The 40,761-nt window shown below is 74.9% G+C and carries 32 protein-coding genes, 1 rRNA gene and 1 pseudogene; 27 read left to right on the forward strand and 7 right to left on the reverse strand.

Annotation, left to right across the window (positions count from 1 at the left end; all coding sequences use genetic code 11):
• The 3 genes and pseudogenes from rrf to ACFU9E_RS33710 all read left to right on the forward strand — a co-directional run.
• Positions 1-91 (forward strand): 5S ribosomal RNA (gene rrf, locus ACFU9E_RS33700); the annotation flags it as partial.
• Positions 92-296: 205 nt separating this feature from the next.
• A pseudogene (locus tag ACFU9E_RS33705) lies at positions 297-1,331 on the forward strand (hypothetical protein); the annotation flags it as partial.
• A gap of 447 nt (positions 1,332-1,778) precedes the next feature.
• Positions 1,779-2,576: a hypothetical protein gene (locus tag ACFU9E_RS33710; RefSeq protein WP_380715616.1), complete on the forward strand. Its 798-nt coding sequence runs from the start codon at positions 1,779-1,781 to the stop codon at positions 2,574-2,576.
• 111 nt (positions 2,577-2,687) lie between these two features.
• On the opposite strand, the gene ACFU9E_RS33715 is transcribed toward ACFU9E_RS33710, so the two are convergent.
• A complete protein-coding gene (locus tag ACFU9E_RS33715; protein ID WP_380682028.1) occupies positions 2,688-4,058 on the reverse strand; it encodes a DUF1015 family protein in 1,371 nt (456 codons plus the stop codon).
• 93 nt (positions 4,059-4,151) lie between these two features.
• Between ACFU9E_RS33715 and ACFU9E_RS33720 the strand changes: the two genes are divergently transcribed.
• Positions 4,152-4,769, forward strand: a complete 618-nt coding sequence (locus ACFU9E_RS33720) for a tetratricopeptide repeat protein (protein ID WP_380682027.1) — start codon at positions 4,152-4,154, stop codon at positions 4,767-4,769.
• A gap of 102 nt (positions 4,770-4,871) precedes the next feature.
• A complete protein-coding gene (locus ACFU9E_RS33725) occupies positions 4,872-5,915 on the forward strand; it encodes an HAD-IIA family hydrolase (RefSeq protein ID WP_380682026.1) in 1,044 nt (347 codons plus the stop codon).
• Between the two features lie 52 nt (positions 5,916-5,967).
• Here ACFU9E_RS33725 and ACFU9E_RS33730 read toward each other — a convergent pair whose 3' ends face one another.
• Positions 5,968-6,315, reverse strand: a complete 348-nt coding sequence (locus ACFU9E_RS33730; RefSeq protein ID WP_355374159.1) for an SCP2 sterol-binding domain-containing protein — start codon at positions 6,313-6,315, stop codon at positions 5,968-5,970.
• A gap of 170 nt (positions 6,316-6,485) precedes the next feature.
• Between ACFU9E_RS33730 and ACFU9E_RS33735 the strand changes: the two genes are divergently transcribed.
• The 4 genes from ACFU9E_RS33735 to ACFU9E_RS33750 all read left to right on the forward strand — a co-directional run bounded on the left by ACFU9E_RS33735 (position 6,486) and on the right by ACFU9E_RS33750 (position 9,389).
• On the forward strand, positions 6,486-7,298 hold the full coding sequence (locus ACFU9E_RS33735; RefSeq protein WP_380715618.1) for a hypothetical protein: 813 nt from the start codon (positions 6,486-6,488) through the stop codon (positions 7,296-7,298).
• Positions 7,291-7,542, forward strand: coding sequence for a hypothetical protein (locus ACFU9E_RS33740; RefSeq protein ID WP_380682024.1), 252 nt, complete (start codon positions 7,291-7,293; stop codon positions 7,540-7,542). Before ACFU9E_RS33735 ends, ACFU9E_RS33740 begins: the two co-directional genes overlap by 8 nt.
• Positions 7,543-7,587: 45 nt before the next feature.
• Positions 7,588-8,394 carry a TlyA family RNA methyltransferase gene (locus ACFU9E_RS33745; RefSeq protein WP_355374185.1) on the forward strand — a complete coding sequence of 269 codons (807 nt, stop codon included), beginning with the start codon at positions 7,588-7,590 and terminating at the stop codon, positions 8,392-8,394.
• A gap of 92 nt (positions 8,395-8,486) precedes the next feature.
• The gene (locus ACFU9E_RS33750; RefSeq protein ID WP_355374151.1) at positions 8,487-9,389 is read left to right on the forward strand and encodes an NAD kinase; all 903 of its coding nucleotides are present in this window, start codon (positions 8,487-8,489) and stop codon (positions 9,387-9,389) included.
• A 112-nt stretch (positions 9,390-9,501) separates the two neighbouring features.
• Here the strand turns inward: ACFU9E_RS33750 and ACFU9E_RS33755 are convergent, their stop codons facing one another.
• Positions 9,502-10,998, reverse strand: a complete 1,497-nt coding sequence (locus ACFU9E_RS33755) for a PLP-dependent aminotransferase family protein (RefSeq protein WP_380682023.1) — start codon at positions 10,996-10,998, stop codon at positions 9,502-9,504.
• 137 nt (positions 10,999-11,135) lie between these two features.
• On the opposite strand from ACFU9E_RS33755, the gene ACFU9E_RS33760 reads away from it, so the two are divergent.
• The 5 genes from ACFU9E_RS33760 to ACFU9E_RS33780 all read left to right on the forward strand — a co-directional run bounded on the left by ACFU9E_RS33760 (position 11,136) and on the right by ACFU9E_RS33780 (position 16,737).
• Entirely contained in the window at positions 11,136-11,915 is a 780-nt protein-coding gene (locus ACFU9E_RS33760; protein WP_380682022.1) for a YitT family protein, read from the forward strand.
• 88 nt (positions 11,916-12,003) lie between these two features.
• A complete protein-coding gene (gene recN, locus ACFU9E_RS33765) occupies positions 12,004-13,737 on the forward strand; it encodes a DNA repair protein RecN (protein WP_380682029.1) in 1,734 nt (577 codons plus the stop codon).
• Between the two features lie 213 nt (positions 13,738-13,950).
• Positions 13,951-15,120, forward strand: coding sequence for a glycosyltransferase family 4 protein (locus ACFU9E_RS33770; RefSeq protein ID WP_380682021.1), 1,170 nt, complete (start codon positions 13,951-13,953; stop codon positions 15,118-15,120).
• A gap of 148 nt (positions 15,121-15,268) precedes the next feature.
• On the forward strand, positions 15,269-16,309 hold the full coding sequence (locus ACFU9E_RS33775) for a helix-turn-helix domain-containing protein (protein ID WP_380682020.1): 1,041 nt from the start codon (positions 15,269-15,271) through the stop codon (positions 16,307-16,309).
• 71 nt (positions 16,310-16,380) lie between these two features.
• Positions 16,381-16,737, forward strand: coding sequence for a hypothetical protein (locus ACFU9E_RS33780; RefSeq protein WP_380682019.1), 357 nt, complete (start codon positions 16,381-16,383; stop codon positions 16,735-16,737).
• A gap of 124 nt (positions 16,738-16,861) precedes the next feature.
• Here ACFU9E_RS33780 and ACFU9E_RS33785 read toward each other — a convergent pair whose 3' ends face one another.
• Positions 16,862-18,859, reverse strand: coding sequence for a glycoside hydrolase family 15 protein (locus ACFU9E_RS33785; protein WP_380682018.1), 1,998 nt, complete (start codon positions 18,857-18,859; stop codon positions 16,862-16,864).
• Between the two features lie 776 nt (positions 18,860-19,635).
• On the opposite strand from ACFU9E_RS33785, the gene ACFU9E_RS33790 reads away from it, so the two are divergent.
• The 10 genes from ACFU9E_RS33790 (at position 19,636) to ACFU9E_RS33835 (ending at position 32,341) form a co-directional block, all read left to right on the forward strand.
• Complete coding sequence (locus ACFU9E_RS33790; RefSeq protein ID WP_380682017.1) at positions 19,636-21,321, forward strand: CTP synthase; 1,686 nt, start codon at positions 19,636-19,638, stop codon at positions 21,319-21,321.
• A 94-nt stretch (positions 21,322-21,415) separates the two neighbouring features.
• On the forward strand, positions 21,416-22,060 hold the full coding sequence (locus ACFU9E_RS33795; RefSeq protein ID WP_380682016.1) for an NUDIX domain-containing protein: 645 nt from the start codon (positions 21,416-21,418) through the stop codon (positions 22,058-22,060).
• Between the two features lie 230 nt (positions 22,061-22,290).
• Positions 22,291-24,420: a tetratricopeptide repeat protein gene (locus ACFU9E_RS33800; protein ID WP_380682015.1), complete on the forward strand. Its 2,130-nt coding sequence runs from the start codon at positions 22,291-22,293 to the stop codon at positions 24,418-24,420.
• 258 nt (positions 24,421-24,678) lie between these two features.
• Positions 24,679-25,794, forward strand: coding sequence for an alanine dehydrogenase (gene ald, locus ACFU9E_RS33805; protein WP_380682014.1), 1,116 nt, complete (start codon positions 24,679-24,681; stop codon positions 25,792-25,794).
• Between the two features lie 474 nt (positions 25,795-26,268).
• The gene (locus tag ACFU9E_RS33810; protein WP_376090262.1) at positions 26,269-27,336 is read left to right on the forward strand and encodes a ParA family protein; all 1,068 of its coding nucleotides are present in this window, start codon (positions 26,269-26,271) and stop codon (positions 27,334-27,336) included.
• Positions 27,333-27,980 carry a hypothetical protein gene (locus ACFU9E_RS33815; protein ID WP_380715620.1) on the forward strand — a complete coding sequence of 216 codons (648 nt, stop codon included), beginning with the start codon at positions 27,333-27,335 and terminating at the stop codon, positions 27,978-27,980. Before ACFU9E_RS33810 ends, ACFU9E_RS33815 begins: the two co-directional genes overlap by 4 nt.
• 110 nt (positions 27,981-28,090) lie before the next feature.
• Complete coding sequence (locus ACFU9E_RS33820; protein WP_380689449.1) at positions 28,091-29,002, forward strand: segregation and condensation protein A; 912 nt, start codon at positions 28,091-28,093, stop codon at positions 29,000-29,002.
• A gap of 236 nt (positions 29,003-29,238) precedes the next feature.
• Positions 29,239-29,832 carry an SMC-Scp complex subunit ScpB gene (locus ACFU9E_RS33825; protein WP_380689452.1) on the forward strand — a complete coding sequence of 198 codons (594 nt, stop codon included), beginning with the start codon at positions 29,239-29,241 and terminating at the stop codon, positions 29,830-29,832.
• 63 nt (positions 29,833-29,895) lie between these two features.
• Positions 29,896-31,143 (forward strand): pseudouridine synthase, encoded by a 1,248-nt coding sequence (locus ACFU9E_RS33830; RefSeq protein WP_380689446.1) that lies wholly within the window; start codon positions 29,896-29,898, stop codon positions 31,141-31,143.
• Positions 31,144-31,357: 214 nt separating this feature from the next.
• Positions 31,358-32,341, forward strand: coding sequence for a helix-turn-helix domain-containing protein (locus ACFU9E_RS33835; protein WP_380685718.1), 984 nt, complete (start codon positions 31,358-31,360; stop codon positions 32,339-32,341).
• Between the two features lie 21 nt (positions 32,342-32,362).
• Here ACFU9E_RS33835 and ACFU9E_RS33840 read toward each other — a convergent pair whose 3' ends face one another.
• The 3 genes from ACFU9E_RS33840 to ACFU9E_RS33850 all read right to left on the reverse strand — a co-directional run bounded on the left by ACFU9E_RS33840 (position 32,363) and on the right by ACFU9E_RS33850 (position 36,683).
• Positions 32,363-32,725, reverse strand: coding sequence for a DUF952 domain-containing protein (locus tag ACFU9E_RS33840; RefSeq protein ID WP_380685720.1), 363 nt, complete (start codon positions 32,723-32,725; stop codon positions 32,363-32,365).
• 77 nt (positions 32,726-32,802) lie between these two features.
• Positions 32,803-34,374, reverse strand: a complete 1,572-nt coding sequence (locus tag ACFU9E_RS33845; RefSeq protein WP_380685722.1) for a DUF4139 domain-containing protein — start codon at positions 34,372-34,374, stop codon at positions 32,803-32,805.
• A gap of 2 nt (positions 34,375-34,376) precedes the next feature.
• The gene (locus ACFU9E_RS33850) at positions 34,377-36,683 is read right to left on the reverse strand and encodes a DUF4139 domain-containing protein (RefSeq protein ID WP_380685724.1); all 2,307 of its coding nucleotides are present in this window, start codon (positions 36,681-36,683) and stop codon (positions 34,377-34,379) included.
• Between the two features lie 237 nt (positions 36,684-36,920).
• Here ACFU9E_RS33850 and ACFU9E_RS33855 point away from each other — a divergent pair, with 237 nt between their 5' ends.
• The 3 genes from ACFU9E_RS33855 to der all read left to right on the forward strand — a co-directional run bounded on the left by ACFU9E_RS33855 (position 36,921) and on the right by der (position 40,698).
• Complete coding sequence (locus tag ACFU9E_RS33855; protein WP_380685726.1) at positions 36,921-38,006, forward strand: prephenate dehydrogenase; 1,086 nt, start codon at positions 36,921-36,923, stop codon at positions 38,004-38,006.
• Positions 38,007-38,329: 323 nt separating this feature from the next.
• Complete coding sequence (cmk, locus tag ACFU9E_RS33860; RefSeq protein ID WP_380685728.1) at positions 38,330-39,049, forward strand: (d)CMP kinase; 720 nt, start codon at positions 38,330-38,332, stop codon at positions 39,047-39,049.
• A gap of 194 nt (positions 39,050-39,243) precedes the next feature.
• Entirely contained in the window at positions 39,244-40,698 is a 1,455-nt protein-coding gene (gene der / locus ACFU9E_RS33865; protein ID WP_380685730.1) for a ribosome biogenesis GTPase Der, read from the forward strand.
• The last annotated feature ends 63 nt before the right edge of the window (positions 40,699-40,761 follow it).

Below are 40,761 nucleotides of genomic sequence, written 5' to 3' on the forward strand. Positions count from 1 at the left end.
GCCCGGTTACATTCCGAACCCGGAAGCTAAGCCTCACAGCGCCGATGGTACTGCAGGGGGGACCCTGTGGGAGAGTAGGACGCCGCCGAACAATTATTCAAAGCCGCGGCCCCCAGCGATTCGCTGGGGGCCGCGGCTTTTTTGCGTATGTGCGCAGGTGTGCACGACCGGTAGAACGGGACTTCCGCCCAGACGCGGGGGGCCTCCGGATGCCGGACAATGGAGATGGTGCACGGCCAGAAGGCCGGCGCCGAACCGCGTGAGGGCAGTGGTGTTGCCCGGTCCGCGGTGGAGATGAAGCAGCAGAAGGAGTCACCACGATGGCGAACCAGCCTCAGGACCGCCCCGAGCGTCGATCGGACGACGGCCGCGGGTACGAGCCCCGGTCTCGCGGGGGCTGGTCGAACGACCGCGGTCCGCGCCGCGACGACCGCCGTGACGACCGTGGCGGTTTCCGTCGCGACGACCGCCCCTCCGGTGGTTACGGCCGTGACCGTGACGACCGTGGCGGCGACCGCGGCGGTTTCCGTCGCGACGACCGCCCCTCCGGTGGTTACGGCCGTGACCGTGACGACCGCGGTGGCGACCGCGGCGGTTTCCGCCGTGACGACCGCCCGGGTGGTTACCAGGGTGGCGGCGACCGCGGCGACCGTGGCGGCGACCGCGGCGGTTTCCGCCGTGACGACCGCCCCTCCGGTGGCGGCTTCCGTCGCGACGACCGCCCCTCGGGTGGTTACGACCGCGGTGGCCGTGACGACCGCGGTGGTTTCCGTCGTGACGACCGTCCGGCCGGCGGCGGTTTCCGTCGCGATGACCGTCCGGGTGGGTTCCGTCGGGACGACCGTGACGACCGTCCGCGCCGTGACGACCGCCCGTCGGGTGGCGGTTTCCGCCGTGACGACCGCCCGGGTGGTTACCAGGGTGGCGGTTTCCGCCGTGACGACCGCCCGGGTGGTTACCAGGGTGGCGGCGACCGTGGCGGCTTCCGTCGCGACGACCGCCCCTCGGGCGGCTACGGCCGTGACCGTGACGACCGCGGTGGCGACCGCGGCGGTTTCCGCCGTGACGACCGCCCCTCCGGTGGCGGCTTCCGTCGCGACGACCGCCCGGCCGGTGGTGGCTTCCGTCGTGACGACCGTCCGGGTGGGTTCCGTCGGGACGACCGTGACGACCGTCCGCGCCGTGACGACCGTCCCTCGGGCGGCTTCGACCGTGGCGGCCGTGACGACCGTGGCGGTTTCCGCCGTGACGACCGCCCGGCCGGTGGTGGCTTCCGTCGTGACGACCGTCCGGGTGGGTTCCGTCGGGACGACCGTGACGACCGTCCGCGCCGTGAGGACCGTCCGTTCCGTGACCGTGACGACCGTGGTGGCGACCGCGGCGGTTTCCGCCGTGACGACCGCCCGGGTGGTTACCAGGGTGGCGGCGACCGCGGCGACCGTGGCGGTTTCCGTCGTGACGACCGTGGTGGCCGTGACGACCGCGGTGGCTACCGGGGTGGCCGTGACGACCGGGGCGGCGACCGTGGCGGTTTCCGTCGCGACGACCGCCCGTCGGGTGGTTACGACCGTGGCGGCCGTGACGACCGCGGTGGCTACCGCGGTGGCCGTGACGAGCGCGGCGGCCGGGACCAGGACGACCGCCGGGGCAACTACGAGCCGGTCAAGCGCCTGCCGATCCCGGAGGACGTCACCGGTTTCGAGATCGACGCGGACGTCCGCCAGGAGCTCAAGAGCCTGCCCAAGACGCTCGCCGACGACGTCGCCCGCAACCTGGTGATGGTCGCCCGCCTGCTCGACAGCGAGCCGGAGGAGGCCTACCAGTACTCGCGTGTCGCGCTGCGGCTCGCCTCCCGCGTCGCCGCCGTCCGTGAGGCGGCCGGCTTCGCCTCGTACGTGACCCAGCGCTACTCCGAGGCGCTGACCGAGTTCCGCGCCGCCCGCCGGATGACCGGCCGGGTGGACCTGTGGCCGGTGATGGCCGACTGCGAGCGCGGCCTGGGCCGCCCGGAGCGGGCGCTGGCGATGGCCGGGGAGCCCGAGGTCAAGCAGCTGGACAAGGCCGGTCAGGTCGAGATGCGCCTGGTCGCGGCCGGTGCGCGCGGCGACATGGAGCAGTTCGACGCCGCCGTCGTGACCCTGCAGAGCCCCGAGCTGGCCTCGCCCGCCGTGCACCCGTGGACCGCGCGGCTGCGTTACGCCTACGCCGAGGCGCTGATCGCGGCCGGCCGCGGCGAGGAGGCCCGCGACTGGTTCGCCAAGGCCGCCGAGGCGGACACCGACGGCACCACCAACGCCTCCGAGCGTCTCGCGGAGATCGACGGCGTGGAGTTCGTGGACGCCCTCGACCCGGAGCTCGCCGAGGAGGAGGCCGAGCAGGCCGCCGAGCCGGCCAAGCGCAAGGGCGGCGAGGCCTCGGACGAGCAGGTCATCTTCGAGGACGACGAGGACGTCGAGGAGTACTACGACGAGGACGACCTCGAGATCGACGAGGACTTCGACGGCGTGGTCCCCGAGCGCGCCACCGACGCCGAGAAGGCCGAGCAGGCCGACGAGGCCGGTGAGTCCGGCAAGTAGGCGCCGGACCTGAGCACGAGTGAGGCCCTGCCGCGCCCCGGGAGATCCCGGAGGGCGGCAGGGCCTCACTGCGTTCCGGCCGGTCCGTGGCGGCGCCGGTCGGGCGGTGCGTCAGCCGAGTTCGAGGTTGCGCAGTACCAGCCCGGTGGCCGGCTTCGGCCCGAAGGAGGTGGACTTGCGCGGCATGGTGACGCCCTGTTCGGCGAGCCGGCGCACCACGCTCTCCCGCACCGGGTGCAGCAGGACGGCCGTTCCGCCGGTGCGGGCGGCCTCGCGTTCGGCGGCGTCCGCGGTGTGCAGGTAGCCGATGTCCTCGGGGCCGTCGGGGATCCGCCAGGTGTGGTCGAGCAGGGTGGCGTGCAGCACGGTGGCGTCCAGGTGGCGCCACTCCTCGGGCTTGTCGTGCGGCACGGTGGCGTCGAGCAGGGTCTCGTCGGGGTCGCCGACGAGCCGGTAGACGCCGTCCCCGCCGGTCAGCAGGAAGCCGCTGCCGCCGTGCCGCTTCTGCTCGGCGAGGGCCTGCAGCGCGGTTTCCAGCGGGCCGGGGACCTCCTTGACCCGCCACTGGTCGCCGAGCCGCTGCAGGGCCTCGGCGACCGGCAGCCGGTACAGCACCCGGTGGATGGCCCGCACCCGCAGCGGGTAGCGGGCGGTGTCGACCAGCAGCACCAGGCCGCGGTCCCAGGGGCTGCGCGGCAGGTGGCGGTGCTCGCGCTGGAGCCGCAGGTACATCTCCCAGCGGTGGTGGCCGTCGGCGATCAGCGCCCGGCAGGTGGCCAGGTCGCTGCCGACCTCGGCGATCTCGGCGTGCTCGGTGACCGCCCACAGCCGGTGGTGGGTGCCGTCGGAGGTGGTCGTGGTGAGCAGCGGTTCGCCGCGTACGGCGCGTTCGACGACGTCGGACGCCCCGCCGCCGCCGCGGTAGGTGAGCAGCAGCGGTTCGAGGTTGGCCCGGGTGGTGCGCATCAGGCCGACCCGGTCGGCGACCGGCCGGGGCATCACGTCCTCGTGGGGGAGGACGACGCCGGCCTCGCTGCCGCTGACCGCGAGGGCGCCGATGAGTCCGCGCTGCAGCAGTTCGGGGGTGTCGCCGGAGGCGGGCACGCGCTGCTCGTAGACGTAGAGGGCCGGCACCGGGTCGGCGGCCAGGACGCCCTCGCGCTGCCACTCGCGCAGCAGCCGGGCGGCGTGCCGGTAGCGGGTGTCGCGGTCGGGGCGGTCACCGGTGTCCTCGGGTTCGGGGCGCGGCAGGATCAGCCGGACGACGTTGTGCGGGTCGGCGGTCTCCAGGTCGAGCCGGCGGCCGGGGTCGACGACGTCGTAGGGCGGTGAGGTGACGGCGGCCAGGGCGCCGACCCGGTCGGGGACGTAGCGCAGGCCGCGGAAGGGGGACAGGGACAGACCTGCGGTGGCGACGCGCCCGGGATCGCCGGGGCCGCCGTGCGGAGACTCCGCTCCGCTTTCTGCACTGGGTGTGGTCATTCTGGGCATCGTAACCGGGTACGCGTTGTTCAGAGATCGGAACACCCGGGCCGGTCCGGTGGGCGGGTGTCGTGACCGAGGGCGAGGTGGCGCGTGGACGAGCGCGACGAGCGGGTGGACGACGGCGCCGGTGGCGGCGCTGGTGGGGGCCTCGGAGGGGCTGCCGGTGGGGACGGCGGTGTGCCGGAGCAGCGGCGGTCCGGGGAGCCGGTGGGTGACGTCTACGAGTGGTTCCGCCGGGGCGCGAAGCTGCTCGCCCAGGGCAACCCGGCGGCGGCCGAGCAGTTGCTGGCCCGGGCGGCCGCGGAGGAGCCGGCCTCGCGCAGCATCCGGGAGGCGCTCGCCCGGGCGCAGTTCGACGCGGGCTCGTACGCGGCGGCGCTGGAGAACTTCCGGGCGGTGGCCCTGGCCGATCCGTCGGACGACTACGCTCAGTTCGGGTGGGGTGTGGCGGCGGCCCGGCTGGGTGACTTCGAGACCTCCGCCGAGCACCTGGCGCTGGCCGTGGCGATGCGGCCGGAGACCGACCACTACCGGGCCGCGCTGCGGCAGACCCGGGCGACACTGGCGGCCCGGGCCGGGGCGTTCGGCCCACTGCTGCCGGGGGCGCCGGGGTACCTGGAGCCGCCGGCCGGGGAGCGGCCGCCGCCGCCGGGCCCGGCTTCCGGGCCGGAAGCCGGGAACCACGGCGGGCCCGGAGCCGACGGGTGAGCGGGACCGGCAGGACGGCTGAGCCCGGACGGCACCGGCGGAACCGGCGGCGCCGACAGCACCGACGAGCAGGACTGACGCGATGAGTGAGGTAGAGCAGGCATGACCGAGACGGCCACCACCGTGCGACGGACCGCCCCGGGCGGAAGCGAGCTGCCGCTGACCGAGGCGTACGACACGGCGCTGCTGGACCTCGACGGCGTGGTGTACGCCGGACCGAACGCCATCGACCACGCCGTGGACGCGCTGGCGGCGGCCCGCGCGGCCGGGATGCGGCTGGCGTACGTGACCAACAACGCCTCCCGCCCGCCCCGGGTGGTGGCCGCGCACCTGACCGAGCTGGGCGTGCCGGCCGAGCCGGCGGATGTGATCAACTCCGCGCAGGCGGCGGCCCGGGTGCTCGCCGAGAAGCTGCCGGCCGGGGCGAAGGTGCTGGTGGTGGGCGGTCTGGGGCTGGAGGAGGCGCTGGCCGAGCGCGGCCTGGTCACCGTCCGGACGCTGGCCGAGGAGCCGCTGGCGGTGGTCCAGGGCTTCGACGCCTCGGTGGGCTGGGCACAGCTGGCGGAGGCCTCCTACGCGGTGCAGTCGGGGCTGCCGTGGGTGGCGTCCAACACCGATGTGACGGTGCCGACCGCGCGCGGCATAGCGCCGGGCAACGGGATGCTGGTGGCGGCCGTCCGGGCGGCGACCGGGGTGGAGCCGGAGGTGGCGGGCAAGCCGCTGCCGCCGATGCACCGGGAGACGGTGCTGCGGACGGGCGCGAAGCGGCCGCTGGTGGTCGGCGACCGGCTGGACACCGACATCGAGGGCGCGTTCAACGGCGGCGTGGACAGCCTGCTGGTCTTCACCGGGGTGACGACGGCGGCGCAGCTGCTGGCGGCCCCGGCCGAGCACCGGCCGACCTATCTGGCGGAGGACCTGCGGGGGCTGCTGACCGGGCACGCGCCGGTCACGGCGCGCCCGGACGGCGGGTTCGCCTGCGGCGGGTTCGTCGCGGCGGCGCAGGACGGCGTGCTGCGGCTGGAGGGTGTCGGGGCGGACCGCTGGGACGGGCTGCGGGCGCTGTGCGCGGCGGCGTGGACGGCGCTGGACGCGAACGGCGAGCCGGTGGACGGCCGGAAGGCGCTGGCCGAGCTGGGGTTCTAGAAACCCCGGGAGAATCCCGGGAGAGCCCGGGGAGAACCGGGGACCGGTCGGGTCAGAGCAGGGTGCGCAGCCGCAGCAGATCGCGGAAGCCGGCCTCCAGCCTGACCCGTCCGGTCGCCCAGGCGGACGCGAAGTTGAGCCGGCCGCCGACCAGGGCGAGCAGGTCGTCGCTGCTCATGGTGAGCCGGATGTCGGCCTTCCCGGCGGGGCTGCCGGGGGCCTCTTCGAGGTCCTGGATGCTGCCCTCGCGCAGTCGCCCGGTGAAGGTGAGGTCGAGGTCGGTGATCCGGCAGCTGAGCGAGCGGTCCAGCTCGGCGGCCTTGCGGACGTCACCGGTGGCCTTGGCGAGGTTGCGGCTGAGCTGCTCCAGTGCCTCGCGGCACTCCTCGGCGTCGGCCATGGCGGCGGATCCCCTCCTTCGACGGGCCGCGGCGTTGCGGCCGGACGGCCGGGCCCGGCGGCCGTGACTGCCGGGCCACGGTACCGCAGGACGTGTTTGGCGGTAGCGTCGTCCGTGGGATGCCCGGATCCGTCCGGGCGTCGAGGCGACGGAACGATGCGCGCAGGCGAATGGGAGGCACCCGGATGCTGCCGAGGACGGTGCGAGGAGCGGTGGCGGCCGCGGCCGTGCTGGTGGAGGAGGTCGGCAAGCGGGTCGTCGGGACGGCGGCCGGTCTGCTGGAGAAGGGCGGGATCGACGTCGCCGAGGTGGAGCGCCGGCTGGGCGGGCAGTTCCCGCCGTCGGCGCGGTCGCTCCAGACGCTGGCCGAGGAGGCGGTGACCGCCGGCCGGGCCGGGGTGGACCTCGCGGTGGGGGTGGCGCGCGGTGAGGTCGAGAAGGCCTTCGAGCGGGTCGGCGACCAGGTGACCAAGGTGGGCGTGGTGCTGGCCTACCTGGAGAACAAGCTGCGCGAGGTCGAGGAGGACGACGCGGCGGGCCGGGAGGGGGCCGCGCCGGCCGCGCCCGCGCCCCGGGCCGGCGGGCTGTTCGAGGACGGCTGGGAGCGGGAGACGGCGGGCTCGGCGGAGGCGGAGCGGATAGCGGTGGACGAGCCGGTGGAGGTCGATCCGCCGGTGCCGCCGGCCGCTCCGGTGGTGTCCGCGGCTCCGGAGACGCCGGAAGCCCCGGCTCCGGCCCCGGCTCCGGCGAAGAAGGCCGCGGCGAAGAAGCCGGCCGCCGCGAAGCGGACGGCGGCGCAGGAGCAGCCCGCGAAGAAGGCGGCCGTGAAGAAGACGGCCGTCAAGAAGACCGCGACCGCCAAGCGGACCACCGCCGCGAAGAAGACCGCGGAGGCCGCCGGTCAGGACCAGCCGCCCGCCAAGCGGACCGCGACCAGGAAGACCACCGTCCGCCGGACCACCACGAAGAAGCCCGATGCCTGATCCCGAGAACCCGGCCGGGCCCGTGCCGGACCCCCTCCAGGAGATCGTTCCCCTGCCCGTTCCCGGCACCGGCGAGCCGCTGCCGCTGGGCGTCGACCTGAGCCCGACCGGCCACCCCGAGGTGGACGCCGGCCTGGCCCGGCTGGAGGCGCTGGACGGGGTGCCCACCGACGCGCACGTCGCCGTGTACGAAGATGTCCATCGGCGGCTGGCCGACACGCTGGCCGCCCTCGACCGGGACTGACCGGGCGAAGCACAACCATCCGTAGGAGCTGAAACACCAGTGGCAGTGGCACGACGCCGACTCGACGCGGAGCTGGTCCGCCGCAAGCTGGCCCGGTCGCGGGAGCACGCCTCCGAGCTGATCGCGGCCGGCCGGGTGACCGTCGGCGGGACCACCGCGACCAAGCCGGCCACCCAGGTGGAGACCTCGGCGGCGGTCGTGGTGGCCAAGGACGAGAACGACCCCGACTACGTCTCGCGCGGCGGCCACAAGCTCGCCGGGGCGTTCGCGGCGTTCGTCCCGCAGGGCCTGGTCGTCGAGGGCCGCCGGGCGCTGGACGCGGGCGCGTCCACCGGCGGGTTCACCGATGTGCTGCTGCGCTCCGGCGCCGCGCACGTGCTGGCGGTGGACGTCGGCTACGGGCAGTTGGCCTGGTCGCTGCAGAGCGACGAGCGGGTCACCGTGATGGACCGCACCAACGTCCGCGAGCTGACCCTGGACATGATCGGCGGCACCCCGGTCGACCTGGTGGTCGGCGACCTGTCGTTCATCTCGCTGGGCCTGGTGCTGCCCGCGCTGGCCGGCTGCGCCGCCGAGGACGCGGACCTGGTGCTGATGGTCAAGCCGCAGTTCGAGATCGGCAAGGAGCGGCTGGGCAGCGGCGGGGTGGTGCGCAGCCCGCAGCTGCGCGCCGAGATGGTGCGCCAGGTGGCGGGGCAGGCGTGGGAGCTCGGACTGGGCGTGCGGGCGGTCACCGCGAGCCCCCTGCCCGGGCCGTCCGGAAATGTCGAGTACTTCCTGTGGATGCGCCGGGACGCGCCGCCGCTGGACCTGGCGGATGTGGACCGGGCTGTTGCCGAAGGCCCCCGATAGGGTGCTCTGCGGACGTCCGGTCCGTCATGCTGGGTGGCGCGGCCGTACCGGGCCGACGGGGACCCGGACGGCGTAGGGAGAGGGCAGCGGGCATGAGTGATGAACGTACGGTCTTCCTGATCGCTCACACGGGCCGTGAGGCGGCCCTGCGCAGCGTCGAAGGACTGGTGCACGGTCTGCTCAAGGCGGGGATCCGGATCAGACTGCTGGCCGCCGAGGCGGTCGACCTGGACCTGCCGGACGGGGTGGAGACGGTCGCCGGGGGTCCGGGGGCGGCGGACGGCTGTGAGCTGATCCTGGTCGCGGGCGGGGACGGGACGCTGCTGCGCGGCGCCGAGCTGGCGCGCGAGCACGGCCTGCCGATGCTCGGCATCAACCTGGGCCGGGTCGGCTTCCTGGCCGAGGCCGAGCGGGACGACCTGGCGGTGGTGGTCGAGCGGGTTGTCGACGCCGACTACGAGGTCGAGGAGCGGATGACCCTCGATGTGATCGTCCGCACCAACGGCGACGTGGTGCACCACGACTGGGCGCTCAACGAGGCCTCGATAGAGAAGGCTTCCCGGGAGCGGATGCTGGAGGTGGTGACCGAGGTGGACGGCCGTCCGGTCTCCAACTTCGGCTGCGACGGGGTGGTGTGCGCGACGCCCACCGGGTCGACCGCGTACGCGTTCTCCGGCGGCGGGCCGGTGGTCTGGCCGGAGGTGGAGGCGCTGCTGATGGTGCCGATCAGCGCGCACGCGCTGTTCGCCCGGCCGCTGGTGACCTCGCCGGACTCGGTGTTGGCGGTGGAGGTGCAGCCGAAGACCCCGCACGGGGTGCTCTGGTGCGACGGCCGGCGTTCGGTGGAACTGCCCGCCGGGGCGCGGGTGGAGGTTCGCCGGGGGCAGACGCCGGTGCGGCTGGCCCGGCTGCACCGGGCGCCGTTCACCGACCGGCTGGTGGCGAAGTTCGCGCTCCCGGTGACCGGGTGGCGCGGCCGCACGGACAGCCACTGACCGACCCGGCCCGACCGTTCGATCGTCCGACAGCCTGACGGTCCGACCGTTCGGCCGTCCGACAGCCTGACGGTCCGACGGTCCGACAGCCCCCGACGGTCCGCCGGACCCGTCAGACCGCCAGGGGCTGGGTGTCGTCGGCGCCCTGCCAGCGGCCCTCCTGCTCGGCCCGGGCGGCGACCTCGGCCAGCCGGCGGACGGCGTCCGGCACGGCCGGGGCGGCCACCGTGAGCGGGATCCGGATGTGGTGCTCGAACGCGCCGTCGGAGCCGAACCGGTTCCCGGCGGCGATCCGGACCCCGGCGCGTTCGCCGGCCCGGGCCAGGGCCGCCCCGGACACCCCGCCGGTGCCGACCCAGAGCGACAGCCCGCCCGGCGGCACGGTGAACCGCCAGTGCGGCAGCCGTTCCCGCAGGGCGGCGTCCAGCGCCTCGGCGGTGTCCCGCAGCCGGGTCAGCTGGTGGGCGCGGACCGCCGGGAGGTGCGTGGTCAGCAGCTCGGCGGCGATCAGCTGGTCCAGGACCGGCGCGCCGACGTCGCTGTAGACCCGGGCGCCGGCCAGCCGGCGGACCAGGGCGGGCGCGGCGCGCACCCAGCCGATCCGCAGGCCGCCCCAGAGCAGCTTGCCGGCCGAGCCGACCGTGACCACCTGGGCGGCGCGGTCCAGGGCGGCCGTGGGGCGGGGCGGGGTGACGCCCTCGGGCAGGCCCCAGCCGAGCTCGGCGGTGGTCTCGTCGGCCAGCACGACGGTGCCGGCGGAGCGGGCGGCGGCGAGCAGCTCGCGCCGCTGCTCCTCGTCGATCAGCGCGCCGGTGGGGTTGTGGAAGTCGGGGATCACGTAGGCGGCCTTGGGCGCGGCCCCGCTCAGCACCCGCCGCCACTCGGCGAGGTCCCAGTGGAAGCCGCGGGTGAGCGGGACGGGCACCAGCCGGGCCTCGGCGAGCCGCAGGGCCTGCAGGGTGTGCGCGTAGCTGGGCGCTTCTACGGCGACCCGGTCGCCGCGGCCGAGCAGGACCTGGCGCACCAGGTGCAGGGCGCCCATCGCGCCGATGGTGATCAGGATCTGGTCGGGGGTGGTCGGCAGTCCGCGCTCGGTGAAGCGGCGGGCCACCGCCTCGCGCAGCACCGGGACGCCGGTGGGGTAGTGGCCGTGCCCGGCGGCGTACGCGGGCAGCTGCTCGACGGCGCGGGCGGCGGCGGTCGAGAGGAAGGGCTGCGGTGCGGGCAGCGCGGCGACGCCGAGGTCCAGGACGCGGCCCTGCTCGTCCGGCGGCACCGGGTGCAGGGCGTCGCTGGGCGGGGCCGAGCCCTCGGGCAGCGCGGTCCAGCTGCCGGAGCCGCGGCGGCTGCGCAGGTACCCGTCCGCCCGCAGGGCCTCGTAGGCGGTGGCCACGGTGGTGCGGCTGAGCCGCAGGGCGAGGGCCAGCTCGCGTTCGGCGGGCAGCCGGGCGCCGACCGGCAGCCGGCCCTCGGAGACCAGCAGCCGGACCTGCGCGGCCAGCGTGCGGTAGGCGGGGCGGCGGGCGGCGCCGGGGGGATCGGGCAGCCGCGCGGTGGAGAGCAGCCGGGCGAGCGCCGGGGACGTCACGGTGGTCTGCCAGTCGGCCAAGGCTCATCAGTCCACTTGCTGGGGATTGGCCCTGTCGTGGGCCGTATTGGCCTGGCCATCATGGCAGGGCGGCCATCGAGTCCGCCACCATCGGGGCCGTGTGTCGCGATGGTGCAGCACCACCTGCCGGAGATTCCATGGCCACCCCCGCGAGCACCCGCCCGTCCCCGTCCCCGCCCCCGTCCCCGTCGCTGTCCTCCTCCCCGTCCGCCGCGGCTCCCGGGCGGCCGGGTCTCGCCGTCCGCGTGCTGGGCGACACCCACGCGCTGGGCCGCCGGGTGCCGCAGCTGTTCGTCGGCCTCGCCCTCTACGGGGCCAGCATGGGCCTGATGCTCCGCTCCGGACTCGGCCTGGACCCCTGGGACGTCTTCCACCAGGGCCTGCAGGGCACCGTCGGGCTCTCGGTGGGCGCCTGGGTGACCATCTGCGGCGCGCTGGTGCTGCTGCTGTGGATACCGCTGCGCCAGCGGCCGGGCCTCGGCACGGTCGCCAACGTGCTGGTGATCGGCGCCGCGATGGACGCCACCGTGCGCGTCGTCGACGCCCCCGGGGCACTGCCGGCGCGGATCGCCCTGATGGTCGGCGCGATCGTGCTCAACGGCCTGGCCACCGGCCTCTACATCGGCGCCCGGCTCGGCCCGGGCCCGCGCGACGGCCTGATGACCGGCCTGCACCGGCGCACCGGCCGCTCGCTGCGGCTGATCCGCACCGGCATCGAGCTGACCGTGCTGGCCGCGGGCGTCCTGCTCGGCGGCACGGTCGGGGTGGGCACCGTCGCCTACGCGCTGGCCATCGGCCCGCTCGCGCAGTTCTTCCTGCCCTGGTGCACGGTTCCCGCCCCGGGCTCCGTCGCGGCGCCCGTCGCAGGCCCCGTCGGGGGCCGGGGAACCACGGCTGCGGACTCCCGGAACGGATGAACTTCGCGGCACGGAGTTGCCGCGCGCCGTTGTCGCTCGTCGCGCGGCGGGGGCGGAACCTCGTAAGGTCGTCTCCGTGTTGGACGAGATGCGGATACGGGATCTTGGGGTCATCGACGACGCGGTCGTCGAGCTGGCCCCCGGCTTCACCGCCGTGACCGGCGAGACCGGCGCCGGCAAGACCATGGTGGTGACCAGCCTCGGCCTGCTGCTCGGCGGGCGCGCCGACCCGGGCCTGGTGCGCAACGGCAGCGCCCGCGCGGTCGTCGAGGGGCGCCTCGAACTGCCCGCCGGCTCGCCGGTGGCCGCCCGGGCCGTGGAGGCCGGCGCGGAACTGGACGACGGCGCGCTGCTGATCAGCCGGACCGTCTCCGCCGAGGGGCGCTCGCGCGCCCACGTCGGCGGCCGGTCCGTTCCGGTCGGCCTGCTCGCCGAACTCGGCGAGGACCTCATCGCCGTGCACGGCCAGACCGACCAGCAGCGGCTGCTGCGCCCGGCCCGCCAGCGCGGCGCCCTGGACCGGTACGCGGGCGAGTCCGTGGCCGAGCCGCTGGCCCGCTACCGCGAGGTCCACCTGCGGCTGCGCGAGGTCTCCGCCACCCTGGAGGAGCTGACCACCCGGGCCCGTGAGCGCGCCCAGGAGGCCGACCTGCTGCGCTTCGGCCTCGACGAGGTCGCCGCCGCCGAGCCGGTGGCCGGCGAGGACGAGGAGCTGTCCGCCGAGGCCGAGCGGCTCGGCCACGCCGACGCGCTCTCCTCCGCCGCCACCCTGGCGCACGCCGCGCTGGCCGGCGACCCGGCCGACCCGGAGGCGCTGGACGCGGGCACCCTGCTCGGCCAGGCCCGCCGCGCCCTGGACGCCGTCCGCCACCACGACGAGCGGCTCGCCGCCCTCGCCGACCGGCTGAACGAGGTGGGTTACCTGCTCGCCGACGTCGCCGGCGACCTGGCCGGCTACGCCGACGACCTGGACGCCGACCCGGTGCGCCTGGCCGCCGTCGAGGACCGCCGGGCCGTCCTGGCCCAGCTGCTGCGCAAGTACGGCGGCCCGGAGAACACCCTCGCCGAGGTGATCGCCTGGGCCGAGACCGGCGCCGCGCGGCTCGCCGAGCTGGACGGGGACGACGACCGGATCGACGAGCTCGGCGCCCAGGAGACCCTGCTGCGCGCCGAGTTGGCCGACCTCGCGGCGGAGGTGTCGGCGGCCCGGCAGGGCGCCGCCGGACGCTTCGCGCAGGCCGTCTCCGCGGAGCTCGCCGAGCTGGCCATGCCGCACGCCCGGGTCACCTTCGCGATCAGCCAGGTCGACGACCTGTCCGGGATCGAGATCGAGGGCCGCACCGTCGCCTACGGCCCGCACGGCGTGGACGAGGTCGAGGTGCTGCTGGCCCCGCACCCGGGCGCCCAGCCCCGGCCGATCGCCAAGGGCGCCTCGGGCGGCGAGCTGTCCCGGGTGATGCTCGCCGTCGAGGTGGTCTTCGCCGGCGCGGACCCCGTCCCCACCTACCTGTTCGACGAGGTGGACGCGGGCGTCGGCGGCAAGGCCGCGGTCGAGATCGGCCGCCGGCTCGCCAAGCTGGCCGAGAGCGCCCAGGTCGTCGTGGTCACCCACCTTCCGCAGGTGGCGGCCTTCGCCGACCGCCACCTGGTGGTCGAGAAGACCAACGACGGCACCGTGACCCGCAGTGGTGTCAAGGTGCTCAACGACGAGGAGCGGGTGCGCGAGCTCTCCCGGATGCTGGCCGGCCTGGAGGACTCCGAGCTCGGCCGGGCGCACGCCGAGGAACTGCTCGCCGCCGCCCGCGCCCCCCGCAGGCGCTAGCCCGCAACCGTTCCGGCCCCGGCCCGGAGCCGGTCCGCGGGGGCGGCCCTCGCGGACCGGCCACGACGCGCCCCACCGGGGGCGCCGACTGTCCAAGAGGGCCGCCGACCTGGCATGGTGGCCGCTGGACACTGGCCTCCCTGTCCCGAGCGCCGCCGGCGGGAAACCCCCGCCCGGGGCGCGCGTAGCTGATCGAGTCGGATGCGAGACGACGTGGACCATTCCGCCGCCCGGGCCGCCGCGGCCACCCCCGAACCGGGGCAGCTGCACGTGGTCCTCGTCCTGGCCGCCAGTACCGGCGGCATCGGTGCGCATGTGCGCTCGCTGGCACAGGGCCTGGTCGCGCACGGAGTGACCGTCACGGTCTGCGCCCCCGCCGACGCGGACGCGCTGTTCGGCTTCTCCCGCACCGGCGCCCGGTTCCACCTCGTCGACATCACCCCGACGGCGGGCGCCCGCAGCGACGCCACCGCCATCGGCGAGCTGCGCCGCGCCTTCACCGGCGCCGACGTGGTGCACGCCCACGGCCTGCGCGCCGCGCTGCTGTCCGACCTCGCGCTGCGCACCGCCGGCCGCTTCCCGGGCCTGCGTCCGGAGACGCCGCTGGTGGTCACCGCGCACCACGCGCTGCTCGCCACCGGCATGGAGCGCCGGCTCCAGCGGCTGATGGAGCGCCGGGTGGCGCGCGCCGCCGACCTCGTGCTCGGCGCCTCCTCGGACCTGGTGGCCCGGGCGCGGGAGCTCGGCGCCACGGACGCCCGGCTCGGCCCGGTCGCCGCCCCGCCGATGCCCGAGGGCCGGCTGGAGCGGGCCCGGGCCCGGGCCGCGCTGCTCGGCGCGGGGCCGGACCGCCCGGTGGTCCTGGCGGCCGGCCGGCTCGTCCCGCAGAAGGCGTTCGGGGTGCTGCTGGACGCGACCCGGGAGCTGTCCACGCTGTCCCCGCAGCCGCTGCTGGTGGTCGCCGGGGACGGCCCGGAGGCCGCCGGGCTGCGCGAGCGGGTGGCCGCCGAGAAGCTGCCGGTGCGGCTGCTCGGCTACCGCACCGACGTGCCCGACCTGCTGGCCGCCGCCGACGTGCTGGTGGTCTCCAGCCGCTGGGAGGCCCGTTCGCTGGTGGTCCAGGAGGCGATGCGGGCGGGCGTGCCGGTGGTCGCCACGGCCGTCGGCGGCATCCCGGAACTGGTCGGCGACGCCGCCGTGCTGGTCCCGTCCGGGGACCCGGCCGCGCTCGGCCGGGCGGTGCGCGAGCTGCTGGCCGACCAGGCGCGCCGCGAGCGCCTGGTGGCGGCCGGCCGGCAGCAGGCGGAGACCTGGCCGGACGAGGCCGCCACCGTCGCCCAGGTGCTCAGCACCTACGACGAACTGGTGCAGCGCAACCGGTAGGCCCCGGGGCCCGGCGCCGACACGGCCGGAACACACCGCGTCGGCCTCCCCCGGGAGAGCGCTCTTCGGTGGCACGATGCCCCCCGGCGGAACGGCGTTCCGCGTGGGACGTGAGTCCCCGTCATCCACTTTTCGGGGGGAAAGCGGTATGTGGATTTCCTTGCTGCCGGAAACCGTGCGGCCGGGCGAACGGTTCGACTGGTTCAACGACACGGTCGCGCGGACGGTGATGCCGACGGTGATGAGCCCGGAACCGTCCGCCGAGTTCCGCGCCGAGGCCGAGATGCTGGACCTGGGATCGGTGCGAATGGCCCGGTTCGCCTTCTCACCGCTGCGCTCGCGGCGGACACCGGCCCTGATCCGGCGCGGTGACCCGGAGCAGTACCAGCTGGCGCTGATCCGCGGGGGCGCCGCGGTGCTGTCCCAGTCGGGCAACGAGAACCGGATCGGGGCCGGCGAGTTCGTGCTCTGGGACACCTCGCGCCCGTCCGACACCCGGATCCTGCCCGGACCCGGCCCGGTCCGGCTGACGATGCTGCAGTTCCCGCACACCCTGCTCCCGCTGCCCGGCCGGCGCCTGGAACGACTGCTGGCCGGGCGGCTCGCCGGCGGAAGCGGGGTCGCGGCCGTGCTGACGAACTTCCTCGACTGCCTGGAGGCGCACGGCGACGGCTGCGAGGTGGCGGAGCTGCGCAGGCTGGGCACGGTCGCGGCGGAACTCGCCGGAGCCCTGCTCGCCCAGCGGCTCGACGCCGCAGGGCAGTTGCCCGCCGAGGTCCGGGCCCGGGTGCTGCTGGAGCGCGTCCGCTCCTTCATCGAGGACAACCTCGGCGATCCGCAGCTGACCCCGGGCGCCATCGCCGCGCGGCACAACATCTCGCTGCGCAGCCTCCACCAGTTGTTCCGCTCGCACGACGCGCAGCCGGACACCGTCCACGCCTGGATCCGCCGCCGGCGGCTGGAGCGCTGTCGCGGGGACCTCGGGAGCACCCGGCTCCACACGTACCCGGTGCAGGTGATCGCCGCTCGCTGGGGGTTCAGCAGCGCGACCGTCTTCAGCCGGACGTTCCGCCAGGCCTACGGGCTCACTCCCACCGAGTTCCGGGGGCTGAGCCTCGCCGGGGCCATCGCGCCGAACGTCGAGGATCCCCGCACGGAGCGTACATCTGTACGAACGACCGCTTCCTAATCTCGAAGTCGTGTCCGGGCGGTGAAGTCCGACGGACCACAACAGGACATCGAACGAACGGAGTCGGAAACATGCTGAAGAAGAGGATCGTCCAGGTGGTCGCGGCCACCGCTGCGGTGGCGGCGTTCGGGCTGTTCAGCGCCTCCTCGGCGAGTGCCGCCAACGCGACGTGCGAGAGCTGGGGCGGTATCTGCACCTCCGCCAGCATCGGGTCCAACAGCAACCACGAGGTCTGCTTCTCGGGTACGCACAAGGCACTGTCGTACTGGGGCCGTGCGGAGCTGTGGGACGCCGACACGGGCGTGCTGGTCGGCTCCTTCCCCACCAACCCGACCGAGACGAAGAGCAAGTGCGTCGGCGGCCTCTACGGCAGCCACTACTACGAGCGCGGCACCGGCGGCTACTTCAAGGGCATGGTCTGGAACTGACCCGTCGCGCCACGGGGCCGTGCGGTGCTCCGACCCGCCACCGTCCGGTGAGCTGATCGGAGTTCCGTCGGGAGCACGTACGAGGTTGAGGGCCCGCACCGACCGGTGCGGGCCCTTTCCGCCGTCAGACGGTGGCCTGCTCGCCGGTCCGGTCGGCGGCCGAGCCGTCCGGCTGGGCGGAGAGGTAGGCGCCGCCGCAGGCGGTGAGCCGCAGCGCGGTGTCGATCAGCGGCACGTGGCTGAACGCCTGCGGGAAGTTGCCGACCTGCCGCTTGAGCCGCGGGTCCCACTCCTCGGCGAGCAGCCCGAGGTCGTTGCGCAGCGCCAGCAGCCGGTCGAACAGCTCGCGTGCCTCCTGCACCCGGCCGATCATCGCGAGGTCGTCGGCCAGCCAGAACGAGCAGGCCAGGAAGGCGCCCTCGTGGCCGCTGAGGCCGTCGACGTTGTTACCGGTCTCGTCGTGGGTCGGGTAGCGCATCACGAAGCCGTCCTCGGTGGACAGCTCGCGCTGGATCGCCTCGATGGTGCCGATCACGCGCTTGTCGTCCGGCGGCAGGAAGCCGACCTGGGGGATCAGCAGCAGCGAGGCGTCCAGCTCCTTGCCGCCGTAGTACTGGGTGAAGGTGTTGCGCTCCGGGTCGTAGCCCTTGTCGCAGACGTCCCGGTGGATGGTCTCGCGCAGCTCGCGCCAGCGCTCCAGGTGGCCGCCGTCCGGGGCGTCCTCGGGGGTCTGCTCCAGCAGCTTGATGGTGCGGTCGACGGCCACCCAGGCCATCACCTTGGAGTGCACGAAGTGCCGGCGCGGGCCGCGCACCTCCCAGATGCCCTCGTCCGGCTCCTGCCAGTGCTCCTCCAGGTACTCGATGAGCCGCAGCTGGAGGTGGTGGGCGTGGTCGTTGCGGACCAGGCCGGTCATGTGGGCCAGGTGCAGCGCCTCGACGACCTCGCCGTAGACGTCCAGCTGGAGCTGGCCGGCCGCGCCGTTGCCGATCCGCACCGGCTGGGAGCCCTCGTAGCCGGGCAGCCAGTCCAGCGAGGACTCGGTGAGCTCGCGCTCGCCGGCGATGCCGTACATGATCTGCAGGTTCTCCGGGTCGCCGGCCACCGCGCGCAGCAGCCACTCGCGCCAGGCCCGGGCCTCCTCGCGGTAGCCGGTGCGCAGCAGCGAGGAGAGGGTGATCGCCGCGTCGCGCAGCCAGGTGTAGCGGTAGTCCCAGTTGCGCTCGCCGCCGATGTCCTCGGGCAGTGAGGTGGTCGGGGCGGCAACGATGCCTCCGGTGGGGGCGTAGGTGAGGCCCTTGAGGGTGATCAGGGAGCGGATCACGGACTCCCGGTAGGGGCCCTGGTAGGTGCACTGGCCGACCCACTCGTGCCAGAAGTCGGCGGTGGCGTCGAGCACTTCCTCGGCGTCCGGGGCCTTGGGCGGCTCCAGGTGGGAGGCCTGCCAGGTGAGCGCGAAGGCGATCCGCTCGCCGGCCGAGACGGTGAAGTCGGCGTAGGTGGTGAGGTTGCGGCCGTAGGTGTCGGCCTGGCCGTCCAGCCAGACCGAGTCGGGGCCGGCCACGGCGACGGTGCGGTGGCCGCCGTCGGGCTGCTCGACCCGGTGCACCCAGGGCACGATCCGGCCGTAGCTGAACCGCATCCGCAGCGCGGAGCGCATCCGGACGGTGCCGGCCACGCCCTCGACGATCCGGATCACCTGCGGGACGGCGTCCTTGCCGGCGAGCGGGCGGGGCGGCATGAAGTCGATCACCCGGACGGTGCCGCCCTGGGTGTCCCACTCCTGCTCCAGGATCAGCGAGTCGCCCCGGTAGCGGCGGCGGTCGGCCGGCAGGGCGGGGGCGGCGGCGGTCGGCGGGATCCGCGGGTCGTCGGCGGTCGGGCCGGCGGTGGTCGGGTCGGCGGGGACCGCTTCGGTGGCGGGGGAGGGCAGTTCGGCGGCCACCGCCTCGGCGGGGCCGATTCGCCAGAAGCCGTGTTCGTCGGTGCCGAGCAGTCCGGCGAAGACCGCCGGCGAGTCGAATCGGGGCAGGCAGAGCCAGTCCACCGCGCCGTCCCTGCTGACGAGGGCGGCGGTCTGCATGTCCCCGATGAGTGCGTAGTCCTCGATACGGCCGGCCACGTGATCTCCAGTTCGCAATGTGGTCACGACGCATCGGCGATCCGAGGGGGAGCCTGCGGGTACGGCGGGACCGGTGCCACCCCGGGACGTCCGGCCCTCCGTCGGGTGGTGGCGGGCCTTGCTGGAGTGTCCGCGAGGGCTCGATCGAGCCTCTGGGTGGGTGGGGGGAGCGGGAAATAACGGGGAGGTCCGGTCGCGCATCGGGGACCGAGAGGTTCCTGACCCTCCCACGCCCTCCGCGGCTCATGTTGTCGGCGATGCGTCCGAGCAGCTTACGACGGACGAAAGGGGCGAAGCACGCGGGCGCAGCGCGGTGTGGCGCCGCATTTCGGCGGAAATACCGCGCATCGCGGGGGAGGCCGCCAGGATGGCTCGGAAGGATCAGCTCCGGATGACACGAAGTGGGGATCCGGCGATGGCCCGCCCGAGCCGATCCGGGCCATCGGGAGTGGCCCGCTCGGGCCGGTGGTGCGACGCGTGTGGCGTCTGCGCCGGGTGGTGCGCCGGTGGCGCGCCCGGCGTACGCCCCGGGAGCGTCCCGGCGGATCCGGCCCGGGAAACCGGGCGCCCGCCGCCGCGCGGGGGCGGCCCGGAACGCGTTCGGGCCGGGGCACTGTTACCCTGGTATCCCGTGGACCGGTGGGATCAAACGCCCCGGACCGGCCGAACCGACGACCTCCGGGCGCCGTGCCCCCGCACCGCCTCCCTCGTCGGGACGGCGAGCCGCGAGCCTCCCACCACGTCACCTTCGACTCGCGACCCACGGGAGCCCCCTCTTGGCACAGCCCCATTCCGGCAAGGCATCGAACGGCCGCGCCGTGACGACCAAGCACCTCTTCGTCACCGGGGGTGTCGCCTCGTCGCTCGGCAAGGGCCTCACCGCCTCCAGCCTCGGTGCCCTGCTCAAGGCCCGCGGCCTGCGCGTCACGATGCAGAAGCTCGACCCGTACCTCAACGTGGACCCGGGCACCATGAACCCGTTCCAGCACGGTGAGGTCTTCGTCACCGACGACGGCGCCGAGACCGACCTCGACATCGGTCACTACGAGCGGTTCCTGGACACCAACCTGCACGGCTCGGCCAACGTCACCACCGGCCAGGTGTACTCGACCGTCATCGCCAAGGAGCGCCGCGGCGAGTACCTGGGCGACACCGTCCAGGTCATCCCGCACATCACCAACGAGATCAAGTCCCGGATCCGCCGGATGGCGACCGAGGACGTCGACGTGGTGATCACCGAGGTCGGCGGCACCGTCGGCGACATCGAGTCGCTGCCGTTCCTGGAGGCCGTCCGCCAGGTCCGCCACGAGGTCGGCCGGGACAACGTCTTCTTCGTGCACGTCTCCCTGCTCCCCTACATCGGCCCCTCGGGCGAGCTGAAGACCAAGCCGACCCAGCACTCCGTCGCCGCGCTGCGCAACATCGGCATCCAGCCCGACGCCGTCGTGCTGCGCGCCGACCGCGAGGTCCCGCAGGCCATCAAGCGCAAGATCTCGCTGATGTGCGACGTCGACGAGGAGGCCGTGGTCGCCGCGATCGACGCCAAGTCGATCTACGACATCCCCAAGGTGCTGCACGGCGAGGGCCTGGACGCCTACGTCGTCCGCCGCCTGGACCTGCCGTTCCGCGACGTGGACTGGACCACCTGGGACGATCTGCTGCGCCGCGTCCACGAGCCGCAGCACATCGTCAAGGTCGCGCTGGTCGGCAAGTACATCGACCTGCCGGACGCCTACCTGTCGGTGACCGAGGCGCTGCGCGCCGGCGGCTTCGCCAACAACGCCCGGGTCGAGATCAAGTGGGTCACCTCCGACGACTGCGAGACCCCCGAGGGTGCGCAGGAGCAGCTCGGTGACGTCGACGCGATCTGCATCCCCGGCGGCTTCGGCGACCGCGGCGTCAACGGCAAGGTCGGCGCGATCACCTACGCCCGCGAGAACCGCGTCCCGCTGCTGGGCCTGTGCCTGGGCCTGCAGTGCGTGGTCATCGAGGCGGCCCGCAACCTGGCCGGCCTGCCCGAGGCCAACTCCACCGAGTTCGACGCCGCCGCCAAGCACCCGGTGATCTCCACCATGGCCGAGCAGCTGGCCATCGTCGACGGCAAGGGCGACCTGGGCGGCACCATGCGCCTGGGCCTGTACCCGGCCAAGCTCGCCGAGGGCTCGATCGTCCGCGAGGTCTACCACGGCGAGCAGTACGTCGAGGAGCGCCACCGCCACCGCTACGAGGTCAACAACGCCTACCGGGCCGACCTGGAGAAGACCGGCCTGGTCTTCTCGGGCCTCTCCCCGAAGGGCGACCTGGTCGAGTACGTCGAGTACCCGCGCGAGGTGCACCCCTACCTGGTGGCCACCCAGGCCCACCCGGAGCTGAAGTCCCGGCCGACCCGCCCGCACCCGCTGTTCGCGGGTCTGGTGAAGGCCGCGATCGAGATCAAGACGGCCCCGGCCGACGCCGAGTAGGTCACCCGCGTTCCATCGGACGGCGGCCCCGCGATTCCTGCGGGGCCGCCGTTCGGCGTTAGATTGTGTCGTACTGACGAAAAGGGGAGACGTGATGGACGAGCGCAGCACCGCCGAGGTCGCCGACCGGGCCGAGGAGTGGGAGATCCGGGGGAGCACCACACCGTTCCAGGGCCGGGTCACCGGCGTGCGCAGCGAGGAGGTCCGGATGCCCGACGGCAGCTGGGCCCGCCGCGACTACCAGACCCACCCCGGCTCGGTCTCCGTCCTCGCCCTGGACGACCGGCAGCGGGTGCTGATCCTGCGCCAGTACCGCCACCCGGTGCGCCAGCGCCTCTGGGAGCTGCCGGCCGGCCTGCTCGACGTCCCCGGCGAGAACCCGCTGCACGCCGCCCAGCGCGAGCTGTACGAGGAGGCGCACTGCAAGGCGGGCAGCTGGCGGGTGCTGGTCGACTTCTACACCTCGCCCGGCGGGACGGACGAGGCGCTGCGGCTCTTCCTGGCCACCGACCTCGCCGAGGCCGAGGGGCAGCGGTACGAGGCGCACGGGGAGGAGCTGGAGCTGGAGTCGGCGCGGGTGCCGGTGGAGGAGCTGGTCCGGCTGATCCACGCCGGGCGGCTGCACAACCCCACCCTGATCACCGGCACCCTGGCGCTCTACGCGGCCCTGCACGGCCCGGGCGGCCTGGACGCCCTGCGCCAGGCGGACTCGCCCTGGCCCGCCCGGCCCTTCGCGTAGGCCCCGGCGTCCCGGGGCCGGGTGCCCCGGGGGCCCGGGCGGCGTCCCGGGGCCCGGCGTCCCGGGTCCCGGGCCCTCCGAAGGCCCCGGCTCGGCCGGCGGGGTGATTCGCCGGTTCGTACGACCGGATGTCACCTCGGCCGGAGCGGACGGTCGAACTACGCTTCGCAGACGGGGCGTCCACTGCGGGGCGCCTTCGGTGAGCGCTGGCGAGGTCGGGAGTGGCACGGGTGGCGAGGAAGACGGTGACGATGGAGGCCGGGGCCGGCGCGCCCGCCGAGCGCGTTCCCGGGCTGGACCGGCTGCCCGTCGGCCCCGCCCTGTTCGTCGGCCGGCGCACCGAACTGGCCGCCCTGCGGGCCGCCGCCGCGCGCCCGGCGGAGGGCCGCAGCCCGGTCCTGGTGCTGGCCGGCCGGCCCGGGTCGGGCCGCACCGCGCTGGCCGTGCGGTTCGCCGTCACCGCCGCCGCCCAGTACCCCGACGGCGTGCTCTTCGCCCGGCTGTCCGCGCCCGACGGCAGCCGGGTGCCGCCCGCCCGGGTCGCCCGCAGACTGCTGGAGCAGCTCGGCGCGGACACCGCGGGCGTCCCGCTGCCCGCCGCCGTCGAGGACGGCCGGGACGATCCGGCCTGCGTCGCGCTGCGCGGGGCGCTGGCCGGGCGGCGGGTCCTGCTGCTGCTGGACGACGTCCGGGACGCCGGGCAGCTGTGGCCGCTGCTCGCGGACGAGCCGGGCTGCCTGGTGCTCGCCACCACGGCCGGGCCGCTCACCGGGATCGAGGACATCGACCCGGTCATCCTCGGCGGGCTGGACCGCCCGGCGGCCGCCGAACTGCTCGGGGACCTCGTCGGCGGGACGCGGATCGGCTGCGACCCGGTCGGCGGGGCCGACCTGGCGGAGGCCTGCGGGTCCCAGCCGGCGGCGCTGCGGCTGATGGCGGGACGGCTGCGCGGCAATCCGGAGCTGGCGGTCACGGAGGCGGCGAAGGAGCTGGTACGGGCCGTCGCCGAGGCGTCCTCGTCGGCGGCCCGGGACGCGGGGGAGCCCGGCACGGAGCCGAAGTTCGAGAAGGCGGAGAAGGCGGAGAGGGCCGAGGAGCCCGCGAAGGCGGAGACGGCGGCGAAGTCCGCGAAGTCGGCGAAGAACGCGCCGGGCCGGCGGCGGAAGGGGGCCGCGCAGGAGCCGGGCACCGCCGTACCCGCTCCGGTCGTGGCCGTGGCGCCCCCGGCCGAGCCGGCCCGCGACCCGGCCGCCTGGGTGCGGCCCGGGCCGGAGCCCGCCGAGCCCGTCCCGGTGCCGGACAACGACCCCTTGATCGGCGCGTTCACCCTCGCCTACACGGGCCTGCCCGCCGCGCAGGCCCGGATGCTGCGCGCGCTCACCCTGGCCCCCGCCCAGTGCGCGGACCTGCGCACCGCCTCCGCGCTGGTCGGCTGCCCGGCCCCGGAGGCCGCCGGGACGCTGGCGGCGCTCGCCGAGCGGGAGCTGCTCACCGTGGAGCCGCCGGCCGCCGACGGCACCGCCCGCTACCGGGTGCCGGGCCGGCTGCACCCCCGGCTGGTCCGGCTGCGCGCGCGGGAGGACCGGCCCGCCGAGATCGAGCTGGCCCGGGCCCGGCTGCTGGAGCGGCTGGTCCGGCTCACCGAGTCCGCCCGGGCGCTGCTGGACCCCTCCGCCGGACCGAGCCCCGATCCGCTGCCCGGTCCGCTGCGGCTGACGTCCGCCGCGCACGCCCGGCAGTGGCTGCTCGGCGAACGTGACGTACTTCTCGGCGCGGTCGCCGACGCGATCGGCCAGGGCGACCTCGACGGCTCGGCCGGCCGACTGGTCACCGCCCTGCTCCGGTCGCTGCCGCTGACCGGCGCCGCCGCCCCGGCCGACCTCCACCAGCTGCACGAACTGGTGCTGACGGTGGCCGAGCGGCACGGCCGCCCGCGCCGGGCCTCCGCCGCCCTGCTCAACCTGGGCGACCTGCAGGCCGCCGCCGGCCGCTGGGAGCAGGCCTGCGGTCACTACCGGGCCGCCCTGGAGCACGCCAGGGCCGCTGACGACGAGGCGCTCTGTGCCCGCGCGCTGGAGGGCGCGGCGGGCTGCCACCGGGCGCTCGGCGACGCGGTGCGCGCCGCCGACTGGTACGGCCGGGCGCTGGGCCTGCGGCAGTCGATGGGCGACCAGGCCGCCGAGGCCCGGCTGTTGGCCAGGGTGGCCGAGGCGCACAGCGCGCAGCGCCGCTTCGACGAGGCCGAGCGCGAGTACCGGGCGTCCCTCGCGGTGCTGCGCAGGCTCGGCGACGAGCACGGCCGGGAGGCGGTCGGCACCGCCCTCGCGGAGCTGCGGGAACGCGTCTCGGCCGGGTGGTAGCGGGCTTTTCGGGAGTATTGTCGAAGATGCCCGGTCGGCACCGCTTTGGTAGGAAGATCGCGAGGGAAGCCTACGAACCTGCCAATGCGTCCGGCAGATTTATTCACATTGGAAGGCTGACAGGCCGCCTGGGCTTCATTACACTCGACTCAGCGCGCAGCAATCCGTGCCCCGGTGTCTTCCGGAGGCTTCCCCCGTGCGCGCGGCCCGCCGGTCTTCTCCGGTAGGGACCCCCATGGCAAGAGGACGTGTTTAGCCGTGAAGGTCGGCATCCCCCGCGAGGTCAAGAACCACGAGTACCGCGTGGCCATCACGCCTGCCGGTGTGCATGAGCTGGTCCGCAACGGACACGAGGTCTACATCGAGGACAACGCCGGCGTCGGCTCCTCGATCCCGAACGAGGAGTACGTGGCCGCCGGCGCCACCATCCTCCCCACCGCCGACGAGGTGTGGGCCACCGCCGACCTGGTGCTGAAGGTCAAGGAGCCCATCGCGGAGGAGTACCACCGCCTGCGCAAGGGCCAGACGCTCTTCACCTACCTCCACCTGGCGGCCGACCGGGCCGGCACCGACGCGCTGGTCGCCTCCGGCACCACCGCCATCGCGTACGAGACCGTGCAGCTCGCCAACGGCGCCCTGCCGCTGCTCGCCCCGATGTCCGAGGTCGCGGGCCGCCTGGCCCCGCAGGTCGGCTCGTACCACCTGATGCGTCCGGCCGGCGGCCGCGGCACCCTGCCCGGCGGCGTGCCCGGCACCCACCCGGCCAAGGCCGTCGTCATCGGCGGTGGCGTCTCCGGCTGGCACGCGGCCACCATCGCCATCGGCATGGGCTACGACGTGACCCTGCTGGACCGCGACATCAACAAGCTGCGCGAGGCCGACAAGATCTTCGGCACGAAGATCAAGGCCATCATGTCCAACGCCTTCGAGCTGGAGAAGGCCGTCGTCGAGGCCGACCTGGTCATCGGCGCCGTGCTGATCCCGGGCGCCAAGGCCCCGAAGCTCGTCACCAACGAGCTGGTCTCCCGCATGAAGCCGGGCTCCGTGCTCGTCGACATCGCCATCGACCAGGGCGGCTGCTTCGAGGACTCGCACCCCACCACGCACGCCGAGCCGACCTTCCAGGTCCACAACTCGGTCTTCTACTGCGTGGCCAACATGCCGGGCGCCGTCCCGAACACCTCCACCTACGCGCTGACCAACGCGACGCTGCCGTACGTCGTCGAGCTGGCCAACCGCGGTTGGAAGGAGGCGCTGCGCCGCGACGCCGCGCTGGCCAAGGGTCTGAACGTCCACGAGGGCCAGATCACCTTCGCCGCCGTCGCCGAGGCCTTCGGCCTGGAGTCGGTCTCCCTGGAGTCCGTGCTCGCCTGAGCGTGACGCGTGTCGCCCCCGGCCCGGTGCACTCCGGGCCGGGGGCTTCGCCGTGCCCGTGCACAGGGGGTCACCGAGGCCTCCCGGTCCCCGCGTGAACGAGGGGTGAATCCGGTGGTGACGTCGGGGGCGGGGGGTGCGGGTCGCTCTGTCGTCAATTTCCGTCGGTCGTGTCACCCGACCCCGGAAACCTTGGAGTCGGGGGCCTTCGCATCCCTTGACAGAGGGTTGCCTGATAGTCGACACATCCTGCCCACTACCGTGGATTGTGTTGCTGCGAACGCCTTGAACGGCCTAGAGTCGCAAACCGTCGGCATGCTGCCACGCTGACGAATCGACATAGAGTCCTGGATGCCCAAGGAGGTAAGACGACTTGTGAATGAGTCGACATTTGCTCCCGGGGGTGGTCAGCCAGGACTGGCGGCGCACACCGCCGGCCAGCCGACTGAGGAGCCCGGGGCCAGGCAGCCCACCGTGGGCTCGGCCGAGGTCGGCTCGGTCGCTCTCCGTACTTTCGAAGCACGCCAGAACACAGCACAGGTGACCACGGTGACCGACTACGACGCCGAACTGCCGGCCCACGGCCTGGCCTACGGCGAGTTCGCCTACGGCGCCTACGACGACCCCGACGCCGAGTACGAGCCGGACCCCGAGTACGCGGCCACGCTCGCCCCCGACGCCGCCCGCCAGCGTCGCGAGCGGATCGGCCCCACCGGGCGCCCCCAGCCCTACTTCCCGATCCCCGCGCCGGTGGCCGAGCACGGCCCCGCGCAGATCATCGCGATGTGCAACCAGAAGGGCGGCGTCGGCAAGACCACGTCGACCATCAACCTGGGCGCGGCGCTGGCCGAGTACGGCCGCCGCGTGCTGCTCGTCGACTTCGACCCCCAGGGCGCCCTCTCCGTCGGCCTCGGCGTCAACCCGATGGAACTCGACGTCACGGTCTACAACCTGCTGATGGAGCGCGGGCTGACGGCCGACGAGGTGCTGCTGAAGACGGCCGTGCCGGGCATGGACCTGCTGCCGTCCAACATCGACCTCTCCGCCGCCGAGGTGCAGCTGGTCAGCGAGGTGGCCCGGGAGTCCGCGCTGGCGCGCGCCCTGAAGCCGCTGCTGCCCGACTACGACTACGTCATCATCGACTGCCAGCCGTCGCTGGGTCTGCTGACGGTCAATGCGCTGACGGCCGCTCACAGCGTCATCGTGCCGCTGGAGTGCGAGTTCTTCGCGCTGCGCGGTGTCGCGCTGCTCACCGAGACCATCGAGAAGGTCTGCGAGCGGCTCAACCCCGAGCTGCGGCTGGACGGCATCCTCGCCACCATGTACGACTCGCGCACCGTGCACAGCCGTGAGGTGCTGGCGCGCGTCGTCGAGGCGTTCGGCGACCACGTCTTCCACACCGTCATCGGGCGGACCGTGCGCTTCCCGGAGACCACCGTCGCCGGCGAACCGATCACGACGTACGCGACCAATTCGGTCGGTGCCGCCGCCTACCGCCAGCTCGCCAGGGAGGTGCTCGACCGGTGCCGCCCCGCCGAGTGAGTCTCCCGGGTGCCGACGAGCTGTTCCGAACCACCGGTGGGATGGCGCTGTCGCCGTCCCTCGCGTCGCGTTCGGCCGCCGAGGCGCCCAGACCGGAGACCGCGCGGGCGGTCAACGGCGTCGGTGACGCGGACGACGCCGAGGGCGTCGACGGCGCCGGCGCCACCGGCGGCGAGGGCCCCGAGCACGCCGACGGCGGCGACGGGGCGGTCGGGGACCAGGCAGTGGCGAGGCGCGCGCCGCGCCGCGCGATCGGCGGACCGGGCGCGGCCGGCGTGCCCGCGCCCGCGCAGCCGGGCGGCCAGGGTGCCACCGGGACGGCGGCCGGCAAGGCCGCGCCGGGAGGCCGTGCGGCGGCCCCGGCGCCGCGCCAGCACCCGGGTGCCGCCGAGGAGCGGCCGCGTCCGCGGGGCCGTGCCCCGCGCCGCCCGAGCGGGCGCGAGCGGCACGACGAGAAGATCACCGTGTACGTGTCCGCCGAAGAACTGATGGACCTCGAACACGCGCGGCTGGTGCTGCGCGGTGAGCACGGTCTGGCGGTGGACCGCGGCCGGATCGTCCGGGAGGCCATCGCGGTGGTGCTGGCGGACCTGGAGCAGCGCGGCGAGGCCAGCATCCTGGTACGGCGGCTGCGCGGGCGCTGAGCCCGCTCCCGGGGGCCGCGGGGCCGCGGGGGGTCCGGGACGGTTCGGTACGGCGTGTCGGTGGGCCCCGGTGCGCGGCGGGCGGCGCGGACGGGCGAAGATGGACCGTCATGCCGAGTACGCCCGAGATCCCCGTCGTCGACCGGACCGCCGTTGGAGCGGCCGGACCGGGTGCGCCGGAGGGCGACGGGCCGCAGGGCGGTTTCAGGGTCCGGCTGGACAACTTCGAGGGCCCGTTCGACCTGCTGCTGAGCCTGATCGCCAAGCACCGGATGGACGTCACCGAGATCGCGCTGGCGACGGTCACCGACGAGTTCATGGCCCACATCCGCGCCATGGGGCCGGACTGGGACCTCGACGCGGCGACCGAGTTCCTGGTCGTCGCCGCCACCCTGCTCGACCTCAAGGCGGCCCGGCTGCTGCCCGCCGCCGAGGTCGAGGACGACGAGGACCTCGCCCTGCTGGAGGCCCGCGACCTGCTCTTCGCCCGGCTGCTCCAGTACCGGGCCTACAAGCGGGCGGCGGCGCTGTTCGGCGAGCGCTGGGCCGGCGAGCTGCTGCGGCGGCCCCGGGCCGTCGGCCTGGAGCCGCGGCACGCGGAACTGCTGCCCGAGGTCGTGATCGGCATCGGCGCCGAGCGCCTCGCCCAGCTCGCCGCCCGGGCGATGGCGCCGAAGCCGAAACCGGTCGTCTACGTCGACCACATCCACGCCCCGCCGGTCAGCGTGCGCGAGCAGGCGGGCCTGGTGGTCGGGCTGCTGAGCGAGCTGGGCGAGGCCACCTTCCAGCGGCTGGTCGCCGACGCCCCGGACACCATGGTCGTGGTCGCCCGGTTCCTGGCACTGCTGGAGCTGTACCGCGAGCGGGTGCTCGCGTTCGAGCAGCCGGACGCGCTCGGCGAGCTGCTGGTGCGGTGGGTGGCCGAGGCGGACCGGGGCGCGGTCGAGGTGACGGACGAGTTCGACCGGCCCGTGGGCGAGGCCGGGGCGCGGGCGGCGAAGGGCGAGGAGGACGGGCGATGACGGCCGGGAGCGGCGGCGCGGGCGGCGGACGGCCGGCCCGGCGAGTGCTGGGCGTGCCGGGGCGGGCACGCGCCGAGGAGTGGCTGGAGCCGGCGCCGACGGTGCCGGAGGCGCTGGAGCCGGAGCCGGACGGGTCCGAGGCAGCGGTGGCGGAGCCGGACGGGTCCGACGTGGCGGTGCCGGTGCCGGTCGCGGACTTCGGCCTGGGGCTGCGGGCCGAACTGGAGGCGATCCTGATGGTCGTCGACGAGCCGGCCACCGAGGCCCACCTGGCGTCGGTGCTGGACCGGCCGTGCGCACAGGTGGCGGCGGCGCTGCGCGAGCTGTCCGCCGAGTACACCGCCCAGGGACGGGGCTTCGACCTGCGGCTGGTGGCCGGCGGCTGGCGTTTCTACAGCCGCGCGGCCTGCGCACCGGCCGTCGACCGCTTCCTCCTGGACGGCCGGCAGGCCCGGCTGACCCAGGCCGCACTGGAGACCCTGGCGGTGGTCGCCTACCGGCAACCGGTGTCCAGATCGCGGGTCTCGGCCGTCCGCGGTGTGAACTGTGACGGCGTGATGCGTACCCTGGTACAGCGAGGACTGGTGGAAGAGGCCGGATCCGAGCCCGAAACAGGTGCGATCCTGTATCGGACGACGAACTACTTCCTGGAACGGATGGGGCTCCGCGGCCTGGACGAGCTGCCGGAGCTCGCTCCCTTCCTGCCCGAGGTCGACGACGTGGAAGCGGAGTCCCTGGAGGGCACGATGATCGCGGAGGCGGTCGCCGCCGCTGCCGCGCAGGCCGCGGACGGCAGTGGCGAGGCCGGTCGGGCTGCGCCCGATCGGTAGGGGGCGGTGAGGTCGGCCGAAACGACCGCACAGCCCAGACGGTAACGACGTACGGACACTTTGATGCGTAGCAGTGGCAACGGCAGGAACAGCAGCGGCGGCGGCAGCGGTCGCGGCGGACAGGGCGGGGGCGGCCGGGGCGGCTCCTACGGGGGCGGCTCGGGCCGCGGCGGCTCCGGCGCGCGCGGGGGTTCGTACGGCGGCGGGTCCGGCGGCGGCCGGGGCGGCTCGGCCCCGCGCGGCGGCTCGGGCTCGTACGGCCGGGACGACCGGCGCGACAGCCGCCGCGACGACCGCCGGGACGACCGGCGCGACGACCGCCGCTACCCGGACCGCCCGCTGCGGCCCGAGGAGCGCAAGTACGACCGCCCCGAGTACGGCGGCGGCCCCAACGCCACCCCGGCCCGCGGCGGCTTCGCCGGGCGCCGGCCCGGCCCGGCCCCGCGCCCGCGCCGGGAGGGCCAGGGCGCCCCGGGCGACCCGCGCCGTCAGCCGCAGCGCTCGCGCGAGCTGCAGGCCCGGATCGAGGACGCGGTGCTGGCCCGGCACGACAAGCCGGCCGTGAAGCTGCCGAAGACCTTCGGCGAGCCCGAGGGCGAGCGCCTGCAGAAGGTGCTGGCCCGGGCCGGCGTCGGCAGCCGCCGCGCCTGCGAGGAGCTGATCGAGCAGGGCCGGGTCGAGGTCAACGGCAAGCGGGTCACCGAGCAGGGCAAGCGGGTCGACCCGCAGAAGGACGAGATCAAGGTCGACGGCCTGACCGTCGCCACCCAGTCCTACCTGTTCTTCGCGCTGAACAAGCCGGCCGGCGTGGTCTCCACCATGGAGGACCCGGACGGCCGCCAGTGCCTCGGCGACTACGTGACCAACCGGGAGACCCGGCTGTTCCACGTCGGCCGCCTGGACACCGAGACCGAGGGCATCATCCTGCTCACCAACCACGGCGAGCTGGCCCACCGCCTCACCCACCCCCGGTACGGCGTGACCAAGACCTACCTGGCCGCCATCCAGGGCCCGATCCCGCGCGACCTGGGCAAGCAGCTGGCCAAGGGCATCGAGCTGGAGGACGGCTACGCCCGCGCCGACAGCTTCAAGGTCGTCTCGAACGTCGGCAAGAACTACCTGGTCGAGGTGACCCTGCACGAGGGCCGCAAGCACATCGTCCGCCGGATGCTGGCGGAGGTGGGCTTCCCGGTCGAGAAGCTGGTGCGCACCCACTTCGGGCCGATCGCGCTCGGCGACCAGAAGTCCGGCTGGCTGCGCCGGCTGACCAACCCCGAGGTCGGCCAGCTGATGCGCGAGGTCGGGCTGTAACGGCTGCCGCGACGGTCCCCGGAGGGCCTCCCCGCCACTCGGCGGGGAGGCCCTCCGTCGTCCGGCGGATCCTGCTGTGAAGCGGACCGCATCGGCCGTGATCGCCTTGTCAGCCCCAGGACCCGTGGCCGAGTATTGCCACCTGACCACGACCCGCCGGGTGGCGGGACTGCGCCACCCGGCGCGGGGCGAGAGTCGAACGGGGAGCGACGCCGTGTCCGATGCACCACTCAGCGCTCTGGGACTGGCCGGACCGGACGGGCGGATCTACGCGGCGCTGGTGGCCAACCCGCAGTCCACGGCCGAGGACCTCGCCGGGCACTGCGGCCTGACCCTCCAGCAGAGCCTGCGGGCCCTGGACCGGCTCGCCCAGCAGGGCATGGCCACCCGGGCCCCGGTGGACCGCCAGCGCTTCCTGCCGGTCGCCCCGGACGTCGCCATCGGCACGCTGATCGGCCACCGGGAGTCCGAACTGCGCCACGCCCGGGCCGAGATGCACCGGCTGATGGACGCCTTCCGGGAGGCCTCGCGCTACACCGACCCGGCGCACTCGGTCGAGGTGCTGACCGGCGGCGAGGCCATCGCCCAGCGGCTGGAGCACATCACCGAGACCAGCCAGTACCAGATCCGCGGCTTCGACTGCCCGCCCTACATCCAGGACCCGGTGGCCAACATCCCGCTGCAGCGCCAGCGGCTCAAGGAGGGCGTGCGGTTCCGGACCGTCTACGACCGGGAGGCGGTGGCCTGGCCGGGCCGCCTGGAGAAGAACATCCTGGCCGGGGTCGCCGACGGCGAGGAGGCCCGGGTCCGGCCGGTGCTCCCGATGAAGATGGTCCTGTCGGACGACCGGATGGCGATCATCCCGATCAGCGTCGGCGACAGCGTCCTCGACGCCGCCTACGTCATCCACCCCTCGGCGCTGCTCCAGGCGCTGGACACGCTGTTCGAGGCGGAGTGGGAGCGCGCCGTCCAGCTGCAGGCCGCGATCGGCACCGGCGACGGGACGCTGGAGCCGGAGGCCGACCACCGCAAGCTGCTCGGGCTGCTGGCGGCCGGCCTCACCGACGAGTCGATCGCCCGCTCGCTGGGCTGGAGCGCCCGGACCACCCAGCGCCGGCTCCAGTCGCTGATGCGCGAGCTGGGCGCCACCACCCGCTTCCAGGCCGGCATGGCGGCCCGGGAGCGGGGCTGGCTGTGACCGCGGAGCGGTGTGCGGGCGTCAGCTCCAGGGGGAGAGCGAGGCCCAGCGGCCGTCCGGCCCACGCTCGACCTTCTCCAGGCCGACCACCGCCGTACGGTTCAGCCGCCCGTAGATGTGCGGGTACAGCACCCCGGGAGTCGCCCCGGGCGGCGGTCCGCCGTGCGGGGCCTCCCACTTGACCATCGGTTCCACCATCGACTCCTCGATCAGCAGCACCATCAGCGGTTCGCGGGCGTCGGCGAAGAAGGCGTTGGCCACGGCGAGCGCGGTCCGCTCGTCCGCCGCGCAGTGGATGAACCCGTCGGTGAGCAGCGAGGCGGTCGCGTACGGCCGGCCCGGATCGGCCAGCCAGTCGTCCAGGGGGGCGAGGTGCAGGATCATGCTCCTGTTGTACCCGCTCCGGCCGGGCCCGGGCGCTCGCCCGGGCGGCGGTTCGCACGCCCGGGCCCGGCCCGCCCTCAGAGACCGGCCACCTTCGCGGAGGCGGAGACCTCGTACACCAGGGTGAGCGTGCGGCGGGCGCCCGGGCCCAGCGGCACGTCCCAGCGCACCACGCCCTCGGCGTCGAAGGCGTCCGGCGCGGGCGAGCACTCCTCCTTGCGCAGCCGCACCTCCACCGCCGACACCTCGGAGACCGGCACCCGCTCGCGCACCGCGACCAGCTGCTCGTCGTGCTCCTCCGGGCCGGAGAACCGCGACAGGTGCAGCCGCACCGTGCGGGTGGTCACCGAACGCTGGCTCAGCCCGGCCGTGGAGCGGCGCTCGTCGGTCTCGCGCACCACCCGGTAGCCGTCCGAACTGCCGAAGGACAGCTCGGCGTCCGCGCCCGGCGCGGTGAACGGCAGCCGTCCGCGCCCGGTGAAGCCGCTGCCGCGGACCAGCTCGACCGGCCCGGCGAGCAGCGGGTGCCCGGCCGTGTTGCGGAACCGGACCACCTGGGTGACCAGCGGGGACAGCTCCGGCGCGCAGGCGTACTCGCTGTGCGCGGCCCCGGTGAAGGAACTCAGCGGGACCCGGTGCGCCCGGCCGTCGGAGGGCACCGTGGCCGGCGCCGGGGCGGTCAGCACCCGCGCCTCGCCCCCGTCGTCCACGCCCGGCAGCGCGCCGTCCGGGCGCAGTTCGGAGATCGTCTCCTCGCGCAGCTCCACCTCCACGGTGCGCCGCTCCTCGGCCGTGCGCTCGCGCAGCGTCAGCACGTCCTCGGCGAGCGCGGGCGGCTCGGTGGCGAGGGCGGAGCGGGCGGTGGAGAAGGTGAGCCGCGCGCCGGTCCACGCCTCGCCGGTGCGCTGCCAGACCACCGCCTCGGAGTCCAGCCGCAGCACGCCCTCGGCCAGGGTGGCCCGGTAGGACGGCCGCCAGAGCGCGCAGGGCACCAGGTGGCCCACCGTCAGCCGGGCGGGCCCGGCCTCCCGGGCCTCGACGGTGAGCTCCAGGTGGGCGACCAGTTCGGCGGGCTCCTCCTCGGCCTCCGCGACGGCGGTGCGCGCCGCGGCCTGTTCCAGTGCCAGTCTGCGCAGCCGGGCCCGGGTGGCGCGCAGGTCCTCGCCGGAGCGCTCGCGCTCGGCGTCGACCCGGTTCAGCTCGCGGTGCCAGCGCACCCGTTCGACCTCGCCGACGCCGGCGCCCTCGCCGACCTCGCGCAGCAGGTCGGCGGAGAGCTGGGCGAGCAGCGCCAGCCGGGCCTCCAGCCGGTCGGCCAGCTGCTCCTCGGTGCGTTCGCGTTCCTCCAGGGCGTGCAGCCGGTGGCGCAGCGCGGAGTCCTCCGGGCCGGGCGGCAGTGGTGCGCGCGGTGTCCAGGCGCGGGTGATCCGGGCGTCCAGGACGCGGACGCCCGGGGTGGCGGACTCGGCGCGCAGGGTGCGGTCGACGGCGAGCGCGGTGAGCGGGCCCAGCCGCAGCCGCTGGACGCCGGCGGTCAGCTCCGCGGTGGCGGTGCGCTCGACCTGGGCGCGGTCCTCCAGACAGGTGACGGCGGTGACAGGCAGCGGCGTCGCGGGACGCGTGGTGCCGGGGAGGGGGGTGACGGTCACGTTCAGTTCCTCCGGTTTCCGCCGACGATGGCCTTTCCGGCCGGGATCCTGATCTGGTAGCCGGCGTCCAGTTCGGCCCGGCCGCCCGGTGGCAGCTCGACCCGTCGGAGCCGGGTGCTCGGCGGGCACTCGGTGGACGGTTCGTCCGGTGCGTGCCAGCCGGGGCGTTCCTCGATCCGGATGTCGGCGTCGGAGCTGACCGGCACCCGTTCGCGGACCTCGACGGTGACCGGGCGGCCGAGCCGGTTGGCCAGTTCGACGTGGACCCGGTGGTCGAGCACGGTGCTGCTGTTCAGCATGCCCGCGGTGGACTCGCGCAGCTCGGTACGGCGCGTCACCTCGACCGACTCGGCGACACCGATGCCCAGTCGGCGCACACCGCCGGGCGCGAGGGCGGGCAGGGCGGCGGTGAGCAGGAACTCGTCGTCGACGGTCACCTCGACCGGGCCGGCGAGCACGGCCTGCGCGGTGGCGTTGGCGACCACCAGGGTGGCGTAGACCCGCTCCTCGACGGCGGGCACGGTGACGTACTCGGGGCTCACGCTGACCGGGATCTCGCCGATCGTGACGGTGTGCCAGGTGGCGTCGGACGGGAGGTCGGCGGGCGCGGCGGCGTCGAAGCGATGGTCGAAGGAGCCGGCCGAGACGCGCGGCGGCACGGCGTGGTGCGGCAGCGGGAGGCGCTCCAGCGCGGGGGTGGGGTGGTCGGGGGCGCCGCGGTGGCCGGCGGCGCGGGGGCGGGGTGGGTGGTGCAGGGTGCCGCGCCGGTCGGCGGCGGTGTCCGGGCCGAGGAGCTCCAGCGCGGGGTAGTCGAGCAGCCGCTCGTCCGGGACGGGCGGGCCGGACGGGGGCGTGAGCGGGGCGTGCGGGGCGGGGGCACCGAACCCGGCGAAGGCCGCCGTGTCGAGGCCCGGGGCGCCGCCGGGGGCGGGCGGGGGCGCGCCGTAGCCGGCGTAGGCCACCTTCTCGGCCATCGGTCCGCCCGGCCCGCCCAGTCCGCGCGGCTCGTCGGCGGAGCGCAGGCCGCCGGCACGGGAGCGGGAGCGGGCGGGCCCGCCCGGGGGCTGCGGCGCCGGTGCGGCGGCGGGCGGCGGGGGCGGTGGTGCGGCGACGGTCGGGGCGAGCGCGGCGGTGAGCCGGGGCTCGGCGGCGAACGCGCCGCCGGCGGCTCCGCCGGGCACCCGGAGGGGGTCGATCGGCGCCGGGCCGGCCGCGTCGTAGCCGGTGAACAGGTCGGCCAGACCGGCCGGGGGCTCGCGCCAGCCGGAGGACGGCGGGGGCGGCTGGCTGCGGCCGATCCGCAGTGAGCGCAGCCGGGGCAGCTCGGTGCGGCGGTCGAGGTCGGCGGTGGAGAGGGCGAGCCGGACGCCGGTCCAGTCCTCGCCGGTCTGCTGGGCGACCGAGGCGCGCAGCAGGAGCCGGCCGGTGTCGGCGCCCTGGGAGTACGAGAGCCGGTAGGAGGGGACCCAGCGGGCGGCGCGGACGGTGTACTCCAGTTCGAGTTCCAGCTCGGTTGCCGGTCCGGTTTCCGGTTCGGCGGTGGCGTCCGTGGCGGGGGCGGGGGTGGTGAGGGTGAGCAGGGCGGTCGTCGTGGTCTCGACGGGCTCGTGCCACTCGTCGGGGGACAGCCGGGCGACCTGCTCGTTGAGCACCGTGATCTCGTGGCCGGCGAGTTCGATCTCGCGGTCGAGCCGACCGGCGCGCCCGTGCAGCTCGGTGAGGCGCTCGTCGACGAACTCGGCCAGCTCCAGCCAGGCGTCGGCGGGCGTGCGGCGCAGCGGCTCGTCACGGCGCCGGGGCGGCGGGACGGCACGCAGCGCGGCGGTCTCGGCGACGGCGGCGAGGACCAGCCGGCGCTGCTCCCGCAGGGCGTCGTGGTGCTCCTCGGCGGCCGCCAACCGGTGGCGCAGCTCGGGCAGTTCGGCGGGTTCGCGGAGTGCGGCGACGACTTCGAGGCGGGCCTCGGTGACGGCGGTGCCGGCCGGGCCGGCAAGGACCCGGGCACGCAGCGAGCGTTCGTCGAGCCCCTCGGGCAGGCCGGTCAGCCGGAGCCGTCCGTCCGCGGGCAGGGCCGCGCGGGCCCGGCGGCGGCAGACCGCGCCAACGGCGTGGACGACCACGGAGTCCAGCACGGAGGGCACGGAAGGCACGGAGGGCACGGAAGGCACGGAGGGCACGGAGGGCACCGCCGGGGCGGCGGAGACGGGCGCGCGGTCGGTGGTCCGGCCGGTGCCGTCCTTGTGCGGTCGGTGCTGGTCGCTGCCGTGTCGGTCGTTGCTGTGCTGGTCGCTGCTGTGTTGATCGTTCACCCGGCCAACCCCTTCGTCGCGTACCGTCGGCGGCCCATCCTGCCGTGCGGTGGCGCCCGCGTCGCCGGATTTCGCGGTGCGCGGCGGGCGGGCGGCGCGGTGGCGCGGGCCGCGTGAGGGGGGACGGCCGGGGGCGGTGGTGCGGTTGCGGCACGGGCGGTGGCGGTGATGGGGGAGGATGGGTGGCGACGCGTTCCACTTCCTTCCGCGCAGTTCCGTGAGGAGAGCCACCCCGCCATGCGCACAGCCGCCGTCGTCGGTACCGGACTCATCGGCACGTCCGCCGCGCTCGCCCTCACCGGACGGGGCCTGACCGTCCATCTGGAGGACGCCGACCCGGACGCCGCCCGCACCGCCGCCTCGCTGGGGGCCGGGACCACCGAACCCGCCGACGGGCCGGTGGACCTCGCGATCATCGCGGTCCCGCCCGCGCTGGTCGGCAAGGTGCTCGCCGACTGCCAGCGCCGCGGACTCGCGCGCTGCTACACCGACGTCGCCAGCGTCAAGGCCGGCCCGCGCGCCGAGGTCGCCGAGCTCGGCTGCGACACCGTCCACTACATCGGCAGCCACCCGATGGCCGGCCGGGAGCGGTCCGGGCCGCTCGCCGCCCGCGCCGACCTCTTCGAGGGCCGGCCGTGGGTGCTCACCCCCACCGCCGACACCGACACCGAGACGCTGAACGCCGTCCTCGAACTGGTCGCGCTCTGCGGGGCCGTGCCGATCGTGATGGACGCCGCCGCGCACGACCGCGCGGTCGCGCTGGTCTCGCACGCCCCCCAGCTGCTCTCCTCGCTGGTTGCCGCCCGGCTGGAGAAGGCCGACGAGACCGCGATAAGGCTCTCCGGCCAGGGCGTGCGGGACGTGACCCGGATCGCCGCCTCCAACCCCGCGATGTGGGTGGATATCCTCTCCGCCAACGCCGGCGCCGTCGCCGACGTGCTGGAGGAGGTCGCCACCGACCTCGGCGAGACGGTCACCGCGCTGCGCGCCCTGCAGGCCGCCGAGGAGGCCGACCGGCGCGGCGGCGCGGCGGGTATCGAGGCGGTCATGCGGCGCGGCAACACCGGCCAGGCCCGGATCCCCGGCAAGCACGGCGCGCCGCCCACCCGGTACGAGACGGTCGCCGTTGTCCTCGGCGACCAGCCCGGTGAGCTGGGCCGGCTGTTCGGCGAGGTCGGCGCGGCGGGCGTGAACATCGAGGACGTCGACATCGAGCACTCCACCGGGCAGCAGGTGGGCTTCGTCCAGCTGTCGGTGGCGCCGGCGGCGGTGCGGCCGCTGACGGCGGCGCTGCGGGCGAGCGGGTGGAGCGTCCGGGACTGACGTCCGCCGGGTTCCGTGGTGCCCGCTGTCCTGGCGGCGCTACTCGTTCTGGCACCGTTCGCCGCCGTGGCGGTGCTCGCCTTTCTGGCGATGTCCGCACGGCGCCGGCAGGGTGCTCGCTGTCCTAGCGGTGCTCGCAGTGCCCCACGGCGCTCCCGGTGCTCCGGGGCGGTCGCGGTGCGGGGCGGGTGCGGGGAGAGCGGGGCGGGCCGGTTACCGGCGGGGCCGGGTCGGGCGGCGGTCCATTAACCTTGTAGAGACCATCCCCGGCATCCCCGCAGTTCGGGTTGCCATGCTCAGAGACTCAGAGAGAGGTTCGCGCCGTGGACACTGCCGACCGAGCGCACGCCCCGGTCGTCGTCGCCATCGACGGACCCTCCGGCTCCGGCAAGTCGACCGTCTCCCGGGCGGTCGCCGCCCGGCTGGGCCTGAGCTTCCTGGACACCGGTGCCATGTACCGGGCGATGACCTGGTGGATGCTGGCCAACGGGGTCGACGTGAACGACCCGGAGGCGGTGGCCCTCGCGTGCGGCAAGCCGGTGATCGTGTCCGGCACCGACGCGGACGGCCCGACCATCACCGTGGACGGCCGGGACGTCGCCGGCCCGATCCGCGGCCCCGAGGTGACCGCGCAGGTCAGCGCCGTCGCCGCGGTGCCGGCGGTGCGCGCCCGGCTGGTCGAGCTGCAGCGCGGCTGCGCCGGGGTCGCCGCGCGCGGCATCGTCGCCGAGGGCCGGGACATGGGCAGCGTGGTCTTCCCGGACGCCACCGTCAAGATCTTCCTGACCGCCTCCGAGACGGCCCGCGCCGAGCGCCGGGCCGCCGAGCTGCGGGCCAAGGGCGTCGACGAGGCGACCATCACCGCGATGGCCGCCGACCTGGCGCGCCGGGACGCGGCGGACTCCTCGCGGGCGACCGCCCCGCTCACCCAGGCCGCGGACGCGGTCCTGGTGGACACCAGCGCGCTCACCCTGGAGCAGGTGATCGACCGGATCACCGCGCTGGTGGCGGAGCGGGCCGGGGCCGCGCTCTCGGCCGTCTGAGCACAGCCCGGACGGCCGGGGACCGCCTGGACGACCCGGGCGGCCCGGACGACCCGGGAACGGTCGACCGTCGTCGACCATCCGATGAACGGGGTGCCGTGGTGGCACCCGGAACCATTCGCGCTGCCCCGGAGGGGCAGGTACGCACGGCACGTCCCTGGGAAGGGCCGGGCCGGGAAACGGACAGTACGAACATGACCGCAGAGCACTCCACCGCCGGCCACGGCGAGCTGGACGCCGCCGAATACGCCGAGTTCATGGCGCTCGCCGCCGAGGAGGGCTTCGACCTCGACGACGTCGACGGCCTCGGCGACGGCAGCCACGCCCCGCTGCCGGTGCTGGCCGTGGTCGGCCGCCCGAACGTCGGCAAGTCGACCCTCGTCAACCGCATCATCGGCCGCCGCGAGGCCGTCGTCGAGGACAAGCCCGGCGTCACCCGCGACCGCGTCACCTACGAGGCCACCTGGAACGGCCGCCGCTTCAAGGTCGTCGACACCGGCGGCTGGGAGATCGACGTCCTCGGCATCGACGCGATGGTCGCCGCCCAGGCCGAGCTCGGCATCGAGCAGGCCGACGCGGTGCTGTTCGTGGTCGACGCCACCGTCGGCGCCACCGACACCGACGAGGCACTGATCAAGATCATCCGCCGGGCCGGCAAGCCGACCGTGCTCTGCGCCAACAAGGTCGACGGCCAGTCCACCGAGGCCGAGGCCGCCTACCTCTGGTCGCTCGGCCTGGGCGAGCCGTACCCCGTCTCCGCCCTGCACGGCCGCGGCTCCGGCGACCTGCTGGACGCCGTGATGGAAGCGCTGCCCGAGGCCCCGCCGCAGACCTTCGGCGACGCCGCCCCCGGCGGCCCGCGCCGCATCGCGCTGATCGGTCGGCCGAACGTCGGCAAGTCCAGCCTACTGAACAAGGTCGCCGGCGAGGAGCGGGTGGTCGTCAACGAGCTGGCCGGCACCACCCGCGACCCGGTCGACGAGATGATCGAGCTGGGCGGCAAGACCTGGAAGTTCGTCGACACGGCCGGCATCCGCCGCCGGGTCCACCTGACCGCCGGCGCCGACTTCTACGCCTCGCTGCGCACCGCCGCCGCGCTGGAGAAGGCCGAGGTCGCGGTCGTCCTCGTCGACGCCAGCGAGACCCTCGCCGAGCAGGACACCCGGATCATCTCGATGGCCGTCGAGGCCGGGCGCGCCGTCGTCATCGCCTACAACAAGTGGGACCAGCTCGACGAGGAGCGCCGTTTCTACCTGGAGCGCGAGATCGAGCGCGACCTCGTCCAGGTGCAGTGGGCCCCGCGGGTCAACGTCTCGGCGAAGACCGGCCGGCACATGGAGAAGCTCGTCCCGGCGATCGAGACCGCGCTGGAGGGCTGGGAGACCCGGATCACCACGGCCCGGCTGAACGCCTTCCTCGGCGAGCTGGTGGCCGCCCACCCGCACCCGATCCGGGGCGGCAAGCAGCCGCGCATCCTGTTCGGCACCCAGGCGGGCACCCGTCCGCCGCGCTTCGTGCTCTTCGCCTCCGGCTTCCTGGAGGCGGGCTACCGGCGGTTCGTCGAGCGTCGGCTGCGCGAGGAGTTCGGCTTCGTCGGCACGCCGATCTCGATCTCGGTGCGGGTGCGCGAGAAGCGCAAGAAGAAGTAGGACGCAGGAGTAGCAGCAGGCGGTGCCCGAGGGCCCCGTCGGCCGGTCATGGGACCGGCCCTG

The organism is Kitasatospora sp. NPDC057595 (genome assembly GCF_042800875.1).
In the GTDB taxonomy this organism is placed as follows: Bacteria; Actinomycetota; Actinomycetes; order Streptomycetales; family Streptomycetaceae; genus Kitasatospora.

What these genes read in the sequence shown, in the direction of transcription:
- ACFU9E_RS33710 (WP_380715616.1), top strand. Translation starts at nt 1,779, where the DNA reads ATGGTCGCCCGCCTGCTCGACAGCGAGCCGGAGGAGGCCTACCAGTAC.
- ACFU9E_RS33715 (WP_380682028.1), bottom strand. Translation starts at nt 4,058, where the DNA reads ATGACCACACCCAGTGCAGAAAGCGGAGCGGAGTCTCCGCACGGCGGC.
- ACFU9E_RS33725 (WP_380682026.1), top strand. Translation starts at nt 4,872, where the DNA reads ATGACCGAGACGGCCACCACCGTGCGACGGACCGCCCCGGGCGGAAGC.
- ACFU9E_RS33730 (WP_355374159.1), bottom strand. Translation starts at nt 6,315, where the DNA reads ATGGCCGACGCCGAGGAGTGCCGCGAGGCACTGGAGCAGCTCAGCCGC.
- ACFU9E_RS33735 (WP_380715618.1), top strand. Translation starts at nt 6,486, where the DNA reads ATGGGAGGCACCCGGATGCTGCCGAGGACGGTGCGAGGAGCGGTGGCG.
- ACFU9E_RS33740 (WP_380682024.1), top strand. Translation starts at nt 7,291, where the DNA reads ATGCCTGATCCCGAGAACCCGGCCGGGCCCGTGCCGGACCCCCTCCAG.
- ACFU9E_RS33750 (WP_355374151.1), top strand. Translation starts at nt 8,487, where the DNA reads ATGAGTGATGAACGTACGGTCTTCCTGATCGCTCACACGGGCCGTGAG.
- ACFU9E_RS33760 (WP_380682022.1), top strand. Translation starts at nt 11,136, where the DNA reads ATGGCCACCCCCGCGAGCACCCGCCCGTCCCCGTCCCCGCCCCCGTCC.
- recN (WP_380682029.1), top strand. Translation starts at nt 12,004, where the DNA reads ATGCGGATACGGGATCTTGGGGTCATCGACGACGCGGTCGTCGAGCTG.
- ACFU9E_RS33775 (WP_380682020.1), top strand. Translation starts at nt 15,269, where the DNA reads ATGTGGATTTCCTTGCTGCCGGAAACCGTGCGGCCGGGCGAACGGTTC.
- ACFU9E_RS33780 (WP_380682019.1), top strand. Translation starts at nt 16,381, where the DNA reads ATGCTGAAGAAGAGGATCGTCCAGGTGGTCGCGGCCACCGCTGCGGTG.
- ACFU9E_RS33795 (WP_380682016.1), top strand. Translation starts at nt 21,416, where the DNA reads ATGGACGAGCGCAGCACCGCCGAGGTCGCCGACCGGGCCGAGGAGTGG.
- ACFU9E_RS33820 (WP_380689449.1), top strand. Translation starts at nt 28,091, where the DNA reads ATGCCGAGTACGCCCGAGATCCCCGTCGTCGACCGGACCGCCGTTGGA.
- ACFU9E_RS33825 (WP_380689452.1), top strand. Translation starts at nt 29,239, where the DNA reads ATGGTCGTCGACGAGCCGGCCACCGAGGCCCACCTGGCGTCGGTGCTG.
- ACFU9E_RS33830 (WP_380689446.1), top strand. Translation starts at nt 29,896, where the DNA reads ATGCGTAGCAGTGGCAACGGCAGGAACAGCAGCGGCGGCGGCAGCGGT.
- ACFU9E_RS33840 (WP_380685720.1), bottom strand. Translation starts at nt 32,725, where the DNA reads ATGATCCTGCACCTCGCCCCCCTGGACGACTGGCTGGCCGATCCGGGC.
- ACFU9E_RS33855 (WP_380685726.1), top strand. Translation starts at nt 36,921, where the DNA reads ATGCGCACAGCCGCCGTCGTCGGTACCGGACTCATCGGCACGTCCGCC.
- der (WP_380685730.1), top strand. Translation starts at nt 39,244, where the DNA reads ATGACCGCAGAGCACTCCACCGCCGGCCACGGCGAGCTGGACGCCGCC.